This window comes from Acidithrix sp. C25, from assembly GCF_904848545.2.
In genome coordinates, this window is record NZ_CAJHCI020000006.1 from 1,407,229 (window position 1) to 1,464,899 (window position 57,671).

Annotated in this window: 44 protein-coding genes and 1 pseudogene (1 of these 45 running past the window's edge); 23 read left to right on the forward strand and 22 right to left on the reverse strand. The window is 47.4% G+C overall.

Annotation, left to right across the window (positions count from 1 at the left end):
• Positions 1 to 164: 164 nt before the first annotated feature.
• The 8 genes from ACIDITHRIX25_RS75115 to sat all read left to right on the forward strand — a co-directional run bounded on the left by ACIDITHRIX25_RS75115 (position 165) and on the right by sat (position 10,562).
• On the forward strand, positions 165 to 1,616 hold the full coding sequence (locus tag ACIDITHRIX25_RS75115) for a DEAD/DEAH box helicase (RefSeq protein WP_201732861.1): 1,452 nt from the start codon (positions 165 to 167) through the stop codon (positions 1,614 to 1,616).
• 142 nt (positions 1,617 to 1,758) lie between these two features.
• Positions 1,759 to 3,234, forward strand: a complete 1,476-nt coding sequence (locus ACIDITHRIX25_RS75120; RefSeq protein WP_201732862.1) for an MFS transporter — start codon at positions 1,759 to 1,761, stop codon at positions 3,232 to 3,234.
• A 643-nt stretch (positions 3,235 to 3,877) separates the two neighbouring features.
• On the forward strand, positions 3,878 to 4,714 hold the full coding sequence (locus ACIDITHRIX25_RS75125) for an alpha/beta hydrolase (RefSeq protein ID WP_201732863.1): 837 nt from the start codon (positions 3,878 to 3,880) through the stop codon (positions 4,712 to 4,714).
• Positions 4,715 to 5,630: 916 nt separating this feature from the next.
• Positions 5,631 to 7,385: an NADPH-dependent assimilatory sulfite reductase hemoprotein subunit gene (locus ACIDITHRIX25_RS75130; RefSeq protein WP_201732864.1), complete on the forward strand. Its 1,755-nt coding sequence runs from the start codon at positions 5,631 to 5,633 to the stop codon at positions 7,383 to 7,385.
• Positions 7,382 to 7,981 (forward strand): NAD(P)-dependent oxidoreductase, encoded by a 600-nt coding sequence (locus ACIDITHRIX25_RS75135; protein ID WP_052605566.1) that lies wholly within the window; start codon positions 7,382 to 7,384, stop codon positions 7,979 to 7,981. The genes ACIDITHRIX25_RS75130 and ACIDITHRIX25_RS75135 overlap by 4 nt, the downstream gene beginning before the upstream one ends.
• 185 nt (positions 7,982 to 8,166) lie before the next feature.
• Entirely contained in the window at positions 8,167 to 8,712 is a 546-nt protein-coding gene (gene cysC, locus ACIDITHRIX25_RS75140) for an adenylyl-sulfate kinase (protein ID WP_201732865.1), read from the forward strand.
• Entirely contained in the window at positions 8,699 to 9,355 is a 657-nt protein-coding gene (locus ACIDITHRIX25_RS75145; protein ID WP_052605567.1) for a phosphoadenylyl-sulfate reductase, read from the forward strand. Before cysC ends, ACIDITHRIX25_RS75145 begins: the two co-directional genes overlap by 14 nt.
• A gap of 67 nt (positions 9,356 to 9,422) precedes the next feature.
• On the forward strand, positions 9,423 to 10,562 hold the full coding sequence (gene sat, locus ACIDITHRIX25_RS75150) for a sulfate adenylyltransferase (protein ID WP_082058621.1): 1,140 nt from the start codon (positions 9,423 to 9,425) through the stop codon (positions 10,560 to 10,562).
• Positions 10,563 to 11,195: 633 nt separating this feature from the next.
• Here sat and ACIDITHRIX25_RS75155 read toward each other — a convergent pair.
• The 3 genes from ACIDITHRIX25_RS75155 to ACIDITHRIX25_RS75165 all read right to left on the reverse strand — a co-directional run bounded on the left by ACIDITHRIX25_RS75155 (position 11,196) and on the right by ACIDITHRIX25_RS75165 (position 13,843).
• Positions 11,196 to 11,801 (reverse strand): TetR/AcrR family transcriptional regulator, encoded by a 606-nt coding sequence (locus ACIDITHRIX25_RS75155; protein WP_201732866.1) that lies wholly within the window; start codon positions 11,799 to 11,801, stop codon positions 11,196 to 11,198.
• Positions 11,802 to 12,357: 556 nt separating this feature from the next.
• A complete protein-coding gene (locus ACIDITHRIX25_RS75160) occupies positions 12,358 to 12,858 on the reverse strand; it encodes an SRPBCC family protein (protein ID WP_052605569.1) in 501 nt (166 codons plus the stop codon).
• Between the two features lie 547 nt (positions 12,859 to 13,405).
• Positions 13,406 to 13,843 (reverse strand): DUF1003 domain-containing protein, encoded by a 438-nt coding sequence (locus tag ACIDITHRIX25_RS75165; protein ID WP_201732867.1) that lies wholly within the window; start codon positions 13,841 to 13,843, stop codon positions 13,406 to 13,408.
• Positions 13,844 to 14,078: 235 nt separating this feature from the next.
• Between ACIDITHRIX25_RS75165 and ACIDITHRIX25_RS75170 the strand changes: the two genes are divergently transcribed.
• Positions 14,079 to 14,711: an FMN-binding negative transcriptional regulator gene (locus tag ACIDITHRIX25_RS75170; RefSeq protein ID WP_201732868.1), complete on the forward strand. Its 633-nt coding sequence runs from the start codon at positions 14,079 to 14,081 to the stop codon at positions 14,709 to 14,711.
• A gap of 394 nt (positions 14,712 to 15,105) precedes the next feature.
• Here the strand turns inward: ACIDITHRIX25_RS75170 and ACIDITHRIX25_RS75175 are convergent, their stop codons facing one another.
• Positions 15,106 to 16,437: an MFS transporter gene (locus ACIDITHRIX25_RS75175; protein WP_201732869.1), complete on the reverse strand. Its 1,332-nt coding sequence runs from the start codon at positions 16,435 to 16,437 to the stop codon at positions 15,106 to 15,108.
• A gap of 759 nt (positions 16,438 to 17,196) precedes the next feature.
• Entirely contained in the window at positions 17,197 to 18,774 is a 1,578-nt protein-coding gene (locus ACIDITHRIX25_RS75180; protein ID WP_052605573.1) for a peptide chain release factor 3, read from the reverse strand.
• 848 nt (positions 18,775 to 19,622) lie between these two features.
• Between ACIDITHRIX25_RS75180 and ACIDITHRIX25_RS75185 the strand changes: the two genes are divergently transcribed.
• The 4 genes from ACIDITHRIX25_RS75185 to ACIDITHRIX25_RS75190 all read left to right on the forward strand — a co-directional run bounded on the left by ACIDITHRIX25_RS75185 (position 19,623) and on the right by ACIDITHRIX25_RS75190 (position 23,185).
• On the forward strand, positions 19,623 to 20,186 hold the full coding sequence (locus ACIDITHRIX25_RS75185) for an NUDIX hydrolase (protein ID WP_052605575.1): 564 nt from the start codon (positions 19,623 to 19,625) through the stop codon (positions 20,184 to 20,186).
• Between the two features lie 657 nt (positions 20,187 to 20,843).
• Positions 20,844 to 21,017, forward strand: a complete 174-nt coding sequence (locus ACIDITHRIX25_RS000000104275; protein ID WP_152625991.1) for a transposase domain-containing protein — start codon at positions 20,844 to 20,846, stop codon at positions 21,015 to 21,017.
• A gap of 13 nt (positions 21,018 to 21,030) precedes the next feature.
• On the forward strand, positions 21,031 to 21,243 hold the full coding sequence (locus tag ACIDITHRIX25_RS000000104280) for a transposase domain-containing protein (RefSeq protein ID WP_052605576.1): 213 nt from the start codon (positions 21,031 to 21,033) through the stop codon (positions 21,241 to 21,243).
• Positions 21,244 to 22,801: 1,558 nt separating this feature from the next.
• On the forward strand, positions 22,802 to 23,185 hold the full coding sequence (locus ACIDITHRIX25_RS75190) for a DDE-type integrase/transposase/recombinase (protein ID WP_152625992.1): 384 nt from the start codon (positions 22,802 to 22,804) through the stop codon (positions 23,183 to 23,185).
• A gap of 362 nt (positions 23,186 to 23,547) precedes the next feature.
• Here the strand turns inward: ACIDITHRIX25_RS75190 and ACIDITHRIX25_RS75195 are convergent, their stop codons facing one another.
• Positions 23,548 to 25,407: a dienelactone hydrolase family protein gene (locus ACIDITHRIX25_RS75195; RefSeq protein ID WP_052605578.1), complete on the reverse strand. Its 1,860-nt coding sequence runs from the start codon at positions 25,405 to 25,407 to the stop codon at positions 23,548 to 23,550.
• A 136-nt stretch (positions 25,408 to 25,543) separates the two neighbouring features.
• On the reverse strand, positions 25,544 to 25,936 hold the full coding sequence (locus tag ACIDITHRIX25_RS75200; protein WP_152625993.1) for a hypothetical protein: 393 nt from the start codon (positions 25,934 to 25,936) through the stop codon (positions 25,544 to 25,546).
• 177 nt (positions 25,937 to 26,113) lie between these two features.
• On the opposite strand from ACIDITHRIX25_RS75200, the gene ACIDITHRIX25_RS75205 reads away from it, so the two are divergent.
• Positions 26,114 to 27,082: a sugar-binding transcriptional regulator gene (locus ACIDITHRIX25_RS75205; RefSeq protein ID WP_201732870.1), complete on the forward strand. Its 969-nt coding sequence runs from the start codon at positions 26,114 to 26,116 to the stop codon at positions 27,080 to 27,082.
• A gap of 442 nt (positions 27,083 to 27,524) precedes the next feature.
• Here the strand turns inward: ACIDITHRIX25_RS75205 and ACIDITHRIX25_RS75210 are convergent.
• The 3 genes and pseudogenes from ACIDITHRIX25_RS75210 to ACIDITHRIX25_RS75220 form a co-directional block, all read right to left on the reverse strand.
• Positions 27,525 to 27,987 (reverse strand): annotated as a pseudogene (locus tag ACIDITHRIX25_RS75210) (transposase); the annotation flags it as partial.
• 513 nt (positions 27,988 to 28,500) lie between these two features.
• Entirely contained in the window at positions 28,501 to 28,884 is a 384-nt protein-coding gene (locus ACIDITHRIX25_RS75215) for a YggT family protein (protein WP_082058625.1), read from the reverse strand.
• 596 nt (positions 28,885 to 29,480) lie between these two features.
• Positions 29,481 to 32,300, reverse strand: a complete 2,820-nt coding sequence (locus ACIDITHRIX25_RS75220) for a vitamin B12-dependent ribonucleotide reductase (protein ID WP_052605582.1) — start codon at positions 32,298 to 32,300, stop codon at positions 29,481 to 29,483.
• Positions 32,301 to 33,001: 701 nt separating this feature from the next.
• Here ACIDITHRIX25_RS75220 and ACIDITHRIX25_RS75225 point away from each other — a divergent pair.
• The 3 genes from ACIDITHRIX25_RS75225 to ACIDITHRIX25_RS75235 all read left to right on the forward strand — a co-directional run bounded on the left by ACIDITHRIX25_RS75225 (position 33,002) and on the right by ACIDITHRIX25_RS75235 (position 37,351).
• Complete coding sequence (locus tag ACIDITHRIX25_RS75225) at positions 33,002 to 33,847, forward strand: glycosyltransferase family 2 protein (protein ID WP_201732871.1); 846 nt, start codon at positions 33,002 to 33,004, stop codon at positions 33,845 to 33,847.
• A complete protein-coding gene (locus ACIDITHRIX25_RS75230; protein ID WP_052605585.1) occupies positions 33,848 to 36,679 on the forward strand; it encodes a putative glycosyltransferase family protein in 2,832 nt (943 codons plus the stop codon).
• Between the two features lie 237 nt (positions 36,680 to 36,916).
• Positions 36,917 to 37,351 carry a hypothetical protein gene (locus ACIDITHRIX25_RS75235; RefSeq protein WP_052605586.1) on the forward strand — a complete coding sequence of 145 codons (435 nt, stop codon included), beginning with the start codon at positions 36,917 to 36,919 and terminating at the stop codon, positions 37,349 to 37,351.
• A gap of 227 nt (positions 37,352 to 37,578) precedes the next feature.
• Here ACIDITHRIX25_RS75235 and ACIDITHRIX25_RS75240 read toward each other — a convergent pair whose 3' ends face one another.
• Positions 37,579 to 38,070 (reverse strand): GtrA family protein, encoded by a 492-nt coding sequence (locus tag ACIDITHRIX25_RS75240; RefSeq protein ID WP_052605587.1) that lies wholly within the window; start codon positions 38,068 to 38,070, stop codon positions 37,579 to 37,581.
• A gap of 174 nt (positions 38,071 to 38,244) precedes the next feature.
• Between ACIDITHRIX25_RS75240 and ACIDITHRIX25_RS75245 the strand changes: the two genes are divergently transcribed.
• From ACIDITHRIX25_RS75245 to ACIDITHRIX25_RS75265, 5 genes are all read left to right on the forward strand, one after another.
• Entirely contained in the window at positions 38,245 to 39,219 is a 975-nt protein-coding gene (locus ACIDITHRIX25_RS75245) for an NAD-dependent epimerase/dehydratase family protein (RefSeq protein WP_052605588.1), read from the forward strand.
• A gap of 512 nt (positions 39,220 to 39,731) precedes the next feature.
• Entirely contained in the window at positions 39,732 to 41,282 is a 1,551-nt protein-coding gene (locus ACIDITHRIX25_RS75250; RefSeq protein ID WP_052605589.1) for a circularly permuted type 2 ATP-grasp protein, read from the forward strand.
• Positions 41,279 to 42,244 (forward strand): alpha-E domain-containing protein, encoded by a 966-nt coding sequence (locus tag ACIDITHRIX25_RS75255; protein WP_052605590.1) that lies wholly within the window; start codon positions 41,279 to 41,281, stop codon positions 42,242 to 42,244. The genes ACIDITHRIX25_RS75250 and ACIDITHRIX25_RS75255 overlap by 4 nt, the downstream gene beginning before the upstream one ends.
• Positions 42,241 to 43,089, forward strand: coding sequence for a transglutaminase family protein (locus ACIDITHRIX25_RS75260; RefSeq protein ID WP_160291802.1), 849 nt, complete (start codon positions 42,241 to 42,243; stop codon positions 43,087 to 43,089). The genes ACIDITHRIX25_RS75255 and ACIDITHRIX25_RS75260 overlap by 4 nt, the downstream gene beginning before the upstream one ends.
• Positions 43,090 to 43,144: 55 nt before the next feature.
• The gene (locus ACIDITHRIX25_RS75265; RefSeq protein WP_052605592.1) at positions 43,145 to 44,617 is read left to right on the forward strand and encodes an FGGY-family carbohydrate kinase; all 1,473 of its coding nucleotides are present in this window, start codon (positions 43,145 to 43,147) and stop codon (positions 44,615 to 44,617) included.
• Between the two features lie 487 nt (positions 44,618 to 45,104).
• Here the strand turns inward: ACIDITHRIX25_RS75265 and ACIDITHRIX25_RS75270 are convergent, their stop codons facing one another.
• The 10 genes from ACIDITHRIX25_RS75270 to ACIDITHRIX25_RS75315 form a co-directional block, all read right to left on the reverse strand.
• Positions 45,105 to 45,758, reverse strand: a complete 654-nt coding sequence (locus ACIDITHRIX25_RS75270; RefSeq protein WP_052605593.1) for an ACT domain-containing protein — start codon at positions 45,756 to 45,758, stop codon at positions 45,105 to 45,107.
• A 99-nt stretch (positions 45,759 to 45,857) separates the two neighbouring features.
• Entirely contained in the window at positions 45,858 to 46,454 is a 597-nt protein-coding gene (locus tag ACIDITHRIX25_RS75275; protein WP_052605594.1) for a LysE family translocator, read from the reverse strand.
• Positions 46,455 to 46,857: 403 nt separating this feature from the next.
• A complete protein-coding gene (locus ACIDITHRIX25_RS75280) occupies positions 46,858 to 48,042 on the reverse strand; it encodes an aminotransferase class I/II-fold pyridoxal phosphate-dependent enzyme (RefSeq protein ID WP_052605595.1) in 1,185 nt (394 codons plus the stop codon).
• 702 nt (positions 48,043 to 48,744) lie between these two features.
• Complete coding sequence (locus ACIDITHRIX25_RS75285) at positions 48,745 to 49,671, reverse strand: ROK family protein (RefSeq protein WP_201732872.1); 927 nt, start codon at positions 49,669 to 49,671, stop codon at positions 48,745 to 48,747.
• Complete coding sequence (locus tag ACIDITHRIX25_RS75290; protein WP_052605597.1) at positions 49,671 to 50,138, reverse strand: SRPBCC family protein; 468 nt, start codon at positions 50,136 to 50,138, stop codon at positions 49,671 to 49,673. The genes ACIDITHRIX25_RS75285 and ACIDITHRIX25_RS75290 overlap by 1 nt, the downstream gene beginning before the upstream one ends.
• A gap of 210 nt (positions 50,139 to 50,348) precedes the next feature.
• Positions 50,349 to 51,530 (reverse strand): glycosyltransferase family 4 protein, encoded by a 1,182-nt coding sequence (locus ACIDITHRIX25_RS75295; protein WP_052605598.1) that lies wholly within the window; start codon positions 51,528 to 51,530, stop codon positions 50,349 to 50,351.
• A gap of 336 nt (positions 51,531 to 51,866) precedes the next feature.
• A complete protein-coding gene (gene queG / locus ACIDITHRIX25_RS75300; RefSeq protein WP_201732873.1) occupies positions 51,867 to 52,883 on the reverse strand; it encodes a tRNA epoxyqueuosine(34) reductase QueG in 1,017 nt (338 codons plus the stop codon).
• A 101-nt stretch (positions 52,884 to 52,984) separates the two neighbouring features.
• The gene (locus tag ACIDITHRIX25_RS75305; RefSeq protein ID WP_052605600.1) at positions 52,985 to 53,266 is read right to left on the reverse strand and encodes a DUF4031 domain-containing protein; all 282 of its coding nucleotides are present in this window, start codon (positions 53,264 to 53,266) and stop codon (positions 52,985 to 52,987) included.
• A gap of 3 nt (positions 53,267 to 53,269) precedes the next feature.
• Positions 53,270 to 54,040, reverse strand: coding sequence for an FAD-binding oxidoreductase (locus ACIDITHRIX25_RS75310; RefSeq protein ID WP_052605601.1), 771 nt, complete (start codon positions 54,038 to 54,040; stop codon positions 53,270 to 53,272).
• A gap of 316 nt (positions 54,041 to 54,356) precedes the next feature.
• A complete protein-coding gene (locus ACIDITHRIX25_RS75315) occupies positions 54,357 to 54,581 on the reverse strand; it encodes a hypothetical protein (RefSeq protein ID WP_052605610.1) in 225 nt (74 codons plus the stop codon).
• Positions 54,582 to 55,105: 524 nt separating this feature from the next.
• Here ACIDITHRIX25_RS75315 and ACIDITHRIX25_RS75320 point away from each other — a divergent pair.
• Positions 55,106 to 56,896, forward strand: a complete 1,791-nt coding sequence (locus ACIDITHRIX25_RS75320; RefSeq protein WP_201732874.1) for an exonuclease domain-containing protein — start codon at positions 55,106 to 55,108, stop codon at positions 56,894 to 56,896.
• A 12-nt stretch (positions 56,897 to 56,908) separates the two neighbouring features.
• Here ACIDITHRIX25_RS75320 and trpD read toward each other — a convergent pair whose 3' ends face one another.
• Positions 56,909 to 57,671: the 3' portion of an anthranilate phosphoribosyltransferase gene (gene trpD, locus ACIDITHRIX25_RS75325; protein WP_052605603.1), read on the reverse strand. Its footprint extends 311 nt past the window's final position; 763 of the gene's 1,074 nt are visible here — the last part of the coding sequence; the start codon falls outside the window, past its right edge; the stop codon is at positions 56,909 to 56,911.

A 57,671-nucleotide genomic window follows, 5' to 3' on the forward strand; every position in this document is an offset into this window, starting at 1 on the left:
ACCCGTCTGCAGAAGAACCATAATTGGTTGCTATAGTGTTATATGTCGGTTGAGCTCATGTGAGACTCTGGACATCCTCATTTTTTCCGCTTCGTATCGGAATCGGCGAGGCCTTGTCCCCAATGCCGAACTGAAAAAAACGAAGAACAAGGAAAACAAATATTTTGACCACCTTTGAATCACTAGGTGTGGCTAGCCACATCTCTAATCGCCTGTCCGAAAACGGTATGTCAACACCAACTGAGATCCAAGCAATCACGATCAAAGACGCCTTGGAAGGCAAAGACATATGCGCAATGGCAGGTACGGGTTCGGGAAAGACTTTGGCCTTTCTCATTCCAATCCTACAAAACTGTGAACAAGCCAAGCCTATGAGCCCTACCGCTCTTATCTTGGTGCCGACTCGCGAACTTGCAACACAAGTTCGAGACGTCTTTATGACCCTCCTTACTCAACCTAGAAAAGGCCAGCCAAGAATTGCGGCCATCTACGGTGGCAGTTCAATGGAACGACAGATCCGCGACCTCACCCGAGGCGTAGAAGTTGTAGTTGCCACACCTGGACGACTAATCGACCTTATGGATCGACGTAGGATCAATCTTGAAAACATTAAAACCGTAATCATCGACGAAGCCGACCGTATGGCCGATATGGGTTTTCTTCCACCTGTAGTTGAGATACTCTCGAAGACAGCTGCAGATCGCCAGACAATGCTATTCTCAGCTACCTTAGACGGTGATGTTGAAACCCTAATCAAGCGCCACATGAGCGATCCAATTCGCCATGAGACGACCACGAAGGTTCGAAGCATCGACAATATGTCCCACTTCTTCCTTGTGACCCGAGAGACCGATAAGCTCGAAATTCTAAAGAAGATCACCGCAGGGGCTAGAAAAACAATCGTCTTTGTGCGTACTCGTGACAACGCAGATACCCTTGCCGGTCATCTCTACGACGACGGAATTCAAGTAGACGCCCTCCATGGTAATATGCGACAGAATGCACGTGAACGCGTTCTTTCGAAATTCTCCAAGGGAAGAACCTCTGTGCTTGTCGCAACTGACGTAGCAGCAAGAGGTATAGACGTTGTCGGATTGGATCTAGTTGTTCACTACGAACTTCCAGATGACCACAAGGCTTACATCCACCGTTCAGGACGAACGGCCCGCGCGGGTTCCAATGGAGCTGTCGTAACGCTTCTAGGTAGATCACAGATGAGAACCGTCCAAGGTTTGCAGAAGAACCTGGGCCTTCCTCAGCAGATGTTCAGAGGCAATCCCGAAGAGCCAACTCTTGGAAATATCCCACTCTTGGAAGAATTCAATGGCGAGGTAATGGAGTTGGACGAAAGTCGCGCACGAAGTGGTACTGGGATGAACTCAGGACGACGTGGATTTGGATCATCTTATGGCGGAAACTCCTCACGTCCATCGAGAAGTTATCGTTCATCTTCCTCTGGATCATCGGGATCAGGAAGATCCGATGAATCTCGTTCCTACGATAGAAGCAGCAGCTTCGGACGGCCAAGTGACGCAAACGGAACTGAAAGCCGTGGATACGGTGGACGGGGCGGATATGACCGCGAGCCACGACGAGGCTATAGAAGTGCTGGCTAACTAAACCTTTTATTTGTAGTAACTTCAGATCGACGAGCGACCCTTTGGGTCGCTCGTTTTGCTTACATCGCCTTTGTTGGAGGTCATCAAGGTGTAGGTGACAACTAATATTGCTTTAGCAAAACTCAAAGACTAGGAAATCTTGAACCAAAACAGCACCTATCAAGACAACTTCGAACCTACGCCAACCTCTAAAGATTGGAAGACGCTGATAGTCGTGTTGAGCGGTACCTTCATGGCTGTAATTGATTCAACCATCGTGAATGTCGCACTCCCATCGATTGCAAACAATCTCCATGCAACGTCTAGCGATATAGAGTGGATCGTATCGGGATACCTATTGGCATTCGGGCTTATCCTGGTGCCGGCTGGTCGCTTTGGAGATCGCATTGGCCACAAGCCAATCTTCCTAACAGGTATCAGCCTCTTTACAATCGCTAGTGTCGTATGTGGAACTGCAATAAATCCAACCGAACTAGTTATCGCCAGAGTAATTCAGGGCCTTGCAGCTGGGCTCTTTGGCCCTTCAGTCCAAGCGACAATTCAACTTCTATTTATAGGCAGGGCCCGAAGCAGAGCTTTTGGAATTCTAGGAACGATGATTGGGGTTTCATCGGCACTCGGTCCGATTCTGGGTGGAGTAATTCTATCCTTAGCGGGTTCAGCCTTGGGTTGGCGCCTTGTCTTCTTTGTAAACCTCATCATCGGCGCTATAGCCATCCCCATGGCGGTTGTGCTCATCCCTAACAATAGACCCAAAATCACCCATAAGCTTGATCCATTTGGTCTGGCTTTAATCACCGTTGGACTGGCGGCCATCTTCATACCATTGATAGAAGGACAAAGTATCGGATGGCCTCTGTGGACTTATCTTTCGATAGCCTTCGGAGCCATAATATTTATATCTCTGACCAAATGGGAGCAATTCGCATCCAGAACGGGCCGTGAACCCATTGTTGATCCCAAACTAGCACGCCAACGGCCCTTTTCGGGAGGGGTTGCTATAGCGATGGCCTATTTCGGGGCTTTCTCTTCTCTTTTCATTATCATCTCTCTCATTTGGCAGGTAGGTCTAGGGCGCTCACCCCTTGCCTCGGGTCTTACCGTCGCCCCTTTCGCCTTGGGAACCTTAATCTCTGGATCAATTTCTGATAAATTCTCAGCGCGACTAAAACGTAGAGTTTTGACTCTAGCTGCCTCGATGTTAGCGACCTCGGTAGTTTCTCTTGCGCTTATATTTCACTCATCTAATTCAAATATCTCATCCATCACGCTGGTTATTCCACTCTTCATAGGGGGCTTTGGAAATGGAATCTTTATCGCTCCGAACCAAGACTTCCTTTTGAGATCAATCCCACGAAGCCAAGCTGGCACCGCAGCCGGTCTTCTTCAGACTGCTCAAAGAATCGGCAGTGCATTTGGCGTCGCACTGACTGGAACCGTATTTTTCACCGTGCTCGCAGGCCAACTCCCCCACACCAAGAACGGAATTATCTCTCAAGATAGATATATTCATGCTGGAGCGATTGCCTTCTTAGTCAACATAGCTCTAGTCATAGCAGTGCTCGCCCTAATAACAATCCTGCCAAGAAACCCAGAGGTCTCTAGCACCAATTGACACCAAATCAAATCTAAGACAGAAATTACAAGCCATATGCAAAAGTCACCTTATCCTCTAGATGTCTGCCTTTTTTGATCGCGACAATCTAGTGTTTCCTTTGGAAATCGCTCTTTCTTGTCATTTTCCAAAGGATTCTCAATCAATAGAACTTGACATCCCGCTCAGCCCGATAACCTTGCTGAATCCAATTTAGAGAATCTTTGGCACATCATTTCGAATTCTCTCAATCACTCCAATAGAGGTGAAAAAGCAACCCTTGAGAAAAAGTCGCTTAGACCTGCGCTTGCTTGACAGAAAGTGAGAACTTTAGGGAGCCAAGAGCTCTTACACACTTGGCCCCGGCGTGTGCTTGGTCACACTCAAAAAAATCAAATCCTCGGTCGCATATCGCTCCGAGGCTCATATGCCTGATATTCAAGTCCGATGACACAAAAAGAGATCAAGCGTAAAACAACCTAAAGCCTAAATTGTTGCCTTCCGGGCGCATAACCGTAATCAACTTAGGTCAAAGATCTATCTCGATCACTGTGATAGAGTTGGTGTGATATAACGTCGGCCTATATACCTTTGAACTCTTTTAGGTGGTAAAGACAACATGCTCTCAAATGAAGCTAATATGTTCAGAGATCTTCTTCTACAAATGAAACACTCCGATCATCCACCTCAAAGCGTTGAAGAGATACGTGTCATGACCGACTCCGTTAGCGATTTTAGCCCCGTGCCTGATGGTGTGGTCATCACCGAAGCAGAGATCCAAGGGGTAGTCGTTGAATACATCGATCCACTCAATCGCTCTGGTAAAAATGTTATACTCTACTTTCATGGAGGAGCATACTCGGCCGGCTCACTAAAAAGTCATCGTTCACTAGGGGCACGCCTAGCCTTAGCCTCCGAATCCAAGGTAGTAATGGCTGACTACCGACTAGCACCGGAAAACCCCTTTCCGGCGGCATTAGAAGACTCATTGAAGGTCTACTTGGGACTGTTATCAAATGGTGTCGACCCTCAAAATATCGTCATAGGAGGCGATTCAGCTGGTGGGGGACTGAGCCTTGCAACCGAAGTCGCAATTCGCGATGGAGGCCACAGCCTCCCAGGTAAAAGCTTCCTTTTTAGTCCTTGGACCGACTTAACCGCATCTGGCGACTCTCTCCGCCTGCGAAACGATATTGATCCAATGCTCGATGCTAAAGGGATGAAACCAGCCATTCAGATCTACCTAAATGGAGCCGATGCCAGCGATCACCGCGCATCTCCCCTCTTTGGTGACCTTTCGGGCTTACCTCCACACCTTGTCTTCGTTGGAACCGATGAAATTCTCTTCGATGATTCATTCCGACTTATAGAAAAATTCCACGATTGCAACGTAGAAGCAACCCTAGAGGTTGGCGAAGGGCTCTGGCACGTATGGCCAAGCTTTCCAATGCCCGAGGCAGATCTCGCCTTGGAAAGAGTCGGAGAGTTCATCCTTGGGTGATCGCCCGATCGCAAAATATCTTGTGATAAAATTCGCCTACTTGGACCCTCAAGGTTCAACAAAGGCTTAAACAACACCCTATTTTAACGAAAGCCACTGTTGTTCAAGGTAATTTGGCCCGGACCAGAGGGTAAGTTTAGGCCATTCCACAAACTAAAAACAAGAAGAATCTAAAAAAGTAGTTAGCACTTGAAATTGCAACCACTCCAGAAGAGCAATCAAATAAATAACAAGGCCGATACTTACGAAATAGCTAAATAACTCATCAATCTCAGAATCGATGAAACTCATGCTAAGTAGGCAAGATCGAAGTTAAAATCGAATCGATATATATAATCACAGCAGGAGAACCTCCGCTGATCTCAGCCAACATCACAAGCGGCTAGACGATTCCCCAGAAATGTCCGCTTGTATCTGACTCTTAGGGAAAACCATGATAGTAGTCGACTTGGCCGAGCTATAGAGAAGCGCCTTGAATCGTAGATTCAAAAATACCGATAAGAGCGATCGAACCACCTAAAACTAAGATCCTCTACTCTTCACACCTCGCATAGGTTGAAGTACAAAACTCATATCTTGTATAGTAAGTTTGATTGCCACATCAGAGCGGCAGAAGTGACCATGGCCAGAGCTGAGCCATCTCGCGTATGAAAAACTCCGACTCAGCTGATAACTCGGGGATGTGATCCAAACCATCCACTTTGCAATCTATTAGGCCAATAGTGGTTTCCAAGCGCGACAATATGCGCATTCACCAGGATAAATCTTACGGCACAAACGCAATCAAAGCCGAAAGGACGCAGCGAAGTAATCTCGTATTATTTCATCTTGAGGAGCAATTTATTGCAAAAGGCCGTCTAATTATGACAAACCTGATTAGAATTATCGAGAATTGAAAATGCGAAAGGAAGTGTGAATGGAAACCGATATACAAAAGACAATCAAAAACATTAGTGCGGTGGAAAAGGTCAAAGAGAACTCTAACTCTCTTCGAGGCACGATCGCTTCCGAACTCGAAAACGATGACCCAAAATTCTCAAATGAAGCAAGTCAGATCTTAAAGTTCCACGGGATCTACACCCAAGATAATCGTGACTCGCGCTCAACTCGACTGAAGGCTGGACTAGAGATTGAGCATTTAGTTATGGCCCGAGTCTCAATACCTGGTGGACGCATCTCCTCAGAACAATATTTAGCACTCAACCAAATCGCCAATGATCTTGGGAACTCGACCCTTCGCCTCACCACTCGCCAGGGAATCCAATTTCACTTTGTGACAAAACAAGACGTTAGAGAACTACTTTCTCGCATCAACGAGACACTATTAACGACATGGGGTGGATGTGGTGACGTAATCAGAAATGTCACAGCATGTCCAAACGTGGAGGATCCCCGGGTGAAGACGGTCGTCGAAAGAGTCGCCAACGAGATATCAAACCGTTATAAAGCACCATCGGATGCCTATTTCGAATTTTGGATCGACGGAGAAAAAGTAGCTGAATCCATCTCAGGTGCCAAGACACAAGAGCGATCTATCTATCGGGCAAACATGCTACCTAGAAAGTTCAAGATCGGGGTGGTCTCTTCGATCGACAACTGTATCGACGTGCTCAGTCACGATCTCGGGATCGTAGTCGATAACGAAAATTCCCAAATAATAAGACTCTACGCCGGAGGCGGCCTGGGCCGAAGTGGAACCGATGAAAGCACATTTGCTCGCCTCGGTGATCTCTTGGGAGAGATTGATATTGAGAGTCTCTTCGCCTTCACAGATGCAATAATCGAGCTCCAGCGTGACCTTGGAGATCGAAACGATCGGGCCCATGCACGCCTAAAGTACCTAATTGCTCGCATTGGAGTAGACGAATTCCGCCGACTCGTAGAGGAAAAGGTAGATATCCGATTCCAGCCGGCCGAAAAAGACCTGTTCTTGGCCACAAACGATCATCTAGGGCTAACACGAAATAAGTTCAACAATAGCTATGCCCTAGGTATAAAGCTACCCTCTGGTCGAATTGCCGACACAGCCCCAATCAACCATAGGACTGCGATATCGACAATAGTACAAAGGTACCGTCCAAATCTCGCAGTAACCGCCAAAGGTGACCTTATCCTTACCGACTTAGCGTCAGAGATCGCACCAAATCTTCAAGATGATCTTGAAGCTCTAGGGGTCCCATCCCTGAAGCGGCAAAAGCCAATCTTTGTCTCTTCCTTTGCGTGTGTAGCCCTTCCCACCTGTGGATTAGCCCTCGCCGAATCCGAAAGATATCTACCGACATTCCTGGGCCAACTCCAAGATCGCCTCGAGCTCCTTGGCATCGGAGATGATGATATCGAAGTTCGAATGACTGGTTGTCCCAATGGGTGCGCTCGTCCCTACTTGGCCGAGATTGGTATAGTTGGACGGACCAAGAAAAGCTACGACATCTTTCTTGGCTCCGATCGCGAGGGTACCCGCCTAAATCAACTCTTTGCAGAGGACGTCGAAAAAGAGTCGATAGTCGACTCTCTCGCTCCGTTACTAATTGCATGGCGAGATGAACGAAAAGAGTCCGAACGCTTTGGCGACTTCATCTATCGTCTCGAGCGATCGAGACTAACTGCATATGTTCCTGCCCCAAGGCGCCAACGCATAAAGGTGTCGGCAAGCTCGAAGGAGTCGTTGTGATTATCGCTCTAGAGCTGCATTCCCGCGACGTCTATATTATAGGAAGCTCAAAACAAGCTCTAATGCGGGCTCGCGTCGCCATGGCGGAAGGTGCGATTGTTACACTTTTTAGGTACGGACAGACCACGGAATCAATCAATACCGACGAGATAGATGACGATATCATAGTTGTTGATCGCAGGCCCAAAAGACGCGAGCTACGAAAGCCCTTCTTGGTAATAGCATGTGACCGCGATAAAAAGCTAAACCGTTGGATCCATCGCCAAAGCCTCAAAAAGAGATTCCTTTTAAATACCTTGGACGAGCCAAAGACCGCCAACTTTAGCCACGTTGCCACTAGGCGACTCTTTGGCTCAGTCGACATTGCAATTTCGACGAATGGTACATCTCCAGCTTTCGGCGGAATCTTTGTCGACCATCTAAAAAGTCGAACACAAGATACAGACCAACTGGTCTACGAGCAATTTAAAACCACCCGAAAAGAGTTGAAGGAAAATGGATATTCGACCTTCGACTTCGATTGGCGAGAGTTGGACTCCACGCTAAGGTCAAAGGAAAATCCGACTTCGAAAAATCACCACCAGGTGAACCTTTGACCAACGCCGAACCTGCACTCAAATAGCAGACTAAGGTCCGCCAACAAAGAAATGATATGCTACCTAGGGCCCTAATGGGCGAGAAAAACCCGTCATAGTCTTGGAAGCTAAGAATCCAAAGCTTCAACAAAAGAGGTAATTGATGTCAAATGCACAATCGAAAAAGAAGTTACCAGGAAGATAATATGCCACAAATTCCAACACACGCGCCCGTTCTTTGGTTTACTGGCCTATCTGGCGCAGGCAAGACAACGATCGCCAGGGAGATTCACCAAGAACTGACCAATAGAGGGATCAAAGTAGAACTGCTCGATGGCGATGAGATTCGCGCCGTTCTCTCTCCAGACCTCGGTTTTTCCAGGAAAGATCGCGACTTACAGGTTCAAAGGCTTGGATATATCGCCTCGCTCTTGGCGAGAAACAGAGTGGTGGTACTCGTCTCGGCCATCTCGCCATACGAAAGCTCAAGGAACCAAGCTCTTTCAATGTGTGAACGTGGCCGCGAAATCCACGTACACGCACCCTTTGAGACCGTCCTTCAAAGAGACACAAAAGGACTCTACAAAAAGGCGTTAGCTGGTGAGATAAAAGGTCTTACTGGATACGACGACCCCTATGAAGCTCCAACCCAACCCGACCTATTCGTTCCGACTGCAGAATTAGAGCTAGATCAAGCCAAAGAGCTAGTAATGAGATTTTTAGAGAAAGAGCTCGCCGATGCTGGAATCTAACTTCCAAGAAACTAAAGAGATCCTGAGATCCGCCATAAAAGACCACATCGACCTAAAGATAACCACCGGTCTAAATATCGCTGGCACCGTACTAATTGACCTTGCCGTCTCACAAGGGTTCGACGGTGACGTCGTCTTTGTTGATACAAATTACCATTTTAGTGAAACTCTTTCATTCTTCGCCTACCTCAAATCTCGATACCAGAGTGCTAACTTCATCACACTAAAGCCAAAAGCTCCCTTCGAAGACGGCTATTTGATTGATCCAGTCGCGTGCTGTAGTCAAAACAAGGTAGAGCCGCTTGAGGACTTTCTCGCGGCCACCATGCCAAGCGCCATCCTAAATGGAAGGACTCGCGAAAGCGCCTCAACACGAAATACTCTGGGTGCACTTGAAGATGGCAATCCCATCAGGCTAAACCCGTTATATCGATGGGAGCGAAAAGACCTAGAATCCTATGCCAAGAGTTACGATCTCAGACTTCACCCTCTCTATTCCCAAGGCTATCTATCAATGGGGTGCTGGCCATGTACCGCAGCTGTCAAGGCAGGCGAGGACATACGTGCTGGCAGATTCGTTGGCCAAGGTCGCACTGAATGTGGAATTTGGACTAAGACAAAGCCGCCCGCTCAAGAAGCCTAATTGTATCAAATACGACTCCAAATACCACGACACAACCGTCTAAGGTTACTAATGAAAGAGACAAGACGTGAGTTTTAATCCAAGCGACCCAATCGCCCCGCCACATGGCGGAGAACTAATCCACTTTGAGATTACCGCGCCATTTAAGGTAGATAAATTCATCGATATCGAACTTTCGCCAAGACAAAGAGCCGACCTTGAGATGATATTCGTTGGTGCTTACTCTCCCCTTTCTTCCTTTCTCGGACGAGATGACTACCACTGTGTTCTGGATTCGATGAAATTAAGTGATGGGACACTTTGGCCACTTCCAATCACCTTTGTTGTCTCCTCAGGGGAACTAGCTACCGGAACCGCCGCAGCAAAACTACACATTCAGAGTGTTCACGTGGCTACGATGATTATTAGAGAGCGTTTCCCAGTAGAACTCCATCAAGAAGCGCAGAGTGTCTACGGTACCACCGATAGCGCACACCCTGGAGTGGCTACTCTCATCAACGAAGGGGACATTGCCATTGCTGGGGAACTCTTTTTTCATCAACCCGTACGAGACTTTCGTGGTAGCGAATATCTAACGCCAACTGAGACCCGCAGTTACTTTCATGAACAAAGATGGAACTCCGTCGTCGCCTTCCAAACTAGAAACCCGATCCATAGGGCGCATGAATACCTCCACAAAGTAGCTCTGGAGTTGGTCGATGGCCTCTTTATTAATCCGTTAGTCGGCCATACCAAAGATGACGACGTACCTTCTGAAGTTCGAATGGAAGCTTATCGAACTCTCTTAGATAACTATTACCCGAGGGATCGAGTACTCCTTGGAGTTTATCCAGCAGCGATGCGATATGCAGGACCTAAGGAGGCGATCCTTCATGCCCTCTCCCGTAAAAACTACGGATGTACCCACTTTATCGTTGGCCGAGATCATGCGGGGGTTGGAGACTACTATGGCACCTACGCAGCCCAAGAGATCTTTAGCACCTTAGATCCATCTCAATTGGGAATCGAGATAATGAAGTTCGAACATAGTTTCTTTTGCCTTGTCTGCGAACAAGTGGTCTCTAAAAGAACCTGTCCCCATCCAAAATCAAGCCATTTGATACTCTCAGGCACCAAGGTCAGAGAACTGCTCAGCAGAGGAGTGGCACTACCTTCCCAGTACTCTCGACCCGAAGTCGCATCAGTCCTAGCCGCGGCTTATCTTTAATAAGAAAAAAGACAGACCGCCATGTTGTAGACTCACAATCAAAGATCGATAAATCATGGTATTTGGTCAACCTTCATAACCCAACCTAAACCAACGAGACTACCGAGAAAATTTCGGTCTGACATTTGAATTCACCGTCGTACCTAGCATGTTTACTAGGTACGACTTATTTTCTCGACTAATGCTCGTGGGGCTAAGGACGGAAAGATAAAATCACTACCATTCCAAGGGCTCTCGGCTAGGCACACAAGATACCACTTTGGCTGTATACACATCTGAATAGGCAAAGACTGGAAACGCGTGACCACAATGGCCCCAACACGTTTGAATTAGTGGTCCCACTCAATTTTCGGGCTATCTAACATAGCCGCGAATCAAGCAACACTCTCGTAAGGGAGCATCAGGTCATTTGGACCGCATGAAACCATCACCAATGCAGGTGTTTATTTTGCCCACTAAAGACCATAGCTTCTAGCAATGCACCGGAGATTCCCAAAGGCGTTTCCATCTAGGATCAACTAAAGCCAAATCTTGGATAAATTGAAAGCTCCTCCGCAACCAAGCGTCCAGCGATCAGTCCCATCCACTCCGCTCATGCCAAGGCAGGTCAGTTTTTTCTCGTAGGCCAGGCATCTAGTGGTCCTTCAATGCGCCAAAAAATTCACCATAGCAACTTAGCGCTTCATCTAGCACCAGGGGCTCGGGCTTTGGATGGTGAAGACACGCATCAACAATTAAACCTTGAGTGAAAGCCTCTAGAGCAAGTAACTTGGATGCGCTCAAAGGGAGGCCAACAGCCTCAAGAACCTTACCAAGTGCCTCTCGCATCTCACGTCTGTGAATATTGACCAATTCAAAGAGATTCGGGCGATTAGTAGCCGCCAAAAAGACCTCGAGACGAGCCCGTTGTCGCAAAATTCCCTCTTGGGTTGTAGAAGTTAAAGACAAGAGATCGCGAAATATAGCCAACGCTCCCTGCCCGTCGGAAGGATAGAGGGAAGCCTTTTCGTGTACCATGCGAATTGAGATGATATCCACCTCGCAAACTCTCACAAAGATCGCGGCCTCTAGTGCTTGGCGAGTCCTGTAATAATTTGAGGTTGATCCCTCTGGTAATCCTAAGAGTTGATCAACCGCCCTATGAGTCAACCATCGTGAGCCATGGCTACCTAAGACCGTGATAGCACCGTCAACAATAACCAGACGACGTCCATCTATTACAGAGCTTGCAAATTCCACCAGACCACCCCGTCAAGTAGTGATTCGTTCAAGGCTAAAAATCATCGGGACAGCTACACATGCGGAAAAAGTTGAGAAGTCAAAAAAACATGAGAAGTCAGTTTAATTTTCATCCAAACGTTCAAGATCAGTAACTTGCCCTGCCCAAAGAGAGCGAACTTAACTAAAGCTTAGTGCCAATCTGGCCAAAGGTTTCCATAATCAGGGAATGCCGCTTCGCCTTTTCCGGGAATCCTCCAATCAAAACCGGGCTAAGTTCCCATTAACATATTTTCAAAAATCGAATTATGTAAATAAAGCCACCTAACCAAGGCCAAAACAATAGCCCCCTAGGAACGCCGTAGCCTATTGAATAACCATTATATGGAATAAAATAATTCGCCAGCCGAAGGAAAATTATGTAGAGCTTCCTCAGAATCCTACCCGCCCACCACTGGCTGAATGAGGCTCGAACTGATTCAAGGCTATCCGTCTGCGAACTCATCCAGATGAAATAAATCAGTAACTCGATCTAAGCAATTGAGTTGTCCAATAGATGTATCTTACCTACAAATCCCTATACACTGAGGTTTTCGACAACCCAACTATCACCCACCACTTCATCTAGGCACTCAAATGCATTAGCCACAAAGCTCATAAATGATACGTTGGCTATGCGATCACGAACCTCGATCGAAGGATACCTCGAGATACCAGTAAGATAAGTGCCACCATCCATGGAGTCAAAAATCAATGTTTCTAAGGTCTCTTCCCCACTCTTTACGTCCAATTCGCGTGTAAAAACCAAACAACGCGGCGGCTGAAACTCTAAGATCTCTCCCGATGCTTGGCGAAGAATGCCACTGGGGTCGCTATAGGCAATGTCGTAACGACCCCCAACCGAAAGATCGATATTAAAAAGAGCCACCTTGTAGCCGATGGTATCTCCCCATATCTCTATATAAGACGGATCGGTTAGAGCCAAAAAAGCGTGGGCGGGTGCAACTTTCAAGAAGTTATGGTAGATAACTATCGGAACATCAACTGGGGAGTTTATTTGAAGTCTGCGTTGGTACATGAGCCTTTTCCAATCCTTTATAATTGAGCGATTACATAAAATAAATCAGTTCGATAAAAGGGTAAAAGCCTATGTTTACGGGTCTTGTAAGACCGAGTCCCAGTTGCCACAGCCCGCTGCAAAACGTGCCCACTAAGTAAGCTAGGCACCGCGGAACCATTGAAGTGGTGCCGTTTCGTCCATTCGATAGGCAATCTATCCGCAATCTTACGTGAAAACTGCATAGATTGATTTGTAAAATGAATTTCGATTATATGAGATAGCGATACAATTTTATTTGACCTGTGCATATTGAGATCCTTACGTTACTCAACAAAGTAACTATCTCATTTTTATTCAACAAAGTCAAGAGCACCAAGTTAAATATTACCTATCTCCCCAGGTAGGCCAAACATTCCAGATCAGAAAAGTCTCCAACAGATATGAATTGAGACCAATCACAGAGACAGACAACCTAAAATAGAAACAAATTATCTAGCATTGTACTTATGATTGGATTCATACGATAGCACCCCAACCGCAGGCTCGAGGACACGCATGAAGTAGATCAATTTGTGGGCGAGGAGCCATTGAGTTCAATTCTTTTGATCAAATCTTTGATCGTCTGGTCTTGAGCGTCGAGGTGTCGATGCAGCTCTAAACATTCATGCAATATCATCTCGGCATCGTTATAGGTTTGTTCAGCCCTTCGATCTGATGCCGCACTTTGTAGGTTCTGTCCTACCATAATGATAGACAATAAGACCAGCTGCAAAAAGGTCTGAGCGACCCACGCTACGATAGCTTGAATCCCAGTTCGCATTGCAGATGGAAGGCTCAGGAGATCAAAGAGGCCAAAGGCGTAGGCACACCACATCGAACCCACAATCTTGGTAATCCACATGGCCAATTTACCGTTGAAGCCAACCGCATTATCGGAGACTTTTACGGGCTTGGTATTCTTTCGGTCGACTAAGCGAGGATGTGCAACATGGTTGTAATTCATGGAAATATGATAGCGCTCCGTCGGAGCGCGAAGATTGTCCGAACTTAGTTAATCGTCGAGCATTACAAGCCAACTCACAACTACTCGGCATGCTAGAGGAGATGCCAAACAAGTGGAAGGCGAAAAATAGCCATAGTATTAGAACCGATACTAAGTCGAAATATAAAACTCTGGTTTGCCATCGGCTATTGTTACTTAGACAACAAGCAAGACTTCGCATTCGAAGGAAGACCAGATGTATACACCAAAAGAATTCAAACAGGATAATGGAGATCTCATCTTCGAATTAATAGATTTATTTCCACTTGGGCTCCTGATCACAACCTCGGAATCAAAAGTTTCACTCAGTCACCTCCCCTTTCTTTTTGAACGCGAATACGCTCAACAGGGAAGGCTACTGGGCCATTTCGCTAAAGCAAATCCACAATGGCGAGAGCTAGAAGATATCGATGAGGCAATAGTTGTCTTTAGTGGACCGAATTCCTATGTCTCGCCATCCTGGTACCACCTCGAGAGCGTTCCAACCTGGAACTACTCGGTAGTGCACATCTATGGCAAACCCACCATAATTCACGACCGAGGCGAAAAACGCGCAGTCCTGGATAAGCTTACCGATCGCCATGAGTCCTCATCAATAGAGCCATGGCGAAGTGACTTCGATTCACCGACACAATCAAAGATGCTAGAGGCCGTGGTCGCCTTTGAGATTGTGGTGACCAAAGTTGAAGCCAAGTTCAAACTCAGTCAAAATAAAGACGAAATCGATCAATTAAATGTCATCAACCATCTCGCGGCCTCCCCTTCGACTCGTTCGCAAGAGACCTCACTCCTGATGAAAAAGGCTCTGCCATTTAGCGTCCCGGAATAATCCCTAAACTTCAGACCAAATCTACACCCAAGATCAGGACCGACAACCTTGCAAGGCAATATAGCGCCTCAAGGCCCGATCGAAAGGTACCAGATCAAATCGTCTTATCCAACCAAAATGGATCCATAAGTCTTTTATTTGGCTCAACCGCTCTTGCTTTGGCACCTAAGTTTCGCCAAAAGTAACTTTGGTCGGCATCTTCAAATCGACATCGTCAACATGTCCAAGACCACCGATGTTCATCGCCAAAGCTCACCATTTTCGGTTCTCCAACAGAAATGGACTTAATATTTACCGAATAACACAAACGCCACAGGTGGCCACCAGATCGATCTATGGTCCATTGAACGGAGACGATTACCATCTTGCACAGGAATCGACTTAGGAAATCGACCTAAGACTCGTTAGCGAAGTCGATTGGAACCCGTTTAAAACGAAAATAGAGCGAGATATCGTAGATTACCTTTAGCCCTCCAGCCGCAACGAACGGTATGCCACTCAGCGAAACCGACAGCATCAAACCCGCCAATATTGGGGTAACTCCCGTTCCAAAACTTCGGGCTCCATTGGTCCATGCCGCTAGATATCCTCGATCATCGGGCGAGACCATCGCCATTGAATAAGCTGCTCGCGTCGGGACATCCATCTGAGAGAGCATATGCCTCGCCAAAAGCATCGCCACTGCAAGTGTGGCATTTGGCATAAAGGGAACCAATATCAGGAGGATGTTCGATGGTAAATGAGTAAAGACCATCGTATTCAAAAGACCGATCTTGGAGGCCACCTTAGCGGCGGCGAGCGACGAGAGCGCTGAAAGCATATTGGTACCAAAAAAGATCAACCCTAACTGAGTTAAATCCGTATGGAAATTTACTCGAAACCAATAGACGATCAAAGATTGTACGACTAACCCTGCCGCAAAAGAATCCAAGGCAAAAAGAGCCGAGAGTTGATAGACCAGCGTCCTTACGCTTTTTTGTGGCCGATATCCACTTTTTTCATCGATGGGCTTTTCGTGCTTTTGCTCTACGACATCGTCAACAAGAAAATAGATAACCAGCTGGATTACCCCGGCAAACGCATAGGCGATGGCCACCCAAATGAAAGTGTTCTTTTGGCCCGAGCCAACCGAACCAATTCCCACTAGCGCAGCGAGTAAGGCTCCCAGCGCCACTGCACCATATCCAACAAGATTGAACCATGCGTAGATCTTCGTTCGATTGTGACCCGCGAATAGCTTTGCAAGCATGGCTTGCTCCACACCCTGATAGATTCCTATCTCTTTACCAGTTGGCGATACGCTGCCAAAGACCATTATCAAACATAAGAGATATATATCCTGAGTAAAGGCCAAAAAAGGAGTGACTACCGCCCAAAGAAGACTGCTGACGATGAGAATTCGCTTACGTCCAATGACATCGATATAACGCCCTAAGAGTAGCGTTATCAATGCCGAACCAATCAATGCAGCACTATACAAAACACCGATCGAAAAGATAGAAAGCCCTTTACTCTGCCAATAAAATGGCAGAGCAATTGAGATGAATCCAAATGCCACTTCGCGTACGGTACGAGCGCCAAGGAGGGCGATCGCGGTTTTTTGTGGGTTACTTGCTCCGATAGTACTAATGACACTTCCATTCGCTTGCTTTGTCCAAACAAGGCTAGCTGTTTCAAGTTGAAGATTTTGACACCATTTGGGAAATACAAAGTTAACTCTTGGCATGAAAACGGGCCAAATCAGATTCCAATTGATCCATAAACTGCCAATCAGAGAGCAAAAACAGATAAATGAATTCGGCATTCTACGTCGGACAGCTTTGTGAGCCATATACCATTGTCGCCATCAAAGCCAACCCACTTGGTAGGCCGCTCCATAAAATCAGCCATCAAAAGGATCGCATCTGAAAATCTCACTTAACAAAACCGTACCGATAGTCCTTCGTTTGACTCGTATTCGAGAGGACAATCACCCGGCTTAAGTGTCGACTATCGCTATGGGCACTCGAAAAGGGGCTCAGCCAACGAAAATTAGTACAAGAAAAACTTCCCGATCATCGTAATGAGCAAACGATATTTATATTGCAACTGCTGCCTTTGCGGAAAAGAACAAGTTCAAATAAGCCGTAAAAGGCGCCACACGAGCGACTCTCTTGAACCTATCTCTCACTCTCGGAGTCATCGATCAAACCGCACATCAAGCGAAAAACTACGACGCCCAGAGATGATAACCGCGTCAACCGTAAAATTCAAAAACCCTAAATCAACTAAATCCAAAGGCCGCATCTTTATGATCTTAGATTGTTGCCAGATAGCCAAATCAGAAAGTTGCTTTATCATTTCTCGGTGATTGATCCGACAAAGACCACAATTCTCTGACGAACTTCGTTTTAATCAAAACAGGTCGCTCTTTTAATCAGCGCCCTTTGGCATCCATCAAAAGACTATCTTGACTTAGCCATTTGAACTATTTGAAATGGCACTCTCATGCGATAAGGTCGTCGAGTTTCCACGTAGGATGATCATTCTGGAGCCGCGCAAGCCAGTAGGGACTTTCAAAGAGTGCTAAAAGGGTGCCATCGCGCCGAACTCTCACACGAACACCGCCAAGTCCTCCGAGTTCACTGGCCGTTGCTTGGTCAGTTCGCCGAGCGACCTTGTGGGAGGTGCGAGTCAGTTCGACTTCAGCACCAAATTCGAAATGCATACGATGAGAAAAGACGTCGAATTGCATCTCACCAATTGCGGCAACCATAGGCGTGGGATCTCCAGAAGGATCAAAGAGGACCTGTACCACTCCCTCCTTTTCAAGTTGCTCGATGCCCTTTCTAAATTGTTTAAAGCGTCCAGTGTCGCGCGCCCTAGCTAGCGCAAAAAGCTCAGGCACAAAAGTCGGAATAGGTGGAAATTCAACTCGATCACCCACATAGAGCGTGTCACCAATCCGCAATTCGTTGGAGTTTACTAGCCCTACTACATCTCCCGGAAATGCCTCTTCGACGGTGTCACGGTCCGATCCAAAGACCGAGGTCGCATACTTGGTAGAAAGTATACGACCGCTTTCCGCATGGGTAACTCCCATTCCACGTTGAAATTTACCGGAACAGACGCGCACGAAGGCCAAATGATCTCTGTGAGATGGGTCCATATTCGCCTGAATCTTAAAGACAAATCCCGAAAACTCACTCTCTATTGGCCGCAAATTCCCATCTAGATCATGTCGATCACTCGGAGCGGGAGCTAGATCCACAATTGCATCCAAAAGGTGACGGACTCCGAAATTAGTAAGCGCCGATCCCACAAATACAGGACTAGATTGACCGGCCAAGAAAGACTTCTTATCGTAGGTCGCCCCTACTTCGTCAAGCAATGACACGCCGTCTACCGCCTGCTTCCAATTTTCACCTTCCTGGTGGCTTGCGGCCGTTGGATCAATCTCTTCTTCTAGAGCCTCCTGGGCACCATGAGCAGTTCGAGAAAATCTGATAAAGTTGCCACTTCTACGATCGATCACACCTCGGAAATCCCCTGGAATACCAACAGGCCAAGTAATCGGCGTAGGTCGAACCCCGATCTTTGATTCGATCTGATCCAAAACCTCAAGTGGATCGAGCCCGGGCCGATCTAGTTTGTTCAAAAAGGTGATTATTGGCACCTCCCGTGTTCGACAAACTTCAAAGAGCTTGAGAGTCTGAGGTTCAATCCCTTTGGCGACATCTAAAACCATCACTGCGGCATCGACTGCAGAAAGTACTCGATAGGTATCTTCAGAGAAGTCACGGTGTCCAGGAGTATCCAAAAGATTAATAACGTGATCGCGATAGCTAAATTGCAAGACAGTAGAGGTAATTGAAATCCCTCGCTGTTGCTCCATGGCCATCCAGTCAGAGACCGCTGCTCGCCCACCAGAGCGAGCTTTTACTGCCCCCGCTTGAGATATCTGCCCCGAATAAAGGAGAAACTTTTCCGTCAGCGTAGTTTTGCCAGCGTCAGGGTGGCTAATAATAGCAAAGGTACGTCGACGTTGCGACGCTTGAACAATTAGGTCTTCAGGCGTACCCAAAACGCACTCCTATCAAAAAAATTACATGAAAATCCGCACACGACAACCATGCGCTAGACGAGGGTTTAATAAGCTTCAACCACTACATGCCAAAAAATGAACAGCACTAAGAGATGGTCAAAGCGATACTTGCCCATCCAAGTCTGCCACAAAAGTAACCCCAGACAGATAGTGGTGGAATCATCTCTAATTGTCGCTTCCTTATTAGGCGTTGACCAATTGATAAAATATTGACCAATTGCCCAACCTATCGGGCAAACGACCCATGAAACCTATCTTTTACATTGAACAGAGATTCTAGTGGTCGCACCAGACAACAGATCATACGATCAGAGTGCTACACGTCAATTGATTTGGAATTTTCCTGAAGCTCCGAAATGCATCTAAACGAGGCGGATATTCACAAGTCCACCTTATTGAAGCTATAAAACAAAGACGACGATCTTTCGAATCAAAGAGGCGATCAAAACAGCCACTTGGAGTCCATCCATCCATTTCACCAAGGGCCATAAAAATCAGATAGCCTCCGGGTAATTCCAACAATTCATCGGCCAAATAGCCCTATCGGCCAATATTGATAAGGATCCACAGGAAGATGGTTTTGCTCACCTCGCAGTTTTCATCCTAAATCTTTTCAATGGCTGCTTGCAGTAAAAGCTCCTAATGAATTAGTAAAATGCATTAGCAAACCGTGGATTTTCAAAGACATATCCTCGAATTCAGCCTCTCATGATAGCTAGCCATATTGTTGTAGCATAATGAGGATCCATCAACCGAGTTTGCACTCTGAACTATTAGCCGCCGTAGAGACCCGTAAAAGGTTTCAAAACAAAAGGAGATCGCCAGCAATGCCCTGGTATGAAATTTGGCTCCAATCTATCGTCGACTTTGAGCCCATTACCAACCAAGAGAAAAACGCCCAGCACATAATCCTAGAAGAAGCCGAAAAGCGACGAAATATCTTTGATCGCTACGCCGATCCGCGCCATTGCACGGCATCGGCGATAATAATTGGCCCCAGAGGCATAATTTTGCATCGGCACAAAAAACTCCAAAAATGGATTCAGCCGGGCGGCCACATCGATAACGGCGAGAGTCCTTGGGATTGCGTCATCCGAGAGGCAAAAGAGGAGACTGGACTGACAGTGATCCATCCATCAAACGGCCCACTGCTCTTCAATCTCTCCTGCCACGATGCTTTTGATCATTACCATTTGGACATCAGGTATCTCCTTCTGGGTCAAGACACCGAACCGACTCCTCCTCCTGGTGAGAGTCAAGAGGTTGAGTGGTTCCAATTCGAAGATGCCCTCAAGATTGCGGACGAAGTGATACCCGACGTTATCTTTCGCATCACGCAATCGGGGCTAGCCAACTACCTAACCCAATTTGACTCAGATGGCCAAAGATAAGATCAAAGCGACCCTCGCTGCACCAAAAGGTACAACTTCTAAAGCTTTAAAGATCAATTACCTCGCTGGATAAAATCCTCACCGTCAATCTTGGACCGGGCATTAATCTCGGACAACTTTCCAGCGCTATCAATACCCCTTATAGGAGTCGAAAAGGCTAGATAAAGTAGCGACCTTCCTCGATACGAACGACTATTTAGAAAGGTATAGCTCAGACAATCCCTCAAAGGCCGATTTGGCTCAATCAGACCGCAGCTTTAGCCAAATCGGCCAAGAAAGAGAGATCGCTCACCAAAAGGTTGTCCCTATTTAAAGACCAACCATAGTTTTCACATGATGATCGATCGAGTTCTATTTCTTCAACCTTTGCGCAATAGGTAAATCCTTGTTGGCCATCTTGAAACACTTGCCGATCTTTCTGGAACATCTTCTAAAAAGGACCATCGAACTTCCCGAAAAACTCACGAATCCACGCTATGGACGCAAACTCACGCCACAATGGATCGAAATTGTAGGAGCCGTCCAGGTAGATTGCTGACTTCGAACAAGTGCTGCTAATAAGAAATAGAGAATTTAAAATACTTACCCCCAAAAGCCAAATCAAAATATCGCGTGCTTAACAAAAGTGGCGTGCTATTACTGCGCCGGGAGATAGAGATGCCAAGACCCGGGTGGAGAAGACAACCAGATAATGCACTACTCGCTGATCACATTTCAATCGGTGTTCTCACGAGGACGTTTATTAAAGATCTGATCGACGATATCCTCAACGAGACGGATAAATTAGAACAACGAGTGCGCTTAATGCCCGCTCGCATGGTTACTTGTTAAGTAATAGCCATCCATGGCAACGTTCCCTCAAGCTTCTTGCGAAGAAGTAATGCGTCATCTCACTCAAGGTTTAGCATGGCAGGGCACCTTTAGTGATTCTTGGCAGGTCCAGTCCAAGGCTGGTATATACAAAGCGCGGGTGAAACTTGGTAGTGCCCCGATGGCAGAACTCTACAAAAGAGTTGCCAAGCTCCTTGCCATCATCCAAACAAAAGGAACCTTCTAATTAAACCTGGGCCCTAATTGCCATCGATTCCACCACTCTGGACGTATTTGAATCTCCAGAAAATACGGCAAATTTTTCAAAGCCACCAACTCAATCTGATGAGGCAGTCTATGCCAATGCTCGTATAACCGCTATTGGCAAATGCGGCGCGTGTGCGGTAATAGCTGCTCTTCCGGAACCATCTTCACAATCTGAACAAATGGCACTTCGTGAGATCATTGGGGTTCTTACGCCAGAAATTTTATGCTAGCCTGATCGGGATTTCTTTAGCTATGGCCTTTGGGAACAAGCTCTTGAGACGGGTTCTGAGCTGCTATTTGAAGCTAGTGCCAATCATGAAATTGAAACTGTAGTTGAATTAGCCGATGGATCTTATCTTGGCAATATCTATCACCACCAAGATCGAAATAGACTAAACTCGATTCAGCTTCGAGTGATCGAAGGCACGTTCGAATAAAGCCCCCAATGCAACAACCCAGATACCTCCTACCGTCTTTTCACATCAATCACGAATCCTAATCTGGCCCCAGCATCGCACCTAGGAGCACTTATAGTCAACGCTGGCGGATAAAGTCGCTCTTTGAGGAGCTCAAGACCCACAATCCCGCGACCTTGTCTACCAAGAGATCTGGCGAATCCTTGGCCTTCACTATGCCATAAGGGCAACGATGTGGCGGGTCCCCATTTAATGGTCCAAAATTAATGTGATTTTTGGATAGGGTTGTTTTTAGGGGTTAGCGGCTCTAAGGGAAACCCATAGAGCCTTTTGTTAATTAGTAGTAGTAGCTGGTTGAAAGAGCCTGTGGGCGAAGATCGTTGGATTGTGCGTAAACGCGAAGCGTTTTCCACATTCCAATTATCGCTTGCGAAAAATGAGCAATGTTAGGTCTGATGCATTATTCAGCATGGTTCGTGATTGGTTCCCACCTGGGAAAACAGTTTTGAGCAGTTCTATAGGAGTTTGTCCATCGCGCACCAAAGCGCTGGTGGGAATGGATATATAACACCTGTAGTCAGTTAGATGCAATAATGATACATCTAATAAGTTGGGTCAGAGTGCATAATGTTGTATCTGATGCCATAACAGGGAGGAGCACGAATGAGACGACCGTCTAGATCTGCACTTTTGCGTTCAGGTGCTACGGTACGCTGCGTAGAACGATTTTGACCTGCTACTTTGCAGGCTCGTCTCTTTAGAAACCCCGAATCGTATCTGTAGTTTGCGAACTACTATGCGACGACGATTCGGGGTTAGAAGTTTCTTATCGCCATCTCCTTAAGCATTGCAATATCAAGAGCTAGGTCAGCAACGATGCTCTTTAGACGACGGTTCTTTAGATTCAAGTTCAATGAGTAAGCTTTACTTTGGTTCCCTTCAATGCAGCGTAGGTACTCTTCCATCGGTGCCAGGTCGTCTCGGTAAGTGCAGCGCCTTAGGGCTTTCATGGCAAAGCGGCAACTTCACTTATGGTTGCACCGTCATTTAGCATCTTATCCCCTTCGGCGATCTTCTTGCGCACCTGCGCCCTGCTTACCTTGAGTAGAACGGGTATGCCTTTTGGACTTCACAATAATTTCCTCCATCTACATTATGGATACAAAGCTCACATTAGTCGCGGATCAATTAAATGGGAGCCTTCCAATAGCGTCTTATGAAAATATGAGGCTCGAGATAGTGCTAGAAGCTCTAGGTCAGGCAATTAATACCAGAGGTAGCAATTGCCGAGGAGCGGTGTTCCGTAGCGATCGAGAAAGCCAATTCTTAGATCGTCGCACAGAACCTCTCTGTAAAGAAAATGGAATCATTCGCTCCATGGCGCAAATGGGATCCTGTTACAATCACGCCAGTGCTGAATCCTTCTGGTCGGTCTTCAAGCATGAATACTTCTTGAGACATGTCTTCAAAGACATCTCTGAATTAAGAGCTGGAATAAAGTGGTAAATGAATTTTTACAACAGCAAACGGCGACATTCGAAGACCTAAGAACATCTCACCAGTCAATTATGAGTTAGCCTTAGAAGTAAGAGCAAAAACTGCTTAAGTCAGTGTCTACTTTTAATGGGTGACCTCAAACTTCGAAGATCGGCTAGAGGCGCCCGACACCCAATCTTGCGCCTCAACACCTCCGACGGTGAATTCACGAGTCACTGCATCGATTCCACTGCGGACACGCCTTTGTCGGATTCGGTACTCCTTAGGCTGTCGACCTTCGAAAGCCGCCGTTGGTGCCTCAACGTCGCAGGAGAAACCAGCGACGTTGAGGGGAACGCTTTTGACGGATCGGTGAGCGGTCCGTTAGTCTCCTACCATACGACTCCCTGGGTGGCCGTCCCAGCGACCACGATCGCTGTGACAAACAGCGAAGCGACCACCACACCGGAGTAGATCCGCCCGGTTTTGTAGAAGAAGTATCCGAGGATTGCACCGATAAGGAGATATAGCGGGATGAACTGGAACGCGACAATCGCCAACAGCGGTTGACTTGAGGTCAGCAGTTCACCGGTGGCAAACAATACTCCGTATTCTAAAGCGATGAAGACCGCAAAGCCGATCACCAAGAGACCTATCGTCTTGGCCATAAACCCTGCGAGCGAGTGTGAGCGCGGTCGTAATTGGCCGAAAATGATCACCGAAAGCCCGATGAAGTACAGGGCAAAGAACAAGACGTAGTCGAGTCCAATCTTTGCGTGAGTGTAATCGACGCGCTTGATATTGAAGATCCACAGCCTAACGTCAGAGTTAAATGCCCAATGGAAGAAGTAGACCGGTATATAGGTCACAACGACCGTAGCTAGACCAAAGACCACTGTCTTTGCAATCATTGGCCACTCGATCTTCAAGTTCGGCTCCGCTAAGCCGTAGCTATGGAGGTCGCCTCGCTTATCAGAGTGCGTAGTGAAGTGCCAGATGAGGAACAGCACCAGACCAATTATGATGTCACCGATTGCCCAGACGATCACTCCAGTAGGGATATTCTCCGGAAAGAACGGGCCTGCCTTGAAGGTGTTCTCGCCCCAAGTTTGAAAGTCGAAGAAGGTAAGCGGTCCGAGAATCGCGAAAATCAGTGCTCCAAGCCACCATCCGCGGCCCGTCAACGAGCGACTTGGCGGCAGCTTTCGGATGATCCCTGCGAAGTAGTCCAGTCTGAGGAGTTCTCCCGCGGCTCCGAAGAGGAAGAGGCCAACTCCAATAAGAGCAAGGAAGGTTCCAATTTCATCCCAAAGCCAGATCTGATTTGAATTGGAGAGTGGGCTGACTCCGGTGAGAGTTGCTTGTTCCCAACTTACCACGTGCGAAATTACCGCTGGATCAAATGTGATCCCAGGGTGAGTTGTCGATTGGAGAAAGAGCTCACGCCCTGTTCCTGCGGCAATCGAGCCATATACCTTGCCCGGCACTACTGGGGACTTTGTCCCAAAGAGCGCCATGAGACGAGGAGAGTCTGGTATCAGGGAACCTTTAGGTACGGCCCACATGAGCTGGGAGAACTCGGAATACTTTGCCTCGACGACCTCGATATTTCGCGGGAACGTCGGCGTACCAGGCAGGGGCTCGAGTCCCGGGGTGCTGGTGGACGAACTCAAGAGGTCAACTGAACGATAGCTGCCCTTGGGACTGAGGCCTGCAGCCAGGACCGACGCCCAGCCCCCCATCGAATGTCCCACTAGCCCGATATCACCCTTCTTGACGATCGGAAGCGAATTCAGAAATGCTAAGCTTGCAGGACCGCCATAAGCGTCGGCAAAAGCTGGGCCTTGCGAGGTATCGTGACCGGTTTGGTCCGCAGCCAGCACTACGCAACCACGCCGAGCCATCTCCACCGCAACACCATCCATGGTGTCATGAGAATTGATATATCCATGGATTGCGACAACTCCACATGCCGGGGTCTTGGCTGTTGCGTTAGGCGGGACGTAGAGCAGGCCAGCCTCGATTAGACCGGACGCTGTCGGATAGTGAACGTCAACAATCCGGACCTTGCCACCAGACGTCTGCGCAGTATTGGCGACCAACCCACCGACCACGATCAGGAGTACAGCACCTAGCAGGGCGCTACGCGTCGTCCATCGCCGTTTTCGAACCGTCTGTGCTGGTTGTTTTGACCCCTGTGCGGATACCTCGGTACCGGGGTTGTTGTTAGACGAATCATTTGTTTCTGTCATACTTGCCTCCTCATTTTCTCCCTATGCGGCTTCTCGCCGGCACCTGTTTGCTTAGAGCCAGCATTGCGAACAAACCTGAGCGACGAGGACTGTCAGAAACCTCACCATCGCGCTGCGGTTTGTACAATGACTGGCGCTACCTGACAGACCCATCTTTATTTGGTTTGAAGACCCCCTTCTTTACAATGCATCTGATCGTTCTCGAATGCTTTTCGCCTCGCTCCGATCCAACAACACCCAATTGAGCGTGAGGATCCGAGCTGGCCCGATAACGGTCTAGGACTTCGATGTGAACGTCGGAAAGCGATTTCCACTTAGCCGAGATCGAAACGGCAATGGCCCGAACTCGGCCAGCTCTGGCCCACATCGATCGCTGCCGATCGACACAGTCGTCGAACACCGCTGATCCGGCTGCCCGGGTGGCAGAGGCGGGCAGAAGTGAAACTCCTGCGCGGGTATCGATCACGCCCAGGTGTCTTGGGCGGCGCCATATCGCTCTGCCCTTTGAATCTCGGACATGCCCCGTCATGGGATGAATACGCGTAAAGTACGTCGGCTACTCACAATTACCTGACCCCCCAGTCGGCTGCTAATCACAACTTACCTCAATTTGCACAAAGTGTCAAGGATTTTGCACATAATTGCAGTTTCTTTTTCAATGTTCGATTTGCCATGGACAGATACGTTCATTAGGTGATATAACGAGATGGTGAACAATCAGAAGTTAACCGACGCTCTCAGAGCGGCACGCCAGTACTACGTCCAGGACAGGACGATGCAAGAGATCGCTGAGGATATGGGCACTTCCCGATCGACGATTTCCCGACTACTCGCGATGGCGAAAGCGGAAGGACTAATAGAGTTCCGCCTGCATACTCCAAATGCCCAGGCAAGCGAACTTGAATACCGACTACGCGAAAGCTACAGTATCGAAGCTCAAGTAGTCCCGGTGCTCCAGAACACGACCGAAGTCGAAGTTTTAGATCAGGTAGCTCGTTCGGCCGCTTGGCTGTTTACCTCGCTGTGCGAATCAGACATGGTCATCGGTGTGGCCTGGGGCACCACTATTGCCGCGATCAGTAAGCACCTCACGCGAAAGGCCACCCGCAGGTCGATCGTGGTGCAACTCAACGGTGCTGGGAATACATTTACCACAGGAATCGACTACGCCAGCGATATCCTCGGGCGCTTTGGAACGGCGCTAGACGCTCGGGTCCAGCAATTTCCCGTTCCGACCTTCTTTGATTTCGCCGAGACGAAAGAGGCGCTCTGGCGGGAACGCAGCATTATTCGTATCCTTAAGCTCCAAGAGCGATCCGATGTTTTGATCTTTAGTGTTGGCGCTGTACAAGGTGGGCTACCAAGCCATGTCTATTCGGGGGGATTTCTTGAGAAAGCAGACCTTGATACGATAACCCGATACCAGGTGGTCGGCGATGTTGCCACGCACTTTCTGCGCAGCGATGGAAGCGCTGACAGCATCCCGCTCAACGCGCGTTCAAGCGGCCCACCGCCGGAGGTCATCCGCAAGGCGGCGCGGAGGCTGTGCGTCGTCTCTGGGGCGCATAAGGCGAGGGGGCTCAAGGCAGCGATCGCCGGACGCTTAGTCACTGATCTGGTTGTGGATGAGCAAACCGCATCTGCCCTTTTTAACCTCCGTAATCTCGACGGCTGAGGCTTCTCCAGCAAGTCCATCCGAGATAGCAACTGGGTCCTCAGTCTTGCCTTGCGTTGCCTAATGGCAACGGCCATTAGGCAACGCATGAATATGTTTATATGGATTCAGTTCTAACAACTTCTCTCGTACTTTGCCTTGAACGAAAGCGTAAGCGACGGATTCGCAGATGCGGAGAACTTGCCAATGGCACCAGTTCGCTTCAGTGACGCGTTCTGGGTGTAGAGCGTATTGAGTGGAATTTCTTCAGCATTAGAAAGCTCGGTAATAGCACCCTCTGCGCATTTCCACCATCGCCAAGCTCTAAGAGCTTCCTCAGCACTCGTTTCTTCTATTTTATTGGGTATACCTTTTTCATGACTCCTCTATCCTCGCCCTATATATGACTGTAGTAGATTTTTCGGCACGGACTCTGAGGGCTAGGGGTTCCCTTTCCTCTTTAGCCTTCACCATGACTCTCACCACCCAAAAAGAACTCATCTACCTGTATGTTTCCTCCAAGTTTGTATAAACCATTTCGCTCAGCCATTGCCTTAGGTAGCTTATTTAGCATCAACCATCCAGTTGAATAAGATACTTGAACGAATTTAGCAAGGGCTCTGATGGCTGGGGGAGGTAGTAGCTGAAAGACCACGCTTGTCGTTGGACAATAGATAGATAGCAGAAAACCACTAGGAAAAAGAGATATGACTTCGATGAAAGATAGTTCCGGAGGTAACGCTAGTTTGGCGGTGAAAAGATTTACATTGAAACTGTGGAGCTCGAAACGCTGCATTTCTTGAAATGATTTGGCCTTACTAAAGTAAATTGATCGAAGTTACACTTTGGACATCTAAACCCCTCATAGCATAAGCAATTTGATCAAATGATCTTCACATGCTTCTTGCGACGCGGAAGCGTACCATAAAGCCTGAGATATCTACCTAGACAGCTTTATTGAGCATCTGTTCTACTATGGATTAGCTCCAATCTGGTCTCGGTGGAGGCGAAACTTACGAAAGTTGATAAGTATGAAAACCTTCGCTAACGGGCTTACCACTCCTTCACGAAAATACATTTTGCGACCTCGCGCGTTAATTGTCCATTGCTATCAACACCAAGATCACCAGGGTGCCAAGGCTCCTTGAGCGACTATGAGCTCCCTAAACTGAGATGAGTTAGAACCTTCGGTCCCATCGACTAGCTAAAGACCCCACATGGTTTAGGCTCTTTTGTCATCAGCACAATCTCGTTACCTATAGAGCTAGATCCACCCGTCATTGCTGCTTTTATGACCCGCAAATGACTCAATTGACCGCCTTGGATGGTCGCTATCTTTAAATATTTCTAGCCCCCAAATTACCCAAAATGAGCGCTGGGAGCCAGAAAACATAGCGAGGTGAAAGGTCGTACCAGATGATCCGGGCAACCAACCACTTCTATCTTGTGATTGTTACCAATTTCACTAAACCGTAGGCTATTAAGGCATATATTGCCATCGCCACTAATGTAAACATCTCAAATTGAGATACACCGTAGTGAATGGAATAACCAAACAGGCTAAAGAATGGCGAGACAAACGGATGACTAGCTGAATAGATGAAATTGGCAAATGCATTAGTAGGATTAGCACCGAGTAGTGCTAAGACAAATCGCAATCCTAGAACGACCAACAAGACGCCGGTCACGTATCTAATTACCCTAGGAATTATAGTTTTAGTCGGGACACCCTGTCGACGAGGGACAAGGACCTCCTGTCGCTTTTGAGTTGTATGACCCACAACGGTAACCGTCTCTTGAACTTCTTGACGTGGTTCTTTCATAAGAAATCACCTCTTTCTTGAGTTAACCACTATTCTAGTCCATTGGAAGGTGGCTTAGTGATCACAAACCCCAGCACCACCAAAGAGCACCATTACCGCCATCCGACACCCCACCGAATAGCTCTCGCTACTCCTGCATTGCTAAAAGTCAGAATCCAGACCAAGACTGCCCTATTATATAAAAAACCTTTTAATCTCACAATTACGATTAGTTCACAGGCCCACACGAAGCACTCTTTATAGCTGAAGCGATATTCACCCCATGGCGAGTGGCCAGCTGCCAGAGCAGTCAACTTTAATTCAAGATCGCACTCCCAACAAAGAGACCCCTAATCCAACTTTTCGTGCCATCAGATACCCGAGCTGACTCTTTAGCCACGGAGATCCTTACTTCTAAATGGTTGTTCAATCAAAAGAGCCACATATTTGTGCACATAAAACGACAAGCTCTAGATCTCAATGGTCACGCGCCACCGAGGAAGAGCCTGTCTTTTATTGTATCTTGTTAACTGTATAGCCGCTTATGAACTGCTATTGGTCATAGTCTCGATCGTGCTACCGATCAAACCCACGACCAAACCGCCGCATCTTTCGACTCAGGAGCATCCGCTCGTTGTACCACAGCTTGTGCAGACATAACATGATCCAGCTCGCTGCATAGCGTTTCCGCACTGATAACAATATGGAGCATCAAGGCCCGCAGTTCTAGATATCAGCTGTGGTGTATCTTTTTCCTTAGAGATCTGCTCCGCTCCAGACGATGATCCTCCGGTCGCGCCGTAGCTAAAGTCAACATCTTCAACATTGGGGAAAAGGCTAGGTTGCATTCTCTCACCGGAGGTCATGATACCCAGATCCGTCCTCTCGTCAAAAGAGAGATAGTCGATCGCTAAACGTCGAAAGATATAGTCCACCAGAGAAGAGGCAATTCGAAGTTCTGGGTCATCGGTCATTCCGGCTGGCTCGAATCTCATATTCGTATATTTTCTAACAAAGGTTGCCAATGGCACACCATGTTGAAGACCAAGACTTACAGAGATTGAAAAAGCATCCATGATTCCGGCAAGTGTCGAACCTTGCTTAGAGACCTTCATGAAAACCTCACCGGGCCTACCGTCGTCATATTCACCGACCGTAACGTAACCTTCGCAGTCAGCAACTCTAAAAGCAAAGGTAGATGAGCGGCGCCGACGTGGTAGACGTTCGCGCACAGGCTGGCGAACTCCAGGCGCCTTTGATGCTGCAATCTCCAATTGCGCAATTCGAGTTTCTAGGGCGCTTCGATCGTTTGACAACGGATCGATCTCCTCAATGATGGTTTCATTATCTGACTTCTTGGAAGTGGATAGCGGCTGTGCCACTTTGCAGTTATCACGATAGATAGCGACCGCCTTGACACCCATCTTCCAAGCATCTATATAAAGGGATTCGATCTCCTCTAAAGTTGCATCCTCTGGAAGATTCACCGTCTTAGAGATAGCACCAGAGATAAATGGTTGTATTGCCGCCATCATCTTCACATGTCCTAGATAGTGAATTGTGTTATCCCCCATCGAACAGGCAAAGACTGGAAGATCTTGAGGGTCCAGACCGGGAGCTCCCACGATCGTTCCATTCTCATTAATGTACTTGACGATTCCATCTGCAACCGAGGTCGAATATCCAAGTTGGTGAAGGGCACGACTAACACCCTGATTAACGATCGACATCGTTCCACCGCCAACTAGCTTCTTCATCTTGACAAGACCAAGATCTGGTTCAACTCCAGTAGTGTCGCAATCCATCAAGAGACCGATGGTCCCAGTTGGAGCCAGAACAGAAGCTTGAGCATTTCGAACTCCATATACTTGGGCTAGCTCGGTTGTCTCCTTCCATATTGACCTAGCGGCATCCATCAAAGGTTGAGGAACATGTGACGAGTCGATCTTCTCAACCGCGTCAAGGTGCATTGAAAGAACCCGAAGCATCGCATCTTTATCGTCTGCAAAGCCTGCAAAGGATCCGAGTGTTCTAGCCATGCGGGTCGAAGTCAAATAGGAGTTCCCTGTAAGAATCGCAGTAATAGCTCCCGCATAAGCCCTTGCTGGATCTGAATCATATGGGAAACCGAGTGTCATTAGCAGTGCGCCAAGATTTGCATAGCCTATCCCTAGCTGTCGAAAACGTCGCGAATTCTCAGCGATCTTATCAGTTGGATAATCTGCATTTCCAACGAGGATATCCTGTGCGATGAAGGTTAAGGTTGCGATGTGCAAGAAACTCTCAAGATCGTAACTGTTATCATGGCGCAAAAACTTCATTAGGTTCAAACTTGCCAAGTTGCATGCCGAATTATCCACGTGCAAGTATTCCGAGCATGGATTAGAGCCACTTATACGGCCATAGTTAGGGGCGGTATGCCAGCGATTGATAGTCGTATCGTATTGCACTCCTGGATCGGCACACTCCCAAGCAGCCTTGGAGATCTGCCTAAATAGATCGCGTGCGGCCATCGTCTTTACGACCTCACCAGTAGTCACCGCCTTAAGGTTCCACTCTCGATCTTCAACTACAGCGTCCATAAAGTCATCGGTAAGACGTACTGAATTATTTGCATTTTGGTATTGAATTGAAAACGAATCCTTACCGTCCAAATCCATATCAAAACCAGCAGCCTTTAGGGCCCGCGCCTTGTGTTCTTCTATAGCCTTACACCATACGAACTCTTCAATGTCGGGATGATCAACGTCCAAGATCACCATCTTGGCTGCCCGACGAGTCTTACCGCCGGATTTAATAGTTCCAGCAGAAGCATCGGCCCCACGCATAAACGAAACTGGACCAGAGGCGGTTCCGCCGCCTTTGAGATGCTCCTTGGAGGATCGAATTCGAGAGAGATTTATTCCTGCGCCTGAACCACCTTTGAAGATAACGCCCTCTTCGGCGTACCAGTTGAGGATTCCATTCATATCGTCGTCTACCGCTAAAATAAAGCAGGCTGAAGCTTGCTGAGGCACCCCTTGAACGCCAATATTGAACCATACAGGCGAATTGAAGGCAACCATTTGGTTTACAAGCGCAAACTTCAATTCATCACTGAAGGTCATGGCTGATTCATCATCACTAAAATAGCCATCCTTGCGACCCCAAGCAGTGATCGTATCGACGATTCGATCTACGACTTGGCGCAGACTCTGCTCTCGCTCTGGGGTTCCTAGGGTTCCTCTAAAATACTTTTGGGCCAAAATATTGGTGGCATTAATGGACCAAAAAGCTGGAACCTCCACATTTTTCTGCTCGAAGGCAACCGAACCGTCTCGATAGTTCGAGATCTTTGAGTCTCGATTCTCCCAAAGCACATAAGAGTAAGGATCAACCCCGGCCTCAGTAAAGTGTCTCTTTATGCCAAGCTTCAAACTTTGTGGAATTGTTGACATCCCTCATCCTTTCAATCCAATTTCGTCATCTAAGTGTCGAACTAACCGTGGGTCATCATACGAAAAACCAAATGGACGAATCATGCCACCGTAGCGCCATAACGGGTCCAAAAACTCAATCATCGAGATGCGCATTAGCACCTCGGCTCTAGAATCGCTCCAAAATCTCTTCACAATAAATCAAAAGACTCGAGCAACTAGTGTGAAAAAGTTGACCCTCAATACACTATTCGAGAGATGGCCGCCTCGATCCTCAAATCACTCTCTAGACACAACATATTGTGATTACACAATGATCAAATACTACATGTACGCAATAGGGCTATAATGACAAAGATGTAATTTAATTTAAAGATTGGATCGCCGTAAGGGAAAAATTTAAAGATTTAGCCATTGGATCGCCCAAACATTCACATCGAACCAGCCTTCACAGCAAAAAGACCACGGAGCTTTCTAGGCGAACCTATCATTGTAACATTGCATCATGAAAGAGAGCGCCTTGGGGTCACCTATACTAGAGAGCAGGCATTTATTGCATTAATAATTCAATCACAACTATATCTCAGCTTCAAATGTTTCGATGAAGGTAACTGATATCTCACAATTGACATCTCATTTTCGGTATACGAAACACCATTGAAGATAGGTAAACTGAAGATCTGGCGGTCAAAGGAAGATTACGAAGGCGGACGGATCTGTATATGAAATTTCCAAAGACTCTAGGCAAGCTTGCGGTTGAGCGAGATGAAATTGAGCAAATCATGCATCAGCAATTTTCGTCGATGCTCCCTAACGGCACTCATTCTCCATATCTCATCGTTATTCCAGCCTTTAACGAAGAAGAGTCCCTCGCCTATGTAGCTTCAAAGCTTCCCGAGGAAATAAATGGTCATAGGCCGATGATAGTTGTCATAAATGACGGATCTACCGACAAGACAGAAGCCATAGCTAACCAATTGGGGCTAAATGTTATCACTTCTCCTATAAACCGGGGTCAGGGCGCATCGCTACGAACAGGTTACTTAGAAGCCATCAGCGCCGACTTTGAAGTTGTAGCCATAGTGGACGCAGACGGACAGTGGGACCCAAGAGACCTTGAAGCCGTCATGAAACCAATCATCACGGGAAACGCTACGATCTCCCAAGGCTCAAGAAGTCTCGGCGAAACGCGTGTCGGAGATCGATTCAGAGACTTTGGCGTCGTCTTCTTTGCGAAGTTAATTCGTCTTCTAACAAAGACAAAGGTAACCGATACGTCAAGTGGCATCAGGGCAATGTCTGTAGAGATGCTCAAGGAGCTACGGTTGAACCAACCGCAATACCAGTCCTCGGAACTTCTGATAAGTGCATTGATCTCTGGCGGCAAGCTCGCTGAAGTTCCAGTTGTGATGGAACCCCGTTTCGGCGGCGTCACGAAGAAGGGCAAAAATCTCAGATATGCATTTTCCTATAGCGCAGTGGTGCTAAAGACTGCCCTTAGAGAGCACTTCATCACCAGCGTCCTAGCTCATACCAAAACAGCCAGAACGCAACCGGAACACGTATAATTGCGTTATCTGCGTGTTCGCCAAGACCAATACCGAGTCCTTAGCTTTGGGCTTATTCTTCTTGGCTTATATTTAGCTATAAATGGTCTGCCTGCCCTTTTGGGCCATCCAGTAATCGTATCAGATAACCTAACGCAAAATAACCCGCTTAGATTTCTTGCCGGTGAGATCTATCGAAGTGGGCACCTACCAACCTGGAATATCTTTGCATGGTCGGGTACGCCGCTACTGGCGGGGTTCAACGCTGGAGTCTTCTTTCCTCTCGAAGTTCTCTACCTAGTCCTTGCCCCAGTCCCAGCCTTCATAATCTTTATCTCTATCTTAGAATGCACCTTCGCAATCGGGATGCTCCGCCTCTTTGAGCGACTGCATTTCAACCCTCAAGCCTCAAGAATAGTTGCCTTTTTTGCGCCAATTTTGAGCTACTTTGCCTCGCAAAGCGTCCATCTCGATATGCTTGGCGGCCTAGCCATGCTCCCATTCATGGTTAGTGCAATATTGCGACTTTCGGAGGAACCAAGCGCTAAAAATTCACTGAGGCAAGGTGTCATCTTTGGCACCTCATATGCACTAGTGGTTCTTTCCGGAGCACCAGAAGCGATGCTGTATGAGGGCATCTTTGTGGCTTTGGTCCTATTGATGGTGGCCATCTCCTTCAAGATACGAGTCAAACGCCTGGTCACCTTCTTGGCGATTGCAGCTTTAGTGGCGATTCTACTTTCCAGCGCACAGTTGATACCGGGTTACTCCTTCATCACAGCATCCCAAAGAGGCAGCCACCCTTTCAACTATGCCGCCGCAGGACCCTTCTATCCCATCTCATTTATCTCCCTTATCGCACCCTTCCTCTTTGGCGGACCAGGATCAGTCCTACCCAATTATTTTGGGCCATATGTCTTTGAAGAGATCACCATCTACATCGGAATTATCTTTTTAGCGCTAGCTATCTGGACCCTTCTCAGAATCATCATCCCTACAGGATCCATTTCTCCTGCAATAGATCTTGGAAGCGAGGAGCAACAAACTAGGCGGTACCTTCGGATTCTTACAATAGCAGCTGTGATCTCCACACTATTGGCGCTAGCGGCTTTTACTCCGCTAGAAAGTCTCATGCTTTATGTGCCAATCTACAATCGCCAGCGACTTCCTTCAAGAAACATCTTCGCATTAGACTTTCTTCTGTCCATCTACAGCGTCCCTGCTCTAAGTAATCTTTTTGCGAGACGTCGAATCGATAAAACACTATTTTGGATCGTCGGCGGTCTCGTAGTCGCCATCGCCATGGCCAACGGACTTCTTTTAGCCTTCACCAAGACATTCGTGGCCGCAGTTGACGGTGGCGGTAGGACGCACTACCCACTCAAAGCCATCCTCCTGTCAAGTCTCTTCGAGATCCTTCTCTTAGTTGGCTTTATTGGCATCTTTGCCACAAAGCGCCCGAGATTAAAAAAGGTAATCCAAAGGAGGCTTCTGGTAGGGCTTTTCATCTTGGATAGTGCTGGATTTGCCTTTCAGAGCTACCTTGGAGAACATACTCCGACTAGTACCATAATGGCAACCAACTCCTACGCCAAAACTTTTGCCAACATCGTCAAAAAAAGCTATGGTCGCTATGGACTTTATGACCCCAACCTTTACTACTACGGCGACCTCCTAAAGATCGGAACGCCCAATCTCAACGTCTACAATTCGATCTCCAGCATTCAGGGCTACTCATCTCTATCTTTGGGAAACTACGAGGCCGTCACTTCGTCTCATCAACAAGCCAGCTTCGATCCCACGCTATTGGTATCGCCGTTGGGTAAAGCAATCGCGCTTTCCATTGTCGCTACGGGATCGCTATATCTAAATAACTTCAATACAGGTAGCCCGAATCCCGTAACAATTCCAAATGCATCACAGATGACCCCAGGGCTAACAAACTCGCCACTTACCACGGTGCACGAGTCTAACTTTGTTGGACAGACGATCAAAACCAATCGAATCTTGATAGATTTCGCAGTTTTCAATCCTGCCACAGGATCGCTAGAAAACTCAACCACGCTCTACGATCGTTCTATAAAGTCGATCGGAGTCTCGCTAAATGGATCGAAGAAGATCCACTATGGCCGCTTAACATCACAATCGGCCATTGGCACCACTGGCATTATTCAATACACCTACACCTTAAATCAACCGACGACCTTCAATCAAGTATTGGCAACGCAAACCATACCAAAGAGTGGAAATCTTGGCCAAAGCATCGAAGCTGGGATCTCGTTTCCAGTGGCAAATGGCTATATAACGCTAAATTCACCCCTGACGCAATATCTGACTCCACAACATTACCATTTAGTTACCACGTTGGGAAGCCTAGAAATCTACCAAAGAAACACCGCTCCTCTAGTAACGATGCCTGCGGTTGCAAATCCATCCAATCCAAGTGAATTTGCCGCACCACCTATTGTCAATGCGTCGAATATGCCTCGCCTGATCGCTTCATCTATAAAGCTTGATGGTTCTATGACGTACAAGTTCTCTGCTAGCAAACCAACTGTCGTTACAATATCTCAAACCTGGGCCAAGGGATGGATGATAGCAAACCAAGCAGCTAGCGGTTCGAGTGGGTCACAAGCTATGCCTGCCCAAGAATGTGGGGTATTTATATGTTTTAGCATTCCTGCAGGAGTAAGCAATATCCACGCATCCTACAAACAGCCCCATTTATCTCTAGCCTTGGCCACTTCCGGCCTTGGGCTAATCCTAATAGTAGTCCTGTTGCTACTTTCTAAGGATAGCGATAGCGGTGAATCAAAACGAACTAAGAACAAATCGATCAAAAGACAAAAATAACCACCAAAACCCTGGGCGATTCAGGCATACGATCCAGAAAATACTTTCCTAGACCCACGGCAATAAAAGAGGCTCGAGCCGACATTGCAGTAATATCAAAGAAATATCATGTCTAAAAATATAGGTGGAAATATTTCTCGACGCACACTAGAGACGAAGTGCTAACGACACAACGATGCACCAGGATGGACTTAGACGCACAAAGGCACAGCTAAAGACGATCTGCTGTAGACGATATTGGTAAAGCCCCGAAAAAAGCCTCCTTTTAGAGGTGAATCGGACTGGGCAACTAGCAGGGTTGCCAAACTTTCAAGCAATCCGCTGGGTTCCATCCTCACCGAAGTTCTCTCCCGCCTGCGTCATAGAGCCAAACCAAAGAAGGATTCTCATCTGCAGGCCTCATTGGACAGAGGCGGCGATAAAGAACCTTCGGTACAATCTCGAATTGGGACCTACGATATAGAGACCCACAACCACTCCACACCAGCCAAGTGTCTCCTAATTCCAGCGTGTAGATCAGTCCATACGGACAACCAACGTAGAGATAGCTTTGGCTGGCGCAATCCCTATTCGGAGCGCAACCGGCAAGCTGATACAGATCACATGACCGCCTTTGAACATCAAATCAAGATCGACGATTCCCATGGCACAGCAAGAAAGACCCTTGAATAGAGTCGCCTAAGCCGAGTGAGTGGAAAGCCGAAATTGATAGTCCAGCTAATGACGACAACATAACCCTAAGGCCAAATCATGACAACGCAAATTGTCCCCAGATAATGGCTGTGGGGATACAGCGAGATCGTTGTTAGAGAACCACACAAGATAACAGATCGCCTGGCACTGCCTTCGAAGATCTACCAAGACTTCAAAGACTAAAGCCACACTCAAATTTAAGACTACTAGTTAGAGGTGTCGACCACGGGTTGGCTCTTTTTTTGGTCGCGTCCAAAGAGAAACTTCCTCAAGAAAAAGTATTTAGCCACCCAAAGTACAGCAAAGGCACCAAAATAAGCTCCATCTACCCAAATTATCTGAGCCAAACGACTATTTCCCACAATGCTACGATGAGAGTCTGCAAAGTCTGACGACCAGGTGGAAGCGACAAGACCCAAAACCGCCATTATAAAGTATGGAACCACCTCAGAAAAGAAGTGATTTCTCTCTTTTTTCTCAAACGCCCAATAACGATTTAAAAAATAAGAAGGAACAGCGCCGATTAGGGTGGCGCTAATGGACGAATACTTAGCACCAAGGATCGATAGTCCATAAAGGGCAAGAAATGCAAGCTGTGAAATAACTGCCGAAATTACCGAGGTGAGACTATAACGAAAAGCCTTTTTACCTTCTTCAGTCTTGATCCATGCCAAGAGCGTCACTATCCGCCTAATCACAACGATTATCCTAATGGTAAGTGCCGCATTTGCTCAAACGAGATAGCCTCGCTAGGAAAGATTTAACGTTGCTATAACCAAAGGGCGCTAAAGATTCGATCTAATAACCGAAAAACAAACGGGTAGCATCGACCGGTAAGACTAGGAATTGTCAGACAGACAAAGGGAAACCAATTGACTAAACGAATTATAGTAACAGGCGCCAGTGGCTTCATAGGATCCCGAATTGCACTTCGCTTTCGAGATCTGGGCTACGACGTAATAAATCTGGATCGCAACGATCGAGATTTGCCAGGAATTCAAAGTGTCAATTGCGACATTCAAGACTTCGATAGCGTTTCAAAAATAGTCACTAAAGGTGTCGATGCGATAGCGCACTTCGCTGCCAAGACATCCGTACTTGAGTCGAAAAAAGACCCTATGGGCTTCTTCTCCACAAATGTAATCGGTACTCAAAATCTACTCGAGGCCGCTCGCCTTGGAGGAATCACGACCTTTGCCTTTGCATCTACCAATGCCGTAGTAGGAAGTTCAAAACCCCCAACTCAAGTCCAAGAGAGCAACGGCGCCATTCCGTCGCTGAGCGATTCCTCCACAGTGGCCTCCAATGAACTTCTCAGTGAGAAAAACGTCCTTTATCCTCTCACGCCATACGGAGCCACTAAGGCGGCCAACGAAATGCTAAGCGCCTCATATCAAGACTCATACGGAATGACTGTCGCTCCACTTCGCCTCACCAACGTCTATGGAACCGACATGTTCAAGAAAGATTCGATCGTTCCCCGTATCATGCGCTCCCTTTTGGGAGGTCCACCATTGGAAATCTACGGCGATGGCTTGCAGTGGCGAGATTACGTATACCTAAGTGACGTGACCGACGCCTTCGAGCTAGCAATTACCCGCAATTGGGTTGGCCCCGTCTCAATTGGCTCAGGTGAAAGTTTTAGCGTAAAAGAGATAATAGATTTCACCCAAGAGGTAACAGGTATAGAGGTACCAGCGAACTTCGGCCCGGCTCGAACCGGAGAGATGCGCGGTGTCAAGGTAGACATCTCAAAGGCAAAGGCACTCGGGTATGCCCCTAAAGTGGATATCAGACACGGTCTCAAAGAGGTCTTTGAAGATTTTGCAAATAAAAAAAATAGCTAGAATGTCATCTCTTTCAGGATGGCCTTGACTTGTATCTAGAGTCAATGGAGCCAAGGATACTTCGGCCACAGTCTTTTTTATCAGCTATGTACCTTATTCTCAATCCTTGGCTCTTACTGTCCATCTCGGCCTATCTCGACTTCGCTCAAAATTCAAGACAAATGGCGCGACCACTTGGCCTGCTATGCCCAAAAAGAGCCACTTTAAGAGATCAACATTGACAACTCAAAAGGTGGCTTAAGGCCATTGGTTAGCTCATTCGATGAACATGAACCGCAGGCGTCGCCTCGTCTGAGCGCGATAGAAATTCCACTGTTTTTAGCGCCCGATTCCACTGAAGTGATAAATCAACAGCTGATTAGTTCGCTTTGATTCCAAGAACATCGAGGGAGAATTTCGCCAACTTCCTTGGACAGGGGGAACCATATAGTCGAAAGACCTCTACTCGTTATAAAACAGAAACAATTCTCCCTGAAAACGCCTAAAAAATCGGCTATCTTTAAATAGCTATAATGGAAAGTCCACTTCAGAATTATTCACCGCGTATCGGCATCTTTGACGAGATGAAAAACGATTCAAAAGACGGCATTGACAACTGGGGTCTATTGACACGAGCAATCGAATCCATGGGCATAGATAAGCTCAAAAGGCGCACCTTGGAGTGTGAAGAAAGCTTCAAAGCCAGAGGCATAACCTTCTCACTCGGTGGCCAGGAGCGAACATTCCCACTGGATCCAATTCCAAGAATTGTCACCTCCACCGAATGGCGCAGCGTTGAATTAGGACTAACGCAACGGGTTAAGGCGATCGAAGCATTCCTAGACGATATCTACGGCGCAAAAGAGATACTAAGGGACAGAGTTATCCCTCGCCGTTTAATAGTCGGATCATCCCAGTATTCGCGCAAAGCTGCAGGAATCTCCGGGCACAATCAAGTTCGAATAACAGTTGCTGGCCTTGACTTGATTAGAGATGAAACTGGAAAATTAGTAGTTCTCGAAGATAACATTAGGACGCCTTCGGGGATCTCCTACGTCCTTGAAAACAGGAGAGCAATGGCCCGAATCTTGCCAGAACTATTCGAAAGCTACGAGATTGAACCGGTTGGCGACTATCCTTCAAAACTCCTATCAGCACTACTCGATCAGGCCCCAGCTGGGGTAACTGACCCTTTAGTAGTCGTATTGACACCTGGCGTTTACAACTCTGCATATTTTGAACACTCATTTCTGGCGCGCCAAATGGGTGTTCCTCTAGTTGAAGGCAGAGATCTATTCTGTCGAGGCAATGAGGTCTTCGTCAGAACCACAGAAGGTGACCTAAAGGTAGACGTAATCTATCGTCGAATCGATGATGAATATATTGACCCTACCCAATATCGCCCAGATTCGCTTCTGGGGGTTCCTGGCCTTTTGAATAGTGCACGTGCATATAACGTAGTTGTAGCCAATTCGATCGGCAATGGAGTGGGTGACGATAAGTTGCTTTACACATATGTACCTGACATAATCGACTACTACCTACATGAAAAGCCCATCCTATCCAATATTGATACCTATCGCCTGGAAGATCCAGACGCAATGAAATATTCCCTTGAAAACCTCGACAAGCTGGTCATAAAACCGGTGGACGCGAGTGGAGGAAAAGGAATAGTGATCGGCCCATCTGCAAGCGACCGCGAACTTAGTGAAGTAGCCGAGGCAATGACAAAAAATCCTCGGGGATGGATAGCTCAACGCGTCGTCAACTTCTCCACGATACCTACGATCGTCGGTTCCGGCCTTGCCCCAAGACATGTGGACCTTCGACCATTCATTGTCTCTGGTCCAGATGGTCGTTGGGTAGTACCAGGAGGACTTACGCGTGTCGCACTGCCAGAGGGATCCATGGTGGTAAATTCCTCACAAGGTGGTGGGTCCAAGGACACCTGGGTGCTTCGAGATAGACACAATAGAGATCGCATTCATATTGAATCCCAAGCTACATCCGCCCTAGCTTTAGCCGATATTGACATCCTTTCATCAATTCCCAATTCGGGCCAGTCAAAGGCACAATTACAGTGAAAAATCGCTTCAACATTGTATTAGCACGGACCGCCGAGTCGCTCTTTTGGATGGGACGCTATCTAGAGCGATCAGAGGCAACGGCACGCCTTTTGGATGTCCATCTACACGATCTAATCGGAACTACCACAACTCAGCAAAAACGGTGGACCAACGAGATTCAAGCGATGGTCGCCATGGAACAAATCGACGAACCATTCGAAGCACTAGCAATGAGACTCTCAATAGATCGAGACCATCCAAGTTCCATAATATGCTGCATGGAAAAGGCATGGGAAAATGCGAAAAGCGCTCGAGATGCCATATCCCTGGAACTTTGGGAGTCAATAAACGTAACTTACTCACGCCTATTACGTACATTCATTACCGATCTCGGCCATTCGCCTCACGCCTATTATGCCTGGATCAAAGATCGATCAGCGGCAGCCCGAGGCCTAGGGGACACTACCATGAATCGTGATCAAGCCTGGCTATTTCTGCATATGGGAAGGGCCATCGAACAGATTGATCTGACGACACGCCTACTGAGAGTAAAACTTCTAGATCCAAATGAAGAGGACTGGGTAGTTGTATTACGGTGCATCGGAGGTCACGAGGCCTACATACGAGCGGTTCAACGCCCTGTGGAGAAAGAACTGGCAATAACCTTTTTACTCCGAGAGACTCTTTTCCCCAAGTCGGTTCTCTATCTAAACCTTCAGCTCGAGAGCGCGCTTCTATCTCTATCTCGCAATATCAGGGATCTAAATGCAAGCGACATTATACCTCCTTCGCTCGCAAGGCTCATTGCCCGTCTGTCATATCCTCGTGTTGGCGAGATGACCGGTAGTAGCCTCTTGGAGAGAATCGATGAAATCACCGAGACTCAAAGCGATCTCTTCAACCTATTCAATTCAACATTCTTTTCCCCCCTTCGAGATCTGTCAAAAGCGATTCCCCAGCGATCGGAGGTTTGGATTTGACCTGGCGTCTTGAAATAACCCACAAAACAAGGTATCAATACCAAGAGCCCGTTTACTCTAGCTATAACGAAGTAAGAATGATTCCACGATCTGGTGGCAATCAACTCCTCCTTTCTTCTTTGGTAAATGTCTCACCTCGAGCGACTCTTTACACCTACCGCGACTACTTTGGGACAGCGGTCACAGCCTTTGACTTCCACCGAGTGCATGATCACCTTGAGATCACCGCCGAGTCCCATGTGGAGGTACGGAATTACAGTGGCCCTTCATCTGAAGTCTCCTGGGACTTCATTGGATCTGAAGCAATTCAAGATGACTTTGCCGAACATTTAATGGTGACCCCCTACACCACCGTGAGTGCCGACCAAGCGAGCGAGATTCGTGATTTAGTAAGAGGCCAATCGACACCCATAGACGGCCTAAATAGAGCAATCGAATGGATCACTGAGCATCTTTCCTACCAAAGCGGCATTACCTCGGTCCAATCAAGCGCTGCCGATGCACTAGCTGTTGGGCTCGGAGTATGTCAAGACTTTAGTCATGCCACAACTGCGGCCCTTAGGGCCAGTGGAATTCCAGCCCGCTACGTCTCGGGCTATCTTTTTCCCGGTCGAGACCCAATCGTAGGCGAATCATCCATCGGCGAAAGTCATGCATGGGTCGAAGTTTGGCTCGGAAGATGGATCGGAATTGATACCTCCAACGCAGTCGAACGCACAGATCAACGGTACGTTGCTGTGGCCAAAGGACGCGATTACAGCGACGTTCCTCCGTTTAAGGGCATCTACTTTGGAGGTCAGTCCTCTACCCCATTTGTGACAGTTACGATTACTCGCCGTCAGTAGGTTCATAGTTAAAAAACCTACATCGCAGGCACTTCATTAGGCTATCGTTTATTCCATGGATCTTTTAGTTGCTTTAGATATTGGAACATCTTCGGTACGTTCAATCGCTTATGATCTCCAGGGACAAGCGCAAGCGGCCTTTGCGAAAGAGATCGGCCTCTCTTTCCCAGAGCCCAGGTATGTAGAACAAGATCCAGCTGAAATCCTCAGTGCGGCCCTTGAAGTTCTCAGACTGCTCGAGAACGAGCTCAAAAAAATGCCAGCACGAGCAATTTCCATCGGCATCACCAATCAGAGAGAGACTGTAATAGCCTTCGACTCTGAGAGCGGCAAGGCTTGCTACAACGCGATCTCCTGGCAAGATGGTAGAGGTTTAGATCTCTGCAGTGACTTAATCGATCAAGGTCTGTCACCCCTCATACGGCAAAAGACCGGCCTTGAGCTCAACCCCTACTTCTCTGCAACAAAAATGACTTGGCTGACGAAGAACGGTTATCTTGCAAGTGCCAGAAGGCCAAAGCTAGTAACCGTTGACGCCTTTATTGCCTGGCATCTGATGGGGGCAAATCCAGCAATCGAACCGGTTACTGATCCTTCGAATGCCTCGCGAACACTCCTTTATAATCTAGATTCGCTGGCCTTCGACGAAGAACTAACAGAAATCTTTGGCATTGACTTCAAACACTTGCCAAACCTTGTAAATACCGCTGAGATAGCCCTTGCGATCGCCCCTGGTATGCCGTTTTCCGGAGTCACCATTGGTTCGATAATCGGTGATCAACAATCGTCTCTCTTTGGTCAAGGCATGATCACGCCGATGTCGACAAAGGTAACGCACGGAACTGGAACCTTCGCAGTTGCAAACGTGGGACAAAAGCGTATCTCACCCAAGACAGAGGTTCTTGAATCGATAGCCTGGAAGATTGGCGATCAATCACCAACCTACTGTCTAGAAGGGTCTATATTTACTTCGGGTGTCGTTATGCGTTGGCTCCGAGACAGTCTGGGACTTATCTCGAACTACTCTGAGATCGACACAATGGCTTCCTCTGTGCAAAGCAGTGACGGTGTGGTTGTGATACCAGCCTTTCAAGGGCTTGGCGCTCCATATTGGCGGACCGACGCTCGGGGCGCAATCTTTGGAATCTCGACTGCTACTACCCCAGCCCATATCATCCGAGCTAGCATCGAAGGCGTCGTAATGCGCACCCAAGAGGTAATCGAGGCGATGGAGAGGGCCTCTGGATCAAAGGTGGAGACCCTAAGTACCGATGGAGGCTTGAGCACAAGTAATTTCGTATGCCAACTCCAAGCTGACCAGACACGAATTCCTACTGTACGAGCCAAAGCCTCAGAGGCAACTGCCTTTGGAGCAGCGCTTTTGGCGGGTATCTCACAAGAAGTGATTGACCTGCCTCAGGTAGCCGAGATAACAAGGTCAACTTCTACCTTTAACCCTAGCCCAAGCGCCTACAGCGCTAAGGCTAGAAGGGAAAACTGGAATAAATATATAGCAAAGATCCTCTAGCATATAGACTTTGGCCACCTCGCAAAGACTCATAAAGATACAAAAACCCGCCGCGAAGCTCAACGAGGAAATATCGCCTTCAGCGATTAAGATTCTTGAAGAGTATCTTGACTTTAGACGAGATCTAATTGTACAAGGTATCTTCACACGACCTGAGACTGCCTTTAGGTTAGAGTTGATCAACAACCCACCAAGCAAGATGCACAACACAATTTAGGCGGTTATAGAACCCGAGTTAGCACTTGGTTCATTAATTGATTGCCGGGCGAAAGTACCTTTTGAAATCCTATCTAGTTGGAAAATCATTCGATTTGCATATATGGCATGAGCCATGGCGGCTCGTTGTCTCTATTTATTAGCAAAGCCCAAGGGCAATCGGTAAAGAATTTAAAGCATTGGCCGCAAAAAAAGTGACTACATGTCAAAAACGGATAGCAAGAAGTAGCACACCCTAAATCTGGATAGCAAAAACTACCTAAACCTAAAGTCAGAGCGATACGAGTCTTAGAAGCTTGGCATGCTGACCACATATTCGAGCAATCATCCAAATCTGAGATCTCTCTAGAGCTCTAAATGGTCGCCCTTCGCGCGCGACAACAAACTTCAAACCGTCATAGTCCAGACCATATAGCATGATCTCCTCAGAACCTGAACTAGAGATATCCAGAGTTCCACGCGCACTTCCGCCTAGCGCGTATGCGCATATCCAAGTCAAAGGCGGTGCCTGACCATTGAGACCTGTCACTATCTCTTTTTCAATATCTACAACGCCGCACCAAGTAAGTTCAAAAACCTCTAGGACATTCTTAGTCAAAGACATAAGCAGGGAATCAACCTCCTGCTCGTCTATCAACCTCGTAGCTATCTCCAGTGGCGCTAGGCGGATATCATGCTCGTCGTGTGGCCACGGTCTAACGTCTTCCACATCTACGCCATCGACCTCATGTATCTCCCTAATCACCAAATCCAAAAGGTCAGGGTTCGAGATCTCGACGATAATTTCATCGATAGCCTTGCCACCTCCTCGTTCTAAAATCTCTATTCCGACAAGATCGCCCTTTACCGAGCCAATTCGTGATGCAACTGCACCTAAGGCGCCGGGTCGATCATCCAACCATATTCTCATCACATATTTAGCCACGATTTAAAACCTTATATCCCTACTATTACGAACAGATTTCACCAGCCATCGCAAAACGGTAAATCTTGTTCATCAACACCAACCCCTTGATCGTTAGTCTTATCCGCCAAAGATTAAGAGACTGACTCCCATCACAACAATCAAAAGACCCCCGGCGCCACTTAGGTTAGCCAGTCGACGGCTAGAACCCGAGAGCCAGCCTCTAAAGGTACCTGCTAAAATACCATATACGCTATCGGAGATGAAGCCCATGATCCCAAACTCAAGATTATAAGCTAGCATCTGCCAGCTGAGATTCCCATAACGTGAATTTGCGAACTGAGGCAAGATAGCGGCCATGAAGACAGCCGTCTTTGGATTGGCAAAACCAACCCAAACACCCTCTGCAATTACCTTAGCCATGGGCATTTGGGTGGTACCATCTATCTCAACATTTACCCTATCGTGTCGATGACGCCAAGTTCGAACTCCTAAATAAGCAAGATAAAGAGCGCCGCCTATCCTTAAAATCGTTCTTATTGCGGGAGAGTGGGTCAATATCGCCCCCACTCCAAAAGCCACAATAGAGCCCTGGACAAACACTCCTACCGAGTTCCCTAGAACTGTCCCCACAGCAGCCCTAGAACCTAAAGCTATGCCTCTTCCGATAGTAAATAAAACACTTGGACCAGGAACAACGATAAATACAATCGCCACCGCTCCAAAAGAAACAAACTGCGAAACTGAAATTACTCGTCCACCCTTTTACAATAGAGGCCACAAAGCAGTCAAAACCGATGCTAAAGCGCATTAGCCAGGTGATCTACTCGAGTAACTCACCCAAGTGCGCTGCTCGATAGTACGTCAGTGCCGCCATCAAAGAAAGCTACTGCACAGAACCGATCTATTCAAAAACCAAAAAATCGATCAATCATTTACCCTTTTCGAACTGCCAGGCAAAACACCCCATAGATCAATTCCTTAGTTAAAAGGACCCCAGCTGACTCTAGAGGTCGAGGCTATCCATAGATGATTAAGGCTTGTATCGCCCTGGCTCGAGCAAATCTATCTGACCGTCTGGAAGCACCCTGGTTCACCACCCGGCACATCGGCTCGAACTCTAAAGTTTCACAAGGGCTCGCTTGAGATTTCTAATTCCTTGGGCAATCCTAAGCTCGTTTTCAATCAGCGCAAACCGCACGAAGCCTTCGCCACCAGGACCAAAACCATTGCCAGGCGAGGTAGCCACATTTGCCTGAGTCGCTAAAAATTTAGCAAACTCAAGCGATCCGTACTCCGCATACGGTTCTGGTATCTGCGCCCATACGAACATAGTCCCGGCTGGCTTTTGTATCTCCCAACCGATCTTGGCTAAACCATCACATAGCGCATTTCGACGTGCTAGATACTGAGCATTCACCAGTGGCGGATATTCATCCAACTCATTTAAAGTCACTGTTGCCGCGATCTGAATCGGTTGAAATGCCCCGTAATCAAGATAGCTCTTCAACTTGGTCAAGGCAGCAACGACATCCTTATTGCCAACCATAAATGCAATCCGCCAGCCCGCCATCGAGTAAGCCTTGGTCAGAGTGTAGAACTCGACCGCGCACTCCTTAGCTCCTTCTACCTGCATAATCGAAGGTGGCTTGTACCCATCAAAGGCGGTATCGGAATACGCAAAATCGTGAACAATAATCACCCCACGTTCGCGAGCAAAGTCTACCAACCGCTTCATCCATGGTAGATCTACGCACATTGTCGTTGGGTTATGAGGAAAGGAGACAACGATTACTCTAGGCTTAGGCCAGGTGGACTCATATGCCTCCAGCAAGTTCTCCCAAAAAGTTTCGGGTGACGACCCGGGCTCGCCCAAACGAACTTGACGAACCTCCGCACCCGCGAAGAGAGGAGCCCAAATATGAATGGGGTACGATGGCGACGGCACTAATGCTGTATCTCCCGGTCCCACAAGGACCCACATCAGATGAGAGAGACCCTCTTTGGCGCCAATCGTGGCAACGACCTCAGTATCGGGGTCAATCTCTACGCCATATTTTCGCAAATAGAGGCTAGAAACCGCACGCCTCAAATTGGGGATACCCTTCGAAGAAGAGTAACGATGATTCCGCGAATTATGTGCCGCCTCGGTCAACTTTGCGACTGCGAGCTCGGGAGAAGGTATGTCTGGATTTCCAAATCCTAGATCAATTACATCTTCGCCAGCACGGCGCAGATCCTTCTTTATCGAATCGATAATCCCAAAGACATACGGGGGCAAACCATTAATTCTGCGAAATTCCATTGTATTAGTTTAGTATGGTCGCTTTTGATCGTTCAGCTTGAAAATATGGCTGAATAATCATAAAATCAACTCTAAGGAGGTCCATCCTCTTGTCACATGCCCCCCAAACCCTTATACGACCAAGACTGCCTCATTAAAGTATGATTAGATGGCGACCATCAAACAGGCCCACGCATACAGAGACGGAAATCCCCTGCGAGCATCATTACGAATCACCAATAAAGAGTTCTAGGTCGCCACGTTCAACTCTTCCTCAAAAACTCATCTTTGTGATCCCCTGGGTTCGCTCACCCAGGAAAAGACTAAGCCTTTTGGGATAGAGCCTTTTCGGATAGATAATGTAATCTGGAATGGGTCGCCACAAAGCAACAAAAAGTAGAAGAAGGTAACCATAAACCTGGAGGCCCTCAGCCACAACCAAAGAATCAAACCGCTCAATCGCCTTGGGAAAAACGCTAACCAAAAAGACGCCACAGGTAAAAGACGGGTGTCTACTATAGATTTAGGGTTCGTCTCGAGACGGCCAACTGACACCTTTTGTGTGGGGGGGGGCAATTGCATCATCGCAGGGCTAAAAGCTTTAAGAATTCACAAAGCTCAATTCACAAAGCTCAATTCACAAAGCTCAATTCACAAAGCTCAATTCACAAAGCTCAATTCACAAAGCTCAATTCACAAAGCTAGGGAGTTATGGATATGAGGTTACGCAATTGCAGCCGCGCCGATAGCGCCGGCCAATGGTCCAAATTCAATCGCTTGAAAGACAATATCTTGCCTAAGGCGATCGCTGGGCATCGCCAAGAGATAGGCATGGTTCAACTTTTCCTCAAAGAGATCAAATGAGGCAGAGACTCCTCCGCCTATCAAAACCATCTTGGCATCTGTTGCCTCAATTAAGTTAGAGATGACTACTGCCAAATAGGAGCAGAACTCTTCAACAATCCGATTTGCGACCAAGTTGGTAGCAGCAATCTCAAAGATACGTTTGGTCCATGTTATTGACGTTGCGTCCGCATCATCGGGTATTTCATTTAGACGGCCCTGCTCCATAGCCCGTCGAGCTCGTGAAGCTAAAAAACTACCCGATGCATAGACCTCCGCACAGCCACGTTTACCGCAGACGCATTGGTCTCCGCCTACGGCAATCACCATATGTCCAAATTCACCTGCAAAACCTCTAAAACCCCGTCGCAGGTTTCCATCTTCAACGAGCGCACCACCGATACCCGTACCAATAGTCAAAAGCAGAAACGAACTACCGTGATTCGCCATCGCGGTTACAGCTGCGCAGTTGACGTCATTTTCAAGATGAACTCTCCACCGACCTGCACTTTGTATCTCGTTTTGAATGTCCATGCCAACGAGGCTAGGAAGATGAGCACAGCTTTGAATGGCTCCGCCTGGGGCTATCAAAGCGGGCAAGCCGGCACCAACGGCCTCGATCTGTCCTGGAACGATCTTGGCGGTCATACATAGGCGCCCAATTACGTCCATCATCGCCTCCCCTAGCCACTGTCCATGAGTGGGGGCAGGCACGAAGCAAGAAGCAACAGGCTTCAAATTTTGATCGACCAAAACTCCAGCGAGTTTTGTCCCGCCCAAATCAAAGCCAACCCTAAAAGATAACACTAATGTCGGTTTGCGCCGTCATGATTCGTCTTTGCCTCTACGCGCGTCTTAAGATCCTTTAGAGCACTATGGACAATCTTTGCCTCGGCACGACGCTTCACGAACCCTGGAATTGGCACCAATAGATCAACTTCTAGAGAGTAACTTACCTCAGTCATTCCATCCTTGGTTGGAGTAAAGAGATAACGACCATCCAATTTAGATGTGAGGTCTGCCTTCTCTTGCGACCAAGTTATCGTAGGAAGATCCGAGTCACCATATGAATAAATCAAGGTGTATGCAGCGCTACGGCCAAAGGCAGCTGCCCTGAAAGAGACGCGCTTGCCGCGATTTAATTCATCACGCTCAAGTACTTCAACAGACTTGATATCGCCAGCCCACTCTGAATATCGTTCAAAGTCAATCGCGATGTTGTAGCAATCGCCAGGACTTGCTGCTACAATCGCGGTCTCAACAGTCTTGTCCATAAAACACCTCGCCGTTCCAGTTTAAACCTATTGGTCACACATCAATAAACATTGAGCGGACTCTTACATATCGCTGATAATGACGCTTCATTAATCACGCCAAAGCTATCATAATCAATTGTTTCAAAAAAAACCTGTTACCAAGGACCCTTGTTTGCCAAAATATCTCTATATCTAGCAAACAAGACCCTACCACACGACCGAATAAACCTATAACTGAAAATATTTACGCCATTTATCGGCAAGCATCTCATAGTTGAAGTCCCTAAGCGACCTCTCTCGAGCCGCCGACGAGACTTGGCTGCGTAGATTAGGATCTTTATAGAGTTCAATGATCTTTTGTGCAACAGCCTTGGGGTCTCTTTGATCTCGCAGAACAAAGCCAAAGCCTTGGCCTCCAACTGCTTCTGCTGACCCCCCGGAATCACCGGCAATTATCGTAAGACCCGATGCGGCTGCCTCTAAAAATACGATGCCAAACCCTTCTTGTTCTAGTCCAAACCACCGGTTGTAACAAAGCATCGAGAAGAGGTCGGAAAGTTGATAAAAACTCACCAATTCATCGTTGCTCACCCGTCCAAAGAATCGAATTGGCGCAGAAGACTCCTTTGCCAGCGCTTCAAGTCGGCGACGTTCCCTTCCATCTCCTGCTATCGCCACCACCAGGTTAGGTATCTCTGCCATTGCCAAGGCCGCAGCTGAGATCAGGACATCCATACCTTTTCTAGGGACCAAGCGTGAGATTGAAAATATGACAAATGCGTCATCTGCAAAGCCATATCTGACCCTCAACTCCGCCTTTTGTGATTTGGTCGCAGGTTCAAATCTCGCACTGTCTACACCGGGATAGACTACTGTAGATTGGGCCATTGCTTGTGGGGAAAGCACATTCGAAAGAGCATCTAGGGTGTAGTTGGCACACGAGATCGCCCCCTTTGCGCCCGACAGAGCTTGCTTGACCAACGACCTCAAAACAGGAAGTCGAGCGGGAATAACCGCCTCAGCTCCCCAAAGAAGAATAGTTACATCTCTATCGATCTTCTTGGAGAGCATCCCAATTGGTAAAATTGGATTCAGTGCTACGCTTTGGGGATTCATCTGATCAATGAGGTCCTCAAGGGTTCGTACAAATGATTTAGTAGGTAGCAGATTCTTGCACCTAACCCTAATTACCTTAAAGGGCAACCCACTGTCAAAGTCATCGTCCCCCGGATAGTGTGGCGTTATGACCGCGAACGATTCAGGTGGTAGTCGCTTGTAGATCTCAAATAATGCGTTTTGGATTCCACCTACCTTGGGAGGAAAGTCGTTGGTCACCAAAAAATGCCTCACAGGCGCTAGCTTTTGATTCGCCTTCCAGCTAAGGGACTTTTTTGAGCGCTTAAAGGTCACATTCCTCCATTGAGATACTTGCGATTCGATTACTTTTTGGTCTCAGTCATGATAATAGGTCTTTATCTCAAAAGGTGAAACAAGATGAAAATCCTTCGAGAAGTGCAATGAGCCAGACGCATGATCAAAGGGAGCTAAAAATTATCCGAATCACCCTGGAAAATCTTCCACAGTCTAGCGACTTCTGAATGGGCTACTTTGTCCTAAGCACACCTCCTAGCTCCGGAAGAAATCCGAAGGACAAACTGCTCGCTATTCAAACTACTCGATCTCAATTTGAATAAGAGCGCGCACCACAGAAGGTACTGTCGCTTTCGGGACTGCCACTTCGAGAAACTAAGTAAGTTGATCTAGGGCCCACTTGGCATGCTCCACCAAGATCAAATCGTCACTTTCGCAGTAGTTCCTCAAGACCTCTAATACCCTGTGGAACTCTTGGAGCTGTAATGCTTTAGAGTTTCCGAGGCCTACTAAGGCATTGCGCCGTAGAGTATTTACGTCCCGCTTGTAGATATAAAGGTGAGAAAACCGCTCCAATAATTCCTGATCGCCGAGGCCTAAAATTGCTATAAGATCGGAAACCACCTCATCCAAGTGAGGTTCATTAGCCTTCAGTTTCGCATTGTAGGGACATACGTCTTGACAGATATCACACCCATAGATTCGAACGCCAATGCGGCTCCTCAGGGCAGGGTCAATCCCTCCGGGTCGCTGAAGTACCCAAGATATACACAGCCGTGCATCGATTGTGCCGTTAGGGCCAATGGCAGAGGTGGGGCAAGCTTGAATACACGAAGTACAACTCCCACAACCCGTAATCCGAGAGCGCTTTGGCGACCTCTCAATCTCAGCATCTGTAATAATGGTTCCAATTACGACAAAACTTCCATGGCCTTGTATGGAAAGCAGTGAATTCTTTAGATAGATGCCAGAACCACTTCGCACAGCAGCCTCTTTGTCGACAAGCGCGTTAGAGTCCATGACAACTACAGCCTTAAACCCTTTAGATCGAATCAATTTCGCCAAAGTCTCAAGGCGATCCCGCAAGATCGAATAGAAGTCGCTCCGCGCATATTTAGCAATTGGAGAGGAAAATTCAATCGCAATTTCCGTGGATGGATAATACGAAAGACCAAGAGTAACCATGGAACGCGCACCATCTAAGATCGCCGAGGGATCGGTCGATCGTTTAGGGTTTCGATAGGTGAACTCCATGGAATCGGCTAGACCGATCTCCTTGCGATCTTTGAGCATTACCAAGACATTTCTAAAACGCCTTATAGGTGCCACCCCAAAGCCAATTAGCCCCAATTCCAGAGACTTCGCCTCAAGTTCTAAATAAAGTTCCATCATTATTTCCGCGCAACAGAGACGATTGGTCGACCACGACATCGCCAAATCGATCTTCAAATCCAGTCAATTTGCTATCCACGTGCCTTGAGTGATTACAGGTACTAGGAGTGACCGCCCCTGTCTCTTTGCTTTGGACTTAGTCGAAGTCCAGATAGCTTCAACCGTCGCACAAGCTCCCTAGAATCCACTTGTTGTGCGCCTAGTTCCAGGGCTGCGTCTATCAGAAAGTCCGGAATGTCATAGTGATCTCCTTGGAAAGCGCGTTCAGGAAACCCAAGCATGAATGCAAAATCGTGTAGTTCCACAAGCGAATGATCCGAGATTAAATGCGCATGCATCACCCCACGAAACTCCCACATTGGTCTATCCACCAAGATGGTCATAGATCAATCGTATTTTTCCGTACGCACACCATCTGGGTCCATTCCCAACCGAAGAAGAATCTCTTCAGAGAGGTCTACCACCTCAGGAGGCCCACATATATAAGCAACGCGAGCGGATACTTCACCATATATCTCTTCAAGCATTTGAGCGTCGATGCGACGATGGTATCTCGCCCTAGCGTCATCCGGATCACGCGTAAATGAATGGCTCACCTCTAGCCAGTCATATTCGGCGCTTAGTTCCTCTAACTCCCGACCATAGATAACATATTCGTAACTTTTGGACGAAAAAAGAAGATGCATAGGAATTGAAGTACCCATAGCAATTTGATATCGAATCATGGCCATCAAAGGCACAACACCAGAACCTGCCCCAATCAAAAGCACGGGACCACCATCACTTTGGGTCCAAGTAAAAGCACCGTAGGGCCCACGTACCTCCAAAAGGTCTCCCGGTGCCACTTGTCGCACCAGAACCGGCGACACCAGACCTCCTGGAGTCTCCCTGATGCCTACCTCGATTATTGAGGAATCCGGGTGCGGAGATGATCCGATTGAATATGCTCTTTGAATAGGGCGAGGACGACCTTCAATTGGAATTCTAATATTGTAATACTGACCTGGAAGGAACGGATCCGCCTCAGGCACTGCAATTCGAAGGGTATTTGTCTCTGGTGTCTCGACAATAATATCGGTGACTTTGGCCATCTGCCACGGCTTTGGCTTGGATCGCTCTTTCTTAGTAGTCAACTCTACAGTTAGTTCGCTCGCCATCTATTCCTGCCCTAACTCAATTCTTCAATACCTACCATGGTGAACAAAGGCCATACTTGTGGCCCAAGTCCGTAATCCACCACGCCAGTAATTAACACTATCTAGATGTTATTAATCCTAAATGAATGTGAAAACTTTCGATCGCAATCATGACCAATGTCATCATGAATCTAACAACTTAGAGATAAGCCGTCCCTGACGGCTCCTCATGGTTCTCTTTGATAAATAGCTTCCGACCAATACACAGGCTAAAGTCTTGGCAGCGCTTTAGTAGCAAGCGAGATCTTTCACCTAATTTGAGCTCAACCTAGAAAAGTCACTGCTCTATAGATGCTGCAACTTCGGCACTATCGTCGACTACGGACTTATTCGAACCACACCATCGGCAAGTAACCGACTCTACAACAAACTCCAAAACCTCACGAGATTCGATACCAAGTTCTCCCCCAAGGCTGTAATGGAAGAAAGACTTCGATCGCTCCGAAGCTACAACGTCAAATCTGGTCTTATTGCCACAGTTATCACAACGATATTTAGGCATTTGAACGGAACTCATAGTGGCAAAATCTTCGTTTCTATCTAAAAATAAACCTGTAAAATAGAGACCTTTTAAGGCCTCTGACGTGTCGCTTCAACTAGGAGCAGCGCCAATCGAACTTCAAAGCACGGCTCTGGGGATAACCGCAAAATAAGCGAAGAGGACCAAAGCGCCTCAAATCTATCATTGCGATGCCACCTACTAATAACTCGAACCCTTCAAACTTCGTCAGAAATGCTCTTATCTTGAGAAGAACAACCGTTCAACAAGAGTCATTACAACTCCGCAGTTCGAATCAAGGGTACCTCGAAGTCCTACAATCAACGCAACCAAGATGAAACACTACACGACCTTTCAGTCTAACCGCCAAATTGAAACTCGTGAAAACTTTGATCCATAAAGCGACGACGACCAAGCCAGCTACAAAAAACATTTGCTCCAAATGCGAAAAGCTATCAAGACTTTCATCTGACTTGGCTCCACCAACACCATCTCAGATATTACAAGCCTAAGATATTGTCGTACGTATGTTCTATCTAGATATCACCGGGACGCAGACAATGCAACTTGAATTTCACCATCAAGATTCCTACCTCGATAAAATCAAGTTTCTAGTGGTCGACGTCGAGACCACCGGCACTTCAGCGATCGACAACGAGATCACCGAGATCGCTGCCGTTGTGGTCCAAGGAGGTAGGGTGATTGACTCTTACGAAACTCTAGTGGCGATAAAAGGAGAGATCACTCCATTTATAAGCGAGATGACAGGCATCCGACCTGCAATGCTTGAGCGAGCACCCTCGCTTGAAGAGGCTATAACTCGCTTCTATGAGATGACAGAAGATACCGTGGTTGTAGGCCATAACGTAAGGTTCGACCTCTCGTTTTTAGGTGCAGCGGTCTCGAGATATTGGCCAAGTGCCAAGATTGATAACGCGACAATTGACACTTTGACTCTCTCCCGACGGCTCTTGCGCGGTGAAGTTCCAAATTTCAAGTTGTCCACTATTGCTGGTGCCCTAAAACTTGATCACCAGCCAGCCCATAGAGCTATGGCTGACGTACTTGCCACCGTGGATCTACTTCATCTCCTCATCGAGCGCTCGTCGAGCTATGGAGTTGTCTTTCTGGAAGAGTTTGAAGCACTGCCAAATCTTATAGGCGACAGGCATGCCAAAAAACTTAGGATTTGCAACTACATTCCAAGAAAAACCGGAGTCTACTGGATTGAAAATCAACTCGGAGAGGTCAGCTATGTTGGGAAGTCAACCAACCTCAATGAGAGGTTTCGTTCCTACTTCAATTCAGACAGTAGAAAAAAGGTAGACCCCATGCTCGGCTCATTAGCCTCAGTAGGCATTGCGACCACTGCCACGGAACTTGAGGCCCTACTTCTTGAGTCAAAACTCATTGCTGAGCTACGCCCTCGATTTAACTCTTTGGGAAAAATTGAGGCATCCAACCTCTGCTATATTGAGCTTCCTATAAATAGGAAGTCCACCAAAGGCAAGACGAACAAATTGCCAATACGACGATTGAGTAGTCCCCAGTGGTCATCCGATAGCCAAGCGATTGGTCCTTTCCGATCTTCTGCATCTGCGAAACTTGCCAATTTCGCGTTGCAGTCGATCTTAGAACCCAACCTATTCTCGCGAGATAATACAAAAGAAGATTTTGATATTATCACAGGAATCACTGAACTTTTGACATCCCCAAAGCCAACAGCGCCAAATGGTAAATCAAACGAGACGCTACGGATTCTACAATACCTAAGTCACCACCTTCACATAAAGATGATGACCCTAGCCTCATCATGTGAATTCGAACGAGCCGAGTTGCTCCGCAGGGGTTCCGATTATCTAATCAAAGGTATCCTTCGCCAATGGATAACCTGCTACCTCCAAGAGATCGAAATACTTGAGCTTTACGCTTCCTCACAAGACGTTCGTCTGCTCTTGAGCTTCGGGCAGATAGATATATCCGTCAAAGAGATAAAAAAGATCTCCACTCTAGCAGGAAGTTCTCAAATAAAAATTACATCAGGCACACCGCTACCAAATAGAGGCGATCATCCGCCAAAGCTTGCGCGCCCAAATGGTACACCCGACCCTGAGACGTTTGATGAACTATGGCTACTCTGGAAGTACATAACAAGGGTCAATGATTGGGAAGTCCTTACCACGTCGACTCCGCTAGCACTACCGACTTTTCTTTCGCACCGTTCATTTTCGCCAACTTCTAACAAGAGGTACGACAACGCTAATCCAAGGTACCCACTTCTCTGTGGTGCCTCAAACTTGAAAATGATCCTTCGCTAGTCGCAGGAAAAACTATGACATGTTGGAAGTGGCAATAAATCCTTCAAGGGTTCTTTTAGCGCGACCCGAGTCAATGAACTCTCGAGCCATCTCAATTCCGTCGGCGATGGAGCGTGCTCCCCCACCAACGTAGATTCCTGCCCCAGAATTTAACACTACGATATCTCGCACCGCGCCTTGCTTGCCATCTAAGCATTCAAGTAGGATCGATGCGTTGTAGCTTGCGTCACCCCCGAGAAGCTCTTTTGGATCGCATCTGCGAAGACCAAAGTCCATAGCATCCAAAACATACTCGTCAAAAATTGCGCTCGAATCTCCGTCGCGGGTAAGTTCTACAACATAATTTGGCGAAGTTGTTGACAATTCGTCATAGCCGTCATAGCTGTGGGCCACGAGAGCATGTTCTGATCCCAATTTGGACAAGACCTCCGCCATCGTCTTTAACATTGAACCATTGAAGACGCCAACTACCTGCCGCTTGGCTTTGGCTGGATTGACTAGAGGCCCCAGAAAATTAAATGATGTCGGAACGCCAAGTCCCCGTCTGACGGGAACTACATTTGCCATTGCCGGATGATATCGAGGCGCCAGACAAAAACCAATATTTGTCTCATCTAAGCAACGACGTACTTGGGTGGGACCCAAATCTATTCGAACACCCAAAGCCTCTAGGACGTCAGCAGAACCAGAAAGCGATGATGCAGCTCGATTTCCATGTTTTGCCACCTTAATTCCACTAGAAGCCACAACGATGGCCGCCATAGTTGAGATATTG

What these genes read in the sequence shown, in the direction of transcription:
- ACIDITHRIX25_RS75265 (WP_052605592.1), top strand. Translation starts at nt 43,145, where the DNA reads ATGGATCTTTTAGTTGCTTTAGATATTGGAACATCTTCGGTACGTTCA.
- ACIDITHRIX25_RS75145 (WP_052605567.1), top strand. Translation starts at nt 8,699, where the DNA reads ATGCTGGAATCTAACTTCCAAGAAACTAAAGAGATCCTGAGATCCGCC.
- ACIDITHRIX25_RS000000104280 (WP_052605576.1), top strand. Translation starts at nt 21,031, where the DNA reads ATGGCAACGTTCCCTCAAGCTTCTTGCGAAGAAGTAATGCGTCATCTC.
- ACIDITHRIX25_RS75305 (WP_052605600.1), bottom strand. Translation starts at nt 53,266, where the DNA reads ATGACCATCTTGGTGGATAGACCAATGTGGGAGTTTCGTGGGGTGATG.
- ACIDITHRIX25_RS000000104275 (WP_152625991.1), top strand. Translation starts at nt 20,844, where the DNA reads ATGCCAAGACCCGGGTGGAGAAGACAACCAGATAATGCACTACTCGCT.
- ACIDITHRIX25_RS75220 (WP_052605582.1), bottom strand. Translation starts at nt 32,300, where the DNA reads ATGTCAACAATTCCACAAAGTTTGAAGCTTGGCATAAAGAGACACTTT.
- ACIDITHRIX25_RS75290 (WP_052605597.1), bottom strand. Translation starts at nt 50,138, where the DNA reads ATGGACAAGACTGTTGAGACCGCGATTGTAGCAGCAAGTCCTGGCGAT.
- ACIDITHRIX25_RS75250 (WP_052605589.1), top strand. Translation starts at nt 39,732, where the DNA reads ATGGAAAGTCCACTTCAGAATTATTCACCGCGTATCGGCATCTTTGAC.
- ACIDITHRIX25_RS75170 (WP_201732868.1), top strand. Translation starts at nt 14,079, where the DNA reads ATGTATACACCAAAAGAATTCAAACAGGATAATGGAGATCTCATCTTC.
- ACIDITHRIX25_RS75185 (WP_052605575.1), top strand. Translation starts at nt 19,623, where the DNA reads ATGCCCTGGTATGAAATTTGGCTCCAATCTATCGTCGACTTTGAGCCC.
- ACIDITHRIX25_RS75195 (WP_052605578.1), bottom strand. Translation starts at nt 25,407, where the DNA reads ATGACAGAAACAAATGATTCGTCTAACAACAACCCCGGTACCGAGGTA.
- ACIDITHRIX25_RS75165 (WP_201732867.1), bottom strand. Translation starts at nt 13,843, where the DNA reads ATGAATTACAACCATGTTGCACATCCTCGCTTAGTCGACCGAAAGAAT.
- ACIDITHRIX25_RS75130 (WP_201732864.1), top strand. Translation starts at nt 5,631, where the DNA reads ATGGAAACCGATATACAAAAGACAATCAAAAACATTAGTGCGGTGGAA.
- ACIDITHRIX25_RS75160 (WP_052605569.1), bottom strand. Translation starts at nt 12,858, where the DNA reads ATGTACCAACGCAGACTTCAAATAAACTCCCCAGTTGATGTTCCGATA.
- ACIDITHRIX25_RS75320 (WP_201732874.1), top strand. Translation starts at nt 55,106, where the DNA reads ATGTTCTATCTAGATATCACCGGGACGCAGACAATGCAACTTGAATTT.
- ACIDITHRIX25_RS75315 (WP_052605610.1), bottom strand. Translation starts at nt 54,581, where the DNA reads ATGCCTAAATATCGTTGTGATAACTGTGGCAATAAGACCAGATTTGAC.
- ACIDITHRIX25_RS75200 (WP_152625993.1), bottom strand. Translation starts at nt 25,936, where the DNA reads ATGACGGGGCATGTCCGAGATTCAAAGGGCAGAGCGATATGGCGCCGC.
- ACIDITHRIX25_RS75175 (WP_201732869.1), bottom strand. Translation starts at nt 16,437, where the DNA reads ATGCCAAGAGTTAACTTTGTATTTCCCAAATGGTGTCAAAATCTTCAA.
- ACIDITHRIX25_RS75215 (WP_082058625.1), bottom strand. Translation starts at nt 28,884, where the DNA reads ATGAAAGAACCACGTCAAGAAGTTCAAGAGACGGTTACCGTTGTGGGT.
- ACIDITHRIX25_RS75225 (WP_201732871.1), top strand. Translation starts at nt 33,002, where the DNA reads ATGAAATTTCCAAAGACTCTAGGCAAGCTTGCGGTTGAGCGAGATGAA.
- cysC (WP_201732865.1), top strand. Translation starts at nt 8,167, where the DNA reads ATGCCACAAATTCCAACACACGCGCCCGTTCTTTGGTTTACTGGCCTA.
- ACIDITHRIX25_RS75205 (WP_201732870.1), top strand. Translation starts at nt 26,114, where the DNA reads ATGGTGAACAATCAGAAGTTAACCGACGCTCTCAGAGCGGCACGCCAG.
- ACIDITHRIX25_RS75280 (WP_052605595.1), bottom strand. Translation starts at nt 48,042, where the DNA reads ATGGAATTTCGCAGAATTAATGGTTTGCCCCCGTATGTCTTTGGGATT.
- queG (WP_201732873.1), bottom strand. Translation starts at nt 52,883, where the DNA reads ATGATGGAACTTTATTTAGAACTTGAGGCGAAGTCTCTGGAATTGGGG.
- ACIDITHRIX25_RS75310 (WP_052605601.1), bottom strand. Translation starts at nt 54,040, where the DNA reads ATGGCGAGCGAACTAACTGTAGAGTTGACTACTAAGAAAGAGCGATCC.
- ACIDITHRIX25_RS75125 (WP_201732863.1), top strand. Translation starts at nt 3,878, where the DNA reads ATGAAACACTCCGATCATCCACCTCAAAGCGTTGAAGAGATACGTGTC.